Genomic DNA, 53,337 nt, shown 5'->3' with positions numbered 1-53,337 from the left:
GAGAAAGTGCTTATCGTTTTCTAAAAAGTTAGACAATCACATCGCAGCCATATGGAATTTCGTGCATCACCATAATGCAACATGACGATGCAAACTGGGACTTGCTTGATGCTATTCTTATTTCCTCAGCCTTTCCTTGAGGGCACTACCCCGCAAAGGACTGCTGCACGATATTGTCATACTTGGTTATGAGCTACGCACTACGCGAGCCTACAGTATCTCTCGCCGTTTTTGGGCATACTGTCTTACTGCCATAAACAGGCGATCGCTCACTGGATGCATCAGCACAGATCTTCTTTACCCCTGATGGAACTGGTACAGGCGGTACAGATGCCATTACTGAACGTGTGGCTAGGAGTATTGCTAGATGATGAGTTTGTAGTGGAGCAGCGAGGGCAGTTTTATGACTTATCGGGCGTGTGGATATCGGTGCAGTGAATAATTCCTTGTGTATCTGCTGCTTAAATTTTTATGGTGGGAGTGGTGCCTTTGTATGGTCATACTGCTCACAACTCATCCGAGCAGGCTGTGTTTGAGACTTTGATTGTGAAACGCTTTTGTAAGGCTGAAAACTTGATTTCACCGTTCCTAAGCGATCGCTCTCTGGCGTTATCTAAACCCGTCTGAAGGCTTTTGAAGCAAGTCAGGACTTACGCAGGGAGCGGCAGTGCTTTACATGACTGGCATGACTAAGATCTGTTTTCACTAGCAAGGAAACCAGTGGAGTTGGAGTGAGCCATCTGTCATTGGCGGAGAGATCTGTTGTAACCGTTGAGCTAGGTAAGTTCCGCCTAGGGGAGAGAGAAGATAATCAGCAATGCCTAGTCTTCGCTCAGTCCAAGGCAGATTACAATGATTGTAAGCACTGAGCGCCATAATCTGGACTCCTTTAAACTGAGGATAACAGCAGAGGTCTTTAGCCCATGCCTGTACTGTTGTTTCTGCAACAGAAGCATCAATTAGAACCAAATCTATAGATGACGGTAGCGCTTGCAGGGGCAGGTTCGCTGGATCAGCTATGAAGGTTAGCTCAAACCCGTTCGCAGCCAACGATGCTTCTATCAGTTTGTCAGGGGGATGCTGTACACCGATCGCTACAATTTGCATCATCCGTGCCCTCACATCAATGGGTACATCACAGAACAGGCAACTGGGTGTGCTATGAGTGCAGCCTTCGGCAGTCGGAATGGGGAGACGGCAACGGGCACACTCAGTCACAGTGCAGTCACCCCTTAAGAACTGTCTAAAAGCATGATCATCACCGTCGAGAAACAGTTCCCGGAAGTCCGGTCGTTGCTGCAACCGTCGCCAAAAGTCTAGAAAGTCACGATGATAGCCCCAGTGCTGATACACTTCGCCCTCAAAGGGCAGTACTCCATGCATCGGACTCAAAATTGACTTGCCATGACTCACGTAGTAAGCCACGTAACTCATCAGCATATCTATTGGCGTGATACTCTGGCTCTCCGGGCAGGGTAACTCAACGGTGAAGCAAGTCTGTCCCAAACTGCTTTCTGCCCAGAGGTCGCCCCCTAAATAATGTGCGAGTCGTTTACCCAATGCCAGCCCGAGTCCAACGCCTTTGTGCCGCCAGGGATCATCACTGGGAACGCGGTAAAACTTATGAAAGATCTGCGTTAACTCACCAGTCGGAATCTCTACGCCTGAGTTCGTCACCTGTATTTGCATCTGCCCAGCCATAGTAGAGGCTGTGATCGTAATTTGTCCTTCTGGGGGAGTAAACTTGCAGGCGTTAGTGAGCAATTCAGAGAGGAGCCGCTCTAAGAGAATAAAGTCAGTCCTCAACGGCGGCAGGTTCGCTGGAAGGTCAATCCGTAGCTGTTGCTGCTGGTTGCCAGCCCTGACTTCAAAGGTCTCAACTACCTGTAAAAGCCAATCTTGCAACGGGAGGTATATGGGCAGCAGCGGTTGAGTGCCTGCCTCTAGCGCTTGTAAAAACAACAAATCATTGATGAGACCCATTTCTCGCTCACACTCAGCCTTTAAAACCGTGAGATAGTGAGAAATTTTGCCGAGTCGTGGCTCAGCCATTGTGGATTCAGCCGTGAGGACTCCAGTTTGGCGTAAAAGCATTTCTAACATCTGAATCGATAGCCTCATATTGGATAGAGGTGTCTGCAATTCATGCGAAATGGTACTCAGAAAGTCATCTTTCAGTTGATTGAGTTTTGCTAGCTCAGTTTGAAGTGAGGCTTGCTGTTGCTGAGTTATTTCAGACGCGACAGCTAGGTTCGGATGCACATCCATTGTGGGTAAAATATTGGCTGAGTGGTTCGGTGTAGAAAGTTGATCCACGCCATAGACAACGGACTGGTAACAGTAATGACAAAACCATTAGGGTTTTTCCAAAGCGCTGTGGAGTAGCAATGGGTAAGAACAGTTAGGACATTGAGTGCGAGAACTCATAATTTTACCGATAGACTTTATCAGTATGAATTCTAAGGAAACCCTTGCTAGTGCGACGCTGATAAAGCTTAAGTTGCCCCTAGCTTATCAAGAAGCCACAGAACGACAAGAAAAGCCTTAGAACTTTTACAAAGCTTCACAACGCTTAGGGTTCAACTCCAGTTTCACCTCAAGATCGATCACATGCTTAGACAACGAAAGGTCGAGATTCTTATAAGATTATCAAGTTGCCGCTGTAGAAAAGCATGGTTGAGAATAGAAAATAAGGTTGCCGCAAAAGAATTGCTGTTTCGTCAGAACTCTCATCCAAAGTGAATGCTGTACTCAACCAGCAATATTCTCTACTCATCACTTGACAAGGCTGTTTTTACACTTATCGTCGCGCAATATCAAGCCTCTGTTTAATTTGATTTGTAGATCGCTCAGGTGAACGCCCATTAGGTTTGGTAGAGCAATATGGGCAGTCCCAACGCAATTCTCCACAGGCGAGGCTTCGCCAATAGCAGAACCGAGTCCAATCGTCCACATGCCAGCGGAGATCGCGGCTTCAATTCCCACGGGGGCATCTTCAACCACGACACAGTGAGCCGGGTCGAGTCCTAACTGATTGGCGGCGAACAGAAATAGGTCAGGGGCTGGCTTGGGGCGTTCGACGCTGTAACCATCTGCGATCGCATTCACGCGATCAGCAATCCCTAGCTTCTCGATCACGGTTCGCGCATTCTTGCTGGCAGAGCCGATCGCGATTTTAATTCCTGCCTGCCGGAGTTCGTCTAATAGCTCAATGACTCCTGGCAAAACGTCTTGGGAGGTGATGTCCTGGATCGATTCCACATAGTAACGATTTTTGCGATCCATCATCGATTTGAGTGCGACTTCTGAGTATTGCCGATTATCCACAATGCGTAAAAGTGATTCTCGTCGAGCCACGCCCCGCAGTGCTTCATTTGCCCGACGATTGAAGGGTAATCCTTCTTCATCCGCTAATCGCTGCCAAGCTCGGTAGTGAAATTCGGCAGTATTCGTTAAAACCCCATCCAGGTCGAAAATAAAGCCCCGAATGTCAGGCGCTTGAGAGTCAGGCGTTAGATCGAAGTTGTGCCAAGTGCCGCGCCAGTGCAGTTTGAATTTGAGACGAGTCCAGGTGGGCGGTAGATGAGGAATCGCAACGGGACCATCGTCCTTCAGTTGAATGCCGCCGAAGCCGAACACCACTGCTTGCCAGACCCCGCCTGCTGAAGCCGCATGAATGCCGTCTGCTGTGTTGCCGAACGCATCTTTGAGATCGATTAGGGCAGCCTGCATAAAGTATTCATAGGCATTTGTGGCGGCACCCAAGTTCGCTGCGAGGATCGCGTGAATAGCGGCACCCAGGGACGAACCGTAGGTAATGTCGGTGCGGGGCGCGTAGTAGTTCCAGTTCTTTTGCAGCACGTCATCCGAGAATGCTGGCAGATCTCGCATCAGGTAGAGGAGCATCAGCACGTCGGGTTGCTTTAGCACCTGCCGCTGATTCGTTTCGTCCATACCCAAGACCGCTTGAATTGAGCGCTTGCGGGGTTCGTACTCGTTTAAGTCGATATCCTTGAGCTTGAAAAAGCCCTCGAACTGCTCGATCATCCCCATTTTGGCATCGTAAGGGATATATATTTGCTCAATGATGTTTTGCCAGCGCTGCCGTCGCTCTGGCGTGAGTTGTAGCCGTTTAGTCAATGCAACCGCTTGATCTGGAAACATCCGCTGTAACCACTCATAAACAGCAACAGCCTTTTCGAGATGCCACTGCACCATGTAATTAGTGAACGCATTGTTATTCACCTGCTCATGGTATTCATCGGCTCCAATGATCCCACACAGTTCATAGCGTTCCTGCTTCGCATTCCATTCCACCCGACTCAGCCAAAAGACGGCAGTGTCTAGAATGATTTCGGCTCCGTAGTCTCGCATCCAGAGGTCATCGCCCGTTGCCTGCCAATACTGCCAGACGGCGTAGGCAATGTCGGCACTGATATGAATTTCGTGATCGCGGCACCAGATGCGTACCGCTTCCGTATAGGGATCATCCGGCATTGACCAGCGGGGTGTCACCTCATCGCCAGTGGCAGCACTTTCCCAAGCAAACATGGCTCCTTTATACCCACTATGGGCAGCTTTGCGCCGTGCACCATCCAGGGTGTAATAACGGTAGCTCAGCAAGCTACGGGCGATCGCGGGTTGCGTCAAAGTAAAAAAGGGCAGGATAAAAATTTCGGTATCCCAAAAGATATGTCCCCGGTAGCCTAAGCCCGACAGCGTTTTGGCAGGAACACTATCGGGGCTACTGTTTGGACGTGTCAACTTTTCATCGGTACAGGCACCAATAAAGAGTTGAAACAGGTTATATCGCACTGCCAACTGAGCGTTGAGATCGCCCTCAATCTCGATATCGCTCTGCTGCCAAACTTCTTTCCACGCCTGCTGATGAGCAGTGAGCAGCACCGCATAGGAGGGCAGGTCAACTAATTTGGCTTGAGCCACCTGCACGGGCTGTTCCACCTCCTGGGATGTGAACACTGTCACAACCTTTTCTACACTGACGGACTGTCCTGCTGTTGCGAGAAAGGTGGTCATCAAGGTGGGATCGGGCATACTGATCACTTGAGATGAGTCATTGGTGCCAATCACCACCATTTTGGCAGCCATGCCAAGTTCGATGTAGGTACTGCGGGTGCGAACCTGTAGCCAAATACCCTGTTCCGTCTTGCCCCGATCGAGTTGCTCCCAATGGTTAAAGCCTTGATTGTTGGAATAGCCATTGAAGCTGGACTGAACCTCAATTTTACCGTTGAAATCGATTGGCGTAATCTGGCAGCGCAATCCCAACACTTGTTGATCTACCAAGCTGGCAAAGCGCTCAAACCGCAAATCTAGTGTGTTTCCATTAGGGCTAAGCCAACGTACCGAGCGGCTTAGAATTCCATGGCGCAGATCAAGCTGCCGTTCGTAGTAGATAATTTTGCCGCGATCGAGCCGAAACTGCTCTCCGTTGACAATGATCACCAAGGACAGCCAATCAGGACAATTGACTAGCTCGGTATAGACCACAGGCATGTCGTCATATAATCCATTCACTAAGGTAGTTGGTAGTGCGTGAGGGTAGCCTTCCTCAAAGCTGCCCCGCGTCCCTAAATAGCCGTTGCCGATCGTAAAGACGGTTTCTCTAGCACGTAACTGCTCTGGATAAAAGTGCGGTTCGATCAGCGCCCAGTCTGTGTAAATCAAATCACGGTCAGTTAAATCACGAGAGCGTGGAATGTTCATTTTGGATTGGGGATTGGGGAGCGGCAGCTATTAGATAATGCTTGAACCATTGGCTGGATAAGCGCCCCACCTCTGTGAGTGCGTTAGGTTCTGCAAAAAGGTGAGAGGCTCCAGAGATAATTTCAAGCCTTTTCTCAACTTGAATTTGACTTAAAGCGTATTGATTCATAGCAACAGTTTCCTCATCGGTACTACCCACAATTAGTAATGTGGGAGCCTGGATTTGAGCCAGCCGATGCTGAGCTAAGTCTGTCTTTCCGCTGCGGAGAGCGATCGCTCCTAGGACTTGTGGATGTTCTGCTGCCGCGATTAGCGCTGCCCCACCCGCAATATCATCTCCGAGATAGCCAATCTTAAACTTGCAGGTGCTTGGCTGATCGATCAGCCAAGCTGTCACGCTTAGAATCCGGGCCGTGAGGAGTGCAACATCAAGCTGGAAGCGTGGTGTTTGAGTATCACTGGTTTCTTCTTCAGGTGTTAGCAAGCTAACCAACAGGGTTGCTAGCCCAGCCTGACGCAGCTCATGGGCAAGAAAGCGGTTTCGAGTACTGTAAAGGCTACTGCCACCACTATGAGCAAATATGACAAGTCCCTCAGCCTCGCTTGGCACCATCAAAACTCCTTCTAGTTGAACAGAGCCAGCGCTGATTGAGACCAATTGTTCGTCTGTATCCTCTCGCAAGGTTGTATTCATGGGCTATATCTCCTATTTAGCGGTAAGCGATTGCCTTGGCTGAAGTTGGCACCACCAAATAAAAAATTAAAAGACTTCGGAATCTGGATCGAGCTAACAGCTATAAACCAATCTTTTTCCTCAACCTAACGAGTTGCTCTGATGACGGCTTCTATGTTTCCCTGAACGATTAGTAGATTGGCATAAATATTCTGGAAATGGATCTAGCGACCTGTCCTGGCTGGTCTAAATACTCTCTGTTTAACTGTGCCTACCTAATTTAGCAAAGCACTTTTTTCGTAACAGCCTTCATAGGCAATACCGATTCTTACCTGCCAATCACACTTTATAGCAAAACTATTTATCTTTTCTCTATCTACGGTCAGAACAAACGCTTATTCAGGTCAAGCTTCCTCACTATTCGTAAAGCTTTAATACATTTTGATTCAATTCATACAATTCAAACGTTTGCATATACACGATTTCAATCACCCCTATGTCACTTTAAGTTAGGGTTAATCGCAATCCATTTTGTTTTGTTTTATTCAGATGTAAACCTTTCTAACCTAATCTCCATCAAGTGATGGAGGGCACAATCGTGTTAAATGTGTCATGTTGATCGGGTACTCAATTATCTCTTCATTATTCTGCTCGCAGTCGATACAATGTCGAGCTATAAAAATGAGTGGTTAGCAGTTTGCTAGTTATTTCATGGCAGTAGTTTCAATCATTATCTCCACATTCCTTAATCAGTTTTAAGAGGAGCAAACGCTTAAATTCTTAGTTCCATCTGATTAAGCTGCACCCACTCATATCAGGTAAAAAATAATGATTTCATTGCGATCGCAGCCTACATTGGACATTTTTCAGTTTCTATTTCCGCTTTTTCACGACTTAAAGCAAAAAGTTTACGAATCTACACTTTGGGTTTGCGATCGCGGCATCCCTCAGCCCTTTAGCCTTGACCTACAAGAAACAGCAACGCTCTTGATTTTGAAGATTCAGTTCCATCATTCTGGCGGTAGCCTTGACCTGCAAATTACCCCAGAAACTGTCTTGGTTAGAGGCGATCGCCTAGACCCTCTCGAAGACCAAAATTACTCAGAGTCAGAATTTTCCGATGCTTCGTTCCAAAGCTTGATCCCGTTGCCTAGCGCCATTCAGCCTCAGACTGCCATTGCTGAGCTAAGCGATGCAACACTAACGCTGACGATGATGAAGTCCTACGAACCTCAGAGAACCGCCAAAATCACAGTGGGCGATCGCGCTCAACCGTTCCCCTATGCCAGGGCAATTAATACCGAATTAGTACTCACTTCAACTGAGTTTTATTAAATGGAGACACTATGCAAAATTGCCCCTATTGCTTCGACAAACTCCTCCGACATGTTCAAGGCGGATCTATCTACTGGTTTTGTCAAAGTTGCTGGCAAGAAATGCCAGTTCTTGAACCAAAAGATGAACCAATGGAAAGGTCTTTTTTACATTTTTTGCACAACAGAAGTCTTTCCAATGCGAGCGCTCTAAGTCGGGTTTAACACACTACAGGTATCTCTAATGAATTCATTTTCACTGCATCAACCAACTGTATCTTGGTGGGTAGAAGTCAACACCTCTGTCCCCCCACAAACTTATCACCTGGGTCCTTTCAATAGTCAAGAAGAGGCAAGGCTTTCTAGAGGCGCTCATGTTGATGCTTTGTATCACAAAGAAGCGAGAGACATTGTTGCCCTGCTCAAGCAGCGTTAGCCCCACAAGTTTTTAATAAAAAGCACTCAATAAATCTTTGATGCTGATTAAGTTGGCGATCGCTCCAGCGCTACTTTAAGCCAAATTCCTACGTTTTTTACCGCAGTTCATCACCTTTTTATCAAGATTACCAATCGATTTAATCTGTAGGAGAATGACCATGTTAGATATTGATGAAATGAGTTCAAAAGAAATACAAGACTTCCTGCAACAAGTAGGATACGGTCATCTTGGTTTCATTCACAAAGGTAAACCTTGCGTGATGCCAATGCGTTATTACCTCGAAAATGCGGATATTTACCTGTTTACAACCGAAGGCATGAAGACGCATGATATCGACGCGAACCCAGAAATCTGCCTCCAGGTTGAAGAGATTCACGATCCGCCTCATTGGCGCAGCGTCATTGTGAATGGTCGAGCCGATCGCCTCACTGAGCAGTCAGACATCGATCATGCCAGACAATTCATCAAAGAGCGTAATCCTACCCTTTCACCTGCAATCAATCGCACTTGGACTGACTCCTGGGGACGCGCAGAGGTCGTGGCAATCTATCGCCTCCATCCAAGTGAGATGAGCGGACGCACAACTGATGGAGCCAGCAGTCAGTGAGAACTAGAATCTCTCAACCATTGAGATTGTCGAACTGATGCCCATGTCATCCCGCCAAAAGGTAATGTTCTAGACTTGTGGATTGAATGTGCAACTTATTTTTTTGCAGGATGCCTTAGTTGTTTCAATTCAGGATAACTTTGTCAGTGACCTGACCGTTGGCATCAATGTCATACACAATGGGAATCCCGGTGCCTAGCTCAACGTTGATGATCGCCGCTTCGGAGAGATTTTCTAAGTGCTTGATGATGGAACGGAGGGAATTTCCATGCGCTGCAATCAATACATTATCTCCATCCATCAAGTGCTTGAGGATGCGATCGCGAAAGAAGGGCACAGCCCGCTTGACCGTATCTTCCAGACTTTCGCCTTCCGGTGGAGCCACAGTATACGATCGCCGCCAAAGTTTTACCTGTTCCGTGCCAAATTTCACGGCAGTTTCAGCTTTGTTTAGTCCTTGTAGTGCACCATAGTAGCGTTCATCCAGCCGGGAGGAGAGATAAATGGGCAATTCCTGTGAGGGATCGCCCGTGTATTTGTCCCAGCCATGCCAATCGCCATCATCCACATCATGTTTGATGATGGGAATTCTGCCGTCGCAAAGATCATCGCCTTCCGTCAGAATGATGATGGCGGTTTCAATCGCGCGAATCAGTAGGCTGGTAAAACAAACCCGGACTCGATAGGTTTCGAGTTTGTCAGCGGCGATCGTGGCTTCTGCCCGACCCTGTTTGCCCAGAGGCACATCGACCCAGCCAGTAAAGCGATTCTCAGCATTCCAAAGGCTTTGTCCGTGGCGAACCAAAATCAATTTAGCCATTGTTGCTTCACCATTAAATGTTTCGTCGATGCAAACGTAATTCCATCAAAGCGCTAACTTGTCAATAATGTCATGTAGGGCTTGTGCAGAATTTAAGAGCTGCTTCTGCTCCGTGTCGTTGAGCAGCAATTCCAAATTCAAAAATTTAAGAGGAATCAGTGATAGGAGAGGGGTCTGCATCGGAGAGCATAAAGTCAATTAGATGCTGCCAACTATTGAATAGCAAATACTTAGTCAGGCTGAGGATGTCTTGAAAGAAACCCTTGCGAGTGCCCCGTTGGTGGCGAATTTTCTGATAAGACGTGTCCACTAGATGAAGCACTGTATGGAACAGGAAAGCCAGGAGATTGAGCGTGAGCAAAAAGTTGGCTAAATGCTGTTGCCCATGCCCAAAGTTGTGTTCGAGATGGTACCCCTTGGTTTTGAGGACATTGTGATTTTCGTTTTCGGTCTTCCACCGACTTCTACCAGCAGCGACCACTGAGGCAACGGTGGTATGACCCAAGCGATGGTGGGTGATGAAGGCATTGTGGTAGAGCACCTGAGCGTCGTGTTCCCGGGTAACGACCAGTTCGCACCAATTGACCAGCAAGGCGGGTTGAGTGTCCCGAATCGGCACGAGATTGGCATAGCGGTAGTGATAAATCGCTGGAGTGCGCTGGTGGCATTGCCGGATTTCTAGGGTCTCGAGCGCCCCCAAAACCTCAAGCACGTGCAAGCGCTCGTACAGGGCAGGGTGAGAGTCGGGTAGAGCGGTAAAAATGAAGTTTATGCCAAGCTCTATACACTGCTGAACCATCGGTTGACGACTATAGAGGTCATCCCCAAGCAGCGTTATTGGGTGTTGGGCAAATTGCCCCGCATGGGTCTGCATCCAGCGTTTAGCCGCCACCACTTCGCAGTCTTGTTTCACAGACCCATCTTGCGGACTGATAAATTCGGGGGCTAAGGCAATCACCTGCGACTGACCAGGAGCGACAATCACGGGTAGAATCGCGCTATGAAAATAGGTCACACGCCCATTTTTATGCGTTCGAGTTGAACACTGCTGACACTGAATTTTCTGCGAACTGAAATATTGCGTCCCGTCTAAGGTGACTAACAAATGCCCTCCCAAGCAGTGGTATGCCTGCAAGTATCCCCCTTGCCTCAAACCTCGATACACCTGCTCAAACACACCCGTTAGGACAGGTGCAGCCAGGTGATCCAAAATATTGCGGATTTGCGGTGTACTCGGAATTTGAGCTAACCCAAACAATGTTTGAGCGTTATCCTTGCCCTGCCGACTCTGCATTTGCCGTTGGTGCTCCAGGAAAGACTCGCACTGCATGAAAAACACGCTAAACGCTGCCAAGATTGCGTCACTCACGCTGTAGCGGGTGCCGTTACTCGCTTGCCTTGGGTCTTCAATCCGACTGATGGCTTGATGCAGATAGCCTAACAACACCCCAAAACTTAAAGGCAATGATTCCATCACCGTGCTCCCACGAGGTGTTTCCTTATCCTCCAGTCTGATTCAGCGAGTTGTCAAAGTTTTGAATTTGGAATTGCTGGTCGTTGAGGGTCAGATTGACCGTTTTAATAACTCCTTTTTCATTCACGACAGAGGGCAGGCTAAGACAGACATCATGGATACCGTAGAACCCATTGACCAAGTTGCTGACCGTCAGAATGCGTTCTTGGCTGTGAAGAATTGCTTTGACAATTTCGGTCATCACCAGCCCGATCGCGTAGGATGTGTAGCCTTTGCGGTTAAGGATCTCGTAGCCAGCATTCTTGACCTGCTCAAAAAGTTCATTCAGTTTAGCAGTGTCCGGCGATGGACTGCCCTCATAGAGAGGCATACCAGCAATATTCACCTTACTCCAGACGGGTACTTCACTGTCGCCATGCTCACCAATGATGTAAGCATGAACGCTGTGTGGATCAATCCCCATCTTTGCTGCCAGCAGAGTACGGAAACGGGCAGAATCCAAGACGGTGCCAGAGCCAATCACCCTGGCTGATGGAAAACCGGAAAGCTTCAGCGTTACGTAGGTCATGATGTCTACAGGATTGCTCACTACCAGCAGAGTGGCATTGGGACAATATTTCACGATATCGGCAAGCAAGCTTTTAAAGATGACAACGTTCCGTCCAACCAGATCCAGCCTGCTCTCTCCTGGCTTCTGGCTCGCACCAGCCGTGATGATCACCAGGTCTGCATTCTGTCCTATATCGGCAACGCTACCAGCCTGAATATTGACAGGACCAATGAAGGGAGTGCCCTGCACTAGATCCATGACTTCTCCCTGCACCCGTTCTATCTGAACATCTTGCAGCACCAACTCATCAAAGCAGTTCTGGATGATCATAGAGTAAGCACACGCCATCCCAACCTGTCCGGCACCAATAATGACACCTTTACGGAGACGAATACTGACTTTTGCTTCCACACTGGGGTTGGGCGTAAAGAGGGTTTCAAACATAGATCGTTTCTACAGTAAATGAGCGAGAGTAAAACTCAACCAAAGCACTTGATCTCAAACAGCCTGTCAGACTCGTTGTATGTAGTCTTACAGACGACTGTTTCATTTCGAGGGTTATTTGATTGACTACGACATCAAACGTTAAGCAACGGTGAGAAAAGCTAGAACATCAACTGACATATTGCACCAGCCAAGAAACCAGGTTTCTTGCGGAAAACAAGGCGAAAAACCCTTAAGCTTTGGTTGAGAAACCCGGTTTCTGTACCCTTGTTGTGCATGATGCAAGATGTTGAGTTAATCAATCTCACAGATTTAACATCATCGGCACGCCAAATTTTCTACACTCATTTCTTCACACGTTTCTCAAACTATTAGCGTTAGCATTCAAGCTAAGAGTTAGCATTACTCATCACTCCCAAGCAAATCATCGTTTAGGCGGGTATGCTATGACTCATTCCTTGTCAATGCCCGTTTGTCAGAAGACAACGGTTTCATCTACTTCCGCCCTGAGTGCTGCCACCATTCAGATGCGGAAATTGTACAAGCATTATGGGAAAACAATTGCCATTCGGGGGATCGACCTAGATGTTCGGCGCGGAGAATTGTTTGGGTTGATTGGTCCCGATGGGGCTGGCAAGACAACCATTTTCAATATTTTGGGTGGTGTAATGGAAGCTACAGTGGGAGAAGCGCGTATTCTTGCGCTGCCTGCCAGAGATGCCCGTAACCATACCGGTTATCTCACGCAGCAATTTTCTCTTTATCCAGACCTTAGTGTGGAGGAAAACATCAATTACAGTGCCGGACTGCGGTTAGTGCCAGAAAATCAGCTAGCTGCACGCCGCCGTAAATATCTGACACTGATGCAATTGGATCACTTTGGCGATCGCCTCGCGGGTCGTCTGTCTGGCGGGATGAAACAGAAGTTAGCCCTCTGTTGTGCATTGATTGCAGAACCCCAGGTATTGTTGCTAGACGAACCAACGACGGGGGGCGATACCATTGCCCGTCGGGAGTTTTGGGATATTCTGGCAAGCCTGACTGCCCAGGGGATCACGATTGTTGTAGCGACTCCTGACCTGGATGAAGCGGAACGGTGCGATCGCGTCGCCTTGCTTGACAATGGACAAATTCAACAAATTGGCACGCCCACCGCATTGAAAGCGGCTCTGGGACTGCAACGGTTAGTGATCCGCACGCCTGCCTTAGTCAAAGCGGAACAAGCCTTATTGCCTCTGGTGAGTGACGGGCAGCTTGCTGATGTCTCAACATTCGGCGATCGGGTTGAAGTCCTGGTTAAGGATGTCCAACAAGGGGAAGTGTTGGTACGCGATCAACTCAGGCAGTATCAGGTGCCCTACGATCGCATACAACCCGAAACACCCACCCTGGAAAATGTTTTCACCACGCTTTTAAGACGCAAGGGAGACGTTCCCAAATTTATCACCTTCCCACGATCCAGAGACAAAACTCAAAACTCAAAACTCTCTAGCGTAGCGGCGCAAAGCGCTACTCATAACTCCACGACCATCGCCATCGCCGCCCGTCACCTCAACCGCAACGTTGGTACCTTTCACGCGGTTGTAGACCTGAACCTGGACATCCATTATGGCGAAGTGTATGGGTTGCTAGGCGCAAATGGGGCGGGCAAAACCACCCTGATTAAGATGCTGTGTGGACTCTTACCGCTCAGTTCAGGGGAGATTGCGATCGCGGGAGAAAAGGGTGATCTGCGGAGTGCCGCACTACGCCAGCAAATTGGCTACATGAGCCAAAAGTTCACTCTTTATGATGACCTGACCATCCTCGAGAATTTGCAGTTTTACAGTGGAGTCTATGGTCTTTCTCCCAAGCAAGGGCGAGAAAAGATTCGCTGGGTGCTCTCCATTTGTGGTTTGGAAGGGCAGTCCCATCTGCTGACGCGGCAATTACCAGGAGGATGGAAACAGCGTGTTGCTTTTGGTGCCTCCGTCATGCACGAACCGAAGCTGTTATTTCTTGATGAGCCGACCTCTGGCGTGGATGTGCTGGCACGAAAGCAGTTTAATTGTGCGTCAAAAGGTTGTGGGGTAAATGGCAATATCATGCCAAGCCCAAGAGCGATCAGTTAAACCTGCTCGTTGCGCTGCGGTTGTCTTGAAGCGACTATGCTGCCAAATCCAATTGAAATAGCTCACGACTAAACGGGTCGTGATTTTTGATTGCTGCCACACTTTGCCAAATTTGTTCTGCCGTCGATGCCATCGACCCGTTTGCTGTCTGACAACGCCATTGGTGCGCTCTAACCTCTGAGTTCTATCTTTACCGATGTAATGGAGGATTTCAGGAGGCAGCACCCGTTCATATCCACCCCAATCATCGCTGTTCCAGCGCTTGCAATCGGTTTTTCCTTCTGTACTCACGATCAATTCCTCAATCAGTTCATCGGTATGTTTTCCGACTCGCGCCGCTAAGATCAATCCACTCGAATTGGCTAAACTCAACGTGATCCAACAATCACCCACTTCTAATTCACCGGGGAGACATTACTTCTGTTTTTTTGCACAAACGACCACATCTCATCAGCAGACACCTCTGGGGTTTTTACTGTTTGCACCTGGGCATTATGAACCTGTTGTGCCCGTTGACTAGCAGCACGAACGATGCTGACAACCGTGTTGTATGCCAGTCCACTGGTGCGACTGATGCCTTGCAAACTGCTGCCTTCACTGTGAGCTTGCAAGACTTGGCGAATTTGCTCTGGGCTAACGTGCCGATGATAGTAGAGGGTATCAAAGCGTTCGTTGAAGGTTTGAGTGCAACTAGGGCAAAAATACCGTTGGACTCCACTGGGCATCTTGCCATGCTTATGCACCTTCAAGTGTCTACACAATGGGCATTCCATAGGTTGAGCAATGAAGTAACTTTCCTTCTACTTTATCTGACCCACAGAAATTTGACGCACGATCAGCAGTTTTGGCAACTTATTAACGATTTTGCCCGTAATGGTACCGCTATTCTCGTCACGACGCACTACATGAATGAGGCGGAACAGTGCAACCGGATGTGTTTTATGGTGGCGGGTCGCAAGGTGGCAGAGGGTTCGGCAAGCACCATTAAAGCGGCTCAGCCCGGTCAATTATTTGAGCTGCGTGTGGAACAATTGCAAGCCAGTTACGACCATTTGCGACAACACCTGGAACCCTGGCGCGTCTCTATTTTTGGCGATCGCCTCCACGTTGTGCTGGATGATCCCCAGCAGGAATTACCCCAGGTGCAATCGCTTTTAGAGCAAGCAAATTTACCGCTGAGTGAAACTCAACCCATCGCCTTCTCACTGGAAGATGCCTTTATTGGCGAAGTCCAACGAGCCGGAGGCGCACCCCCATGATGATCCGACGGATTCGCAATCAGTTTTTCAAAGAATTGCAACAGTTTCAGCGCGATCGCTTAGGTGTGGCGCTAGCATTCATTCTGCCCGTGATTGCCTTACTGATTATTGGCTTTGCAATTCGCCTGGAGGCAAAAAACATTCCTCTAGTAGTACGCGATTTGGATCAAACTACCCTGAGTCGCATCTATATGGAACGACTCTATGCCACCAATCTCTTTGTTCCGGCGGAGTGGCAAGGGGGACGCTTTCCAGATGCCCTCGATCGCGGTACGGCTCAAGTCCAAATTACCATTCCCGTGGGGTTTACAGCCGATGCAGCGGCAGGGAGAACGGGAATCGTGGAAGTGGTGATCGATGGTAGCGATACAATCAATGCTCGTGTGATCGACCTAGCTATCAAGGGAACAACACTGGCTGTTGTGCAAGAGCAGTTGGGAGAATTGTCTGAGACGTTGGGGATCGTGGCGCAGGTGCGTTTGTGGTTCAATCCAGGCAGGGAAGAATCCCTGTTCATTGTGCCGGGAAGTTACGGTGTCATCCTGGCAATCTTCCCACCGCTCTTGATTGCGATCGCCCTGGTGCGCGAAAAAGAACAGGGTACGATGCTGCAACTGTACGCCTCCAGCCTGAGCGCCTTGGAACTGCTGGTTGGCAAATCTCTGGCATACATTGTGGTTGGTTTAGGAGAAGCACTCCTGCTGTTTATTGTTGGTTTCGTGTGCTTTGGCGTGCGCTTCGTTGGTGATCCTTTACCTTTGTTCATTGGTACCCCGGTCTTTCTGTTGGCGGGTGTGCAGTTGGGGTTGATCATTGGCATTTTTACCACCACTCAAAGTGCGGCGGTGCAAGCGATCGGCACCATCAAAGTGTTAACCGCATTTCTCCTGGCAGGGTTTCTATTTCCGCTCAATAGTGTGCCGTTTCCCTTTTCAATTGCAGCGTATTTGGTGCCTGTGCGCTATTACATCGAACTGTGTCGGGATGTGTTTGTCCGTAGATCGGGGTGGTTTGGCACTTGGTCTTTAATTCTCGCCATGCTGATCCTGGGGTTGGCTGAGTTTGGTCTTGCCTGGTGGGGTATGCGTCGAATGCAAGTAGCGAGTTAACTATGCTGAATCGTCGTCTCCTGGCTCTCCTGATTAAAGAGTCCACCGAGTTGTTGCGAAATCGTCAACTGGTGATTTTTCTGACGATCGCACCCATCCTTTCGATGGTGATTTTTGGCTATGTCCTCAACTCTAATGTCTCCCACCTCCGGCTGGGGATTCTGGATCAAAATCAGGTGGCGCTCAGTTGCGAACTGGTCGATGCCTTCACGGCCAATCAGGTGTTTCTTGCTAAGAGCTACACCCATGACCAGCAAAAACTGACTCGGCAGATTGAACATGGGCAAGTCGATGCAGGTTTGATTATTCCCTCCACCTTCAGCCGCGATTTGTTGCAAACGGGCACAGCAGATGTTGCGGTGGCGATCGATGGCATTAATGCCTATAGTTCCGGTCTTGCCAAAGGGTATGTGGCTCAGATTGCCACTCAATTCAATCTCACGTTGTTAGAGCGCTATCAACCGCTATCCACGGGATTAGCCGTTCCCATTCAGGCACGAATCACCTTCCGCTACAATCCCGGTACGCTCGATAGCTGGTTCTTTGTCCCTGGTGTGATTGGTGCGATCCTGACGCTGAGTGCAATCCTGTCCGCCGCCGTGGAAGCGGTGCGAGAAAAGGATCAGGGAACCTTAGAGCAGCTCCTGATGACACCCGTCGCGTCTACAGCCATTCTCATTTCCAAAATTGTACCCATTTCTGGGTTGCTCACAGGTACGTTGCTGATGTGCTTTGCCGTTGCCTATGGGGTGTTTCAACTGCCCTTTCGCGGCAATCTGCTGTTGCTATTAATGTTCTCGATGCTCTATGTCCAAATTGGTGTGGCGATCGGACTGGCAATTTCCACGTTTTCTCAAAACAAATTGCAAACCATTTTGGTCGGCATCTTTTTAAACATCCCGATCATTTTATTGGGTGGTGCTGTTACTTCCGTGAACAGTATGCCCTTGCTCTTTCGTTGGATTGCCCAAATGAACCCGCTCTATCATTACCTGGTCATTCTGCGCGGCATTCTGCTCAAGGGCACTGGATTAGAAGTCTGGTGGCTGCACGCGATCGCCATGCTTTTGTTTGCGATCGCCACGCTGCTGGTGAGTGCCAATCGTTATCGCAGGCAACTGAGTTGAAGTCCATTCATTCTGTTCGTCATTTTCAAGCTCACACGTTTCAGACTCAACTTTAAGGATGCTACTACAGATGACTCAATTAATAACCACTCCTAAACCTGCCACAGAACCCCAACCGACCGAAGTCCCCCAGCCACCTGAACCGAAAGCCTCTTCTCGCCGTTGGCTATGGATTCTCGTTGGATCAGTGGCGATCGGTGGCGTTGGTATCGGCATCTGGTATGCGTTTTTCCGTCCTCAAAACACGCACCTTATTCCGTTCGGCGGACGCATCGAAGGCTATGAAACCGATGTCAGCACGAAAGGAGCGGGTCGTGTGAAAGTCGTCACGGTACGGGAAGGAGACACTGTGAACAAAGGACAGTTATTGGTACGACTGGACGATGATGAAGTACAGTCCGAAGTGGCAGCGGCTCAATCGCAGGTTGAGGCGGCTAAACAGCGGGAAGCAGCGGCTCGTCTCCAAATTTCGGTGCTGGAGAGTCAGGTGGCAGATGCACGGCTCAACCTCCAGCAATCTGAGGGCGATACGACGGGTAAGGTCGCAGAAGCCACCGCCCTGATTGCCACCGCCCAGGCTGTCCTCCAGCAGGATCAGGCACGGGTACAAGAAGCAAAAGCCTTGCTGGATCAGGCACAGGTCGATCGAGATCGCTTTGTGCATCTAGCCGATCTGGGTGCCGAAACGCAACAACGTGCTGACCTGGCACAAACCGCATTGGATACTGCCCAGGCGGCATTGCAAAGTCGTCAGGCAGCCGTAGAAGTTGCTCGTCGTGCGATCGCCATTGCTCAGGGGAAAGCTACCCAGGCACAAACCACCACGCTCAATCCCGATCGACAGGCAATGACTGTCAGCCGCTTGCAGGCACAGGTCAGTCAGGCAAAAGTCGCGCTGTTGGGAGCACAGGCAGATGTCAAAACAGCCGAGGCAAACCGACAACTCATCCAGAGCCGTTTGCGTAACTTGACAGTTAACAGCCCGATCACTGGAGTCGTGACAACCCGCAGCGTCGAACCAGGCACGGTCGTGTTGCCCAGCCGACCACTTCTACGTATCGTAGACCTGAGTCAGGTGTATCTGCGTGGGTTCATTCCAGGTGGACAAATCGCGCAAATTAGAGTCGGGCAAGCGACCAGAGTCTACCTCGACAATGACCCAGGTTATCAAAAGCCCTTTAAGGCAACGGTTGCAGCGATTGATGCCAAAGCCTCCTTTACGCCAGAAAATGTCTATTTCCAAAAAGACCGCGTAGAGCAAGTGTTTGGCGTGAAATTGAGGCTTGACCAACCCGGTGGTTTTGCTAAACCGGGGATGCCTGCGGATGCTGAGATCCTGTTGGCACCGTAAGGCGACAACAGGATTGTGTAGACCCAAATCTATTCAGGCAGCTTGTAAAAATAAGTTGATCACTTGAGCAGGACTTTATACCATGTGCCGCAAGCGATTTAGACGTTCTGAGTAACTTTTCATCACCTCTACAGCAAACATGGGTGTTTCCTGAACGCTAAAGAGGAATTCTTTCTCATTCAGGAAAACCAGTTTGCTGTCTACTTTGGCGATCGCTGTAGAAGTTCTATGCTTGACCCCTACAAGTACCCCAACATCAAAAACTTCACCTGTCTCAATAGTTTCTACAATCTTGCCATTGACTAATATATTGACCTCTCCTTCAAGAATGCCATACATTCTATCACCAGCCTGACCTTCTTCAAAGATGACTTGACCTGTAGAAAATCCTTTAGGATCAGGTTGCTTTTGAAAGATACTGACTGTTATCACAGGACTTAGCATTAGTGCAGCCTCAAAATTATTTGTTTTCAGCGAAATATTTAGAGCGGTAATAGACGATTTTAGAAAGGACACTATTTTCTGTTAACCAACCATAGCCGAATAGTGCTGAAACAAACGGGCTGACAACCTGCAACTTCTTGAAGAAGGCTCAGAACTGGGCACCCGCATTTGCTTGGTTTAGCGCCATTCAACTACAGCCTCACTTGTAACTGCAACATAAAACAACAAATGCTTTGTCTATCTTTGTAAGTAAATAAGTTCAATATTCTCTATTTCTTTGGAATGTTTTAGTGAAACTTATACAACTATTACCCCGCTGCAACACTAACTAAGACATGATTTTCAAGAGCAGGACATTATGCTGACTTACGTTCACAACTATTGTCACTCCAGGATGAACGACATAGCTGACATTGGAAAAACGAGATGATGAATCCATCTGTCAATTTCAATACCGAGACTGGCTTATCTGCAAAAGACGCAAACGGTCTGCCATCGGCGACTGCGATCGCGCACCTCAAGTATGATGGATACAATGAACTCCCATCTAGTCAATCGCGTAGTCTTTTAGCGATCGCTTGGGGCACGGTTCAAGATCCGATCTTTCTTTTGCTGGTCGGCGGTGGGGTGATTTATTGGCTTTTAGGCGACCTCCAGGAGAGCCTAATTTTGCTATGTTTCGTTTTATTCCTCATGGGGATCAGTCTCTACCAAGAAGGTAAAGCCGAACATGCCGTAGAAGCTTTGCGCGATCTGTCCAGTCCTCGTGCGTTGGTCATTCGAGACGGGCAGCGAACACGGATTGCGGGGCGAGAAGTCGTTCGAGAAGATATCGTAGTGCTGGTAGAGGGCGATCGCGTGCCTGCGGATGCGATCGTGCTGTCTTGCACCAATCTCTCAACCGATGAGTCATTGTTGACCGGGGAATCGCTACCCGTTCGCAAAGTTGCGGCGGTTGGCAAGGTAGAGATGGCGCGTCCGGGGGGCGATGATTTGCCATTTGTGTATTCTGGAACGTTGGTAGTGCAGGGACAGGGAATTGCTCAAGTGCAAGCGATCGGCGCTCAGACAGAAATGGGCAAGATTGGCAACGCCTTACAAAACGTGAAACCGGAGCTAACTCCCTTGCAACGGGAAATGAATCGCCTGGTAAGCCGTTTGTTTGGCATTGCCTTAGCTTTGTGTGTGGCGATCGTGGTGATTTATGGCTTCACCACAGGCGATTGGCTCAAAGGGGTTCTGGCAGGCATTACGTTAGCAATGGCAATTTTGCCGAATGAATTTCCGGTCGTCGTGACGATCTTTTTATCGTTGGGCGCGTGGCGCATTTCTCAGAACCATGTTTTGGCGCGACGCGCCTCAGCCGTTGAAACCGTGGGTGCTGCGACGGTTCTGTGTGTCGATAAAACTGGCACGCTGACCCTGAATCAAATGGCTGTGCAACAGCTACTCCCTTATAGTCCAGAAAATACTCAGTCTTATAATTTAGGACTACATCCACAAGAGCCGCTCCATGAAACCGTTCATGAATTAGTCGAGTTCTGCATTCTGGCGAGTCAGCGTGATCCGTTTGATCCGATGGAAAAAGCCTTTAAGCAATTGGGCGATCGCTATCTCGCGGATACCGAACATTTGCACAATGATTGGCAACTGCTGCGGGAATATCCACTGTCACCGCATCTATTGGCAATGTCTCACGTCTGGCAGTCAGCAGACGGGAAGCAGTATGCCATTGCGGCAAAAGGAGCACCGGAAGCGATCGCGGATCTCTGCCATTTCACGCCTCAACAACAGAAAATTATGGCGGCGCAAGTCAGTGAGATGGCGACTCAAGGATTGCGGGTGTTGGGTGTTGCCAAAGCGGCTCTTTCGGGTGCGCCGCCGCCATGGTTGCCAACCCATCCGTCGCTCGATCCCAAACATCTACCCGATCAACAACATGACTTTCCGTTTCAATTTCTCGGATTGGTGGGGCTATCTGATCCCGTGCGTCCAACCGTTGCGGCTGCGATTCAAGAATGTCATGCTGCTGGGATTCGAGTGGTGATGATTACGGGTGATTATCCAGAAACGGCTCAAACCATTGCCCGTCAGGTGGGATTGCTGCAAATGGGAGCCGTGATGACTGGAGCAGAATTGGATCGGATGAGTGATGCTGAACTCCAGCAGCGCATTCAAAGTACAAATATCTTTGCACGAGCCGTCCCCGAACAAAAATTGAGGATAGTTAACGCTTTAAAAGCTAAGGGCGAAGTCGTAGCAATGACTGGGGATGGGGTGAATGATGCTCCTGCGCTTAAAGCTGCCCAAATCGGGATTGCAATGGGGCAGCGAGGTACGGATGTTGCCCGTGAGTCTGCGGCGTTAGTGCTATTAGACGATGATTTTTCGTCGATCGTGCAAGCGGTCAAACTGGGACGGCGAATTTTTGATAATCTCCGTAGAGCAATGGCATATCTGATTGCGATTCATCTCCCGATCGCGGGGATGTCTTTGATCCCAGTGTTGTTTAAGTTGCCGTTAGTATTACTTCCCGTTCACATTGCCTTTCTACATTTGATCATTGATCCCGCCTGCTCGATCGTTTTAGAAGCCGAACCCGCAGAACCCAACGTGATGAAGCGTCCGCCCCGCAACCCTAAAGAACCCTTATTTGGCAGAAAAACGCTGCGCTTGGCAGTATTGCAGGGGAGCGGAATCTTGGTAATCGTACTTGTAATCTTTGCGATCGCCCTCTATCGCGGACAAGGCGAATTGGATGCCCGTGCGCTCACGTTTACGACGTTGATTTTGGCAAATTTAGGACTCATTTTGAGCGAAGGTTCGACCTCGCGCCTCAACCTAAAAATACTGAAATCTCCCAATCCTGCCCTTTGGTGGGTGATTGGCGGGGGGCTGTTTTTTCTGGCGATCGTGCTTTACGTGCCCTTCTTACGGCACTTGTTTAGCTTCTCGTTTCTGCATCCAATCGATCTGGCGATCTGTTTACTCGGTGGGGCGATTAGCTTACTCTGGTTTGAACTGTTGAAGCAAACTACAAAAACGCGATCGTAGTGAAAAGGTCGAAAATGATAGTTCTCGCGGAGGAGTTGCTGGTGGGACATTAAAAAATAAGGGAGAAAATAATAAATCCTCTTTTTGCTTACGTTTTGTCTCGTATTCAATCAATTCATACAAGAGATAGAACACTTGTCTGTCACGTTAGCAGTAAAAGTAGAGTTTTAACTCGACTTAATGAAATCAATTTATTAGAGGAATCATCATGAGCGCTGCAATCGACAACTTCACCAAGCAACTGCACGACAATTTAGAGGCGGTTGAAGATCGGGTAAAATCATTGAAGGAAAGCATCCAATCTGCACCGAAAAAAACTCAAGTTGAGATTCAATCAAAATTCGATGAAGCGAAGACAACCCTAGACGCTAAAAAGCAAGAATTTGATGAGTATCGGGCAAAGCTCAAAACTCAATTTGATGAAAAAGAATCTGAGGTGAAATCGAATGTTGAGGAGTGGAAAGCAAATCGCGAAGTCAAGAAACTAGAACATCGGGCAGACAACGCTGAAAGCTATGCCGATACAGCGATCTTCTTAGCGATGGCAACGATGGAAGAAGCTGAAAAAGCAACCTTAGAAGCGATCGCCGCCAGACGAGATGCCGAAGCCGCTGCGGGAACGCCAGCCAAGTAAGACGTGAAGATTGTTTCCGTATCAACAAAATTCAAAGCTACTCTCGTAGTTTTGAACTTTGTTGATTAATCAATTTTCTGTGGAGAGACTATGCCAACGAAGACCTTGAGCAATGCCAACTCAACAGCTCAATTTACACCTTATCCGAGCGTTCATTCCGGCATGGGCGCAAATCTGTTTGGCGATGAGTGTTCGTTTCGAGTGTGGGCACCGAATGCGATCGCGATTTCGGTTTGTATTTGGCACGACGACCAGATGTTTCAAGTTTCACTCGCGCCAGAACCCAGTAATCTTGGCTATTGGTCGGTTGATGTTGCAGGCGTTGTGGCAAATCAACCCTATCAGTTCTTGATTGAAAATAAAGGCGGCGATACGACCAATCCAGGCGGTACGGTTTCTCGTGTGGATGCCTATGCGCGGCAAGTTGAAAGTGCTGGAGATAACGCCAGAGGGATCATCGTCGATTGGCGGCAAGAGTGGTCTGAGTTTGCCACACCCAAATTTGATGATCTAATCATCTATCAGGCGCATGTGGGATCATTTGCCGGACTACACGATCAGCTTAACATTGCAACTTATGCGACGTTTGCAGACTTTCAGACGAAGCTGGGATACATTCGAGAACTTGGATTTAATGCACTGCAACTGTTGCCGATCGCCCAAGTGGATGGCGTGGATAATGAAGGCTATGGAACCACCAACCTGTTTGCACCTCATGATGGGTATGGCACTCCAGCAGATTTAAGATCGCTTGTGGATGCCGCACATCGTCATGGTCTCGCGGTGATTTTTGATGTCGTATATCATCATGCTTCGACCAGCCATAATCACTACTGGCAATACGATGGCAATACGACCGATGGCGGCGGCATTTATTTTGAAGATCTGTTTCACTATGAACCCTCACGCGATGAAGATGGACGGTCATTTGCTCATTGGAAATTGGAAGTCCAAAACTTTCTGCTCGACCACGCCCGGATGCTATTGCATGAATATCGTGGCGATGGCTTGCGGTTTGATATGGCGCATAGCCTGACGTGGGAGTGTACTCAGCATATTATTGCCGGACTCCGAGCAAATCCTGACTGGCGCGATAAGTATTTGATTGCAGAATGGACGGGTGATCAGCGCGATCTCTGGGGCAAAGTGATCCACGAATTAAGATTCGATGCGATTTGGGGCATGGCTGACCCGTTCGCCTATCGTCACGCCGCGAATGGAGAGAATGCGATCGACGAACTCAAGTCATTTGTCGGTTGGATGGGGTTTGATCATCCCTCGAACTTTATCCGCTATTTGCTCGGTTCGCATGATCAAATTGCGGATGCGAATAGCGGCAATCAACCCGAAAATCGCTATTTTGTTGAGCTATTGGGCGGGCGAAATAATTGGTATGCGCGAGCGAAAGCGCGACTTGGTTGGGTGTTAAATATAGCGATTCCTGGTACGCCAATGCTGTTTATGGGATCGGAATGTCACCACTGGGGCTACTGGTGGCCCAACCTCGATCAAAATCCAGTGACATCAGAACATCGACTTGACTGGGCGATTGCAGGAGATGAGATCGCTGCCCCCATGCGAAATCTGGTGAGGGATGCCAACTGGGTACGCTGGAATAATCCAGCTTTACGCAGTTCTACCTTGCAATTCATTCATGAAGACTATACGAACACGGTCTTAGCATTTAAACGCTGGCACGAGTGCGGCAATACTGTCGTGGTTGTGGTTAACCTCAGCGATCATCAATGGCAAAATTGCGATTACGGGATTCACATGGGTGGAGAAGCAGGTCAATGGGAAGAGATTTGCAATTCTCAAGCGCCTCAATACGACGGCTGGAATGATTCGGGAAACTATGGGTATGATCTTCGAGTGCAGGGAGACGGAAAGCTGTACATTAATCTCCCAAAATGGTCAATCTTGATATTTAGAAAGCAATAAGCCGACACTATGCGATCGCCCTCCGATTACTATGCAGCAGTATGTTGAGGAATCTCAGAAATTTTGGCATTAGTTAAGTTCTTACTATAACCTTCATAAAGATAGAGAGTATATCGCGCAACTTATGCCATCATCTTGTTGAATGCAGATGAAACCAAGTTGAGATTCATTTAAAACTCAATGAAGTGAAGACAAAAATAAGCGCTAAGAAACAAGAATTAGAAGAGTATTGGATAAACTTTAGAATTCAACTTTAGAGGCAAAAATCTGAGGCAAAGTCCAACGGCAGGTCATGAAAAACAATTTACAAAATATAAGATCAGCAAGGTTGAGAAATTCAGCAGTTGCTGAGTAGTAAGTTCATTGATCTGCTTATTTCAAATAACAACTAGCAAACAAAACTATGAAAACCACTATTGAAAAAACTGACATAGACCTAAAAAATGATGTGCTTTCTGAACTTAGATATGAGCCAAGCGTCAAGGTTACAGATATCGGTGTCTTGGTACAAGATGGCACGGTGACACTCAATGGCTACGCCACCAGCTATATGGAGAAAGGGGAAGCCGTGCGTGCCGCCAAACGAGTGGCTGGGGTGAAGGCGATCGCAGACGACATTGAAGTTAAGTTTCCGGATTCACTACACCGCACAGACGGAGACATTGCCGCCGCTGTCGCAAATCAAATTAACGGGTCGATGATCATTCCAACAGGAGCCATTGATGTAACCGTCCGTGAAGGCTGGATCACCCTAGGCGGCGAGTTGGAGTGGTGGTATCAAATGAACTTTGCCGAACAGATGGTGCAGCACTTGCCGGGTGTCAAAGGGGTGTCTAATTTAATATCAATCAAAACTAAATTGACAGTAACAGGAGTCGAAACGGACATTACAGCGGCGTTCAAACGCAATGCTGTAGTGGATGCCAGCAAAATTAAAGTGGAGATTCTCAAAAACAAAGTGATACTGCGTGGCGAAGCTCGGAATCATACCGAGCGAGAGGAAGCCGAACGAGTTGCCTGGGCTGCGCCGGGGGTGTCTTCAGTAGAGAATCATCTGACGGTGAAATGGCTTAGTTTCGCCGAGTAGCGCTAGATTTGCTGCTTTCAACGTGACTATTTCAGTATTCAGCTTTTTTACCAATTTTTTACAAGGAGTCTTATGGTAAGTAAAATCGATATCAACAAATCTGTACCGCGTGAGCACTGGGGCGAGTTCTTTGATCAATTTTCAGATGGGAATCGGGGACGGCATATTTCGATCGAAATGATGAGTGCAGAACTCGGTGATGAAGAACTGATTCAGAACGCGCCTTTGATGGCAATGGTTTACGATCGCCCCGGCAAGGGAGATGATTTGGTGATTGAAGTGGGTAAAGAGCAAGTGACCTACGCGCATACGATCGATTCACCCACTGAAGTTTTAACGGGACAGAACTCAAACGGTCAGATCATCGCGATTTGTATCAGTGACGCTGCCGGAACAAAAACATTGATCAAGCTACCAGCAAGTTGAGCTATAGCAACAGACTCTCGTCAGACTGCTCAGTGAACATCTGACTAGCCTAAAAAGGCATAAATTCAGGAGTTTTTCCGATGGTTAGTCAAATTTCAAAAAGTAGCATTAAACTACCTGATCTATCCAGCCCACAGGGTTTGCTATCGACTCTAAAAGAACTGCGCCAGACCGTTCAAAGCGAAGGGCAAGCGACTTTTGATCAGTGGAAATCGCCCATTCAACGAACTGAGTTTCTGTCTAGCGCTTTGAATTTAGCAGAGTATCTCGCTTTGCGTCGGCATGATCTCCGTGCCCTGCAAGCGGCATTGATGCCGTGGGGTTTATCTTCACTCGGACGAATTGAAGCACGAGTAATGCCCAATCTTGATGCTGTCATTGCCACTCTGGAAGTCATTTGTGGCTCACAGTCTGCTCAACACCTCAACCGTCCCCCGATTGAGTTCTTTTTTGAGGGCGATCGCTTACTCCAACAAAACACAGAAGAACTGTTTGGTCAGTCTCCGTCTCAGCGTCGAGTCAGAATTATGATCACGCTAGCGACAGAAGCCGCGACTGACTATGAGATGGTGCGGGAAATGATTCAGCGCGGGGCAACTTGTATGCGAATTAACTGTGCCCACGATACGACCGAACTTTGGCAGTGCATGATCGACCATATCCGTCGAGCGGAACAGGAAACAGGAACGCCTTGTAAGATCCTGATGGACTTAGCGGGTCTCAAAATCCGCACCGCATCGGTGCTGGCACCCCATCATAAAAAACGGGTGTTTAAAGGAGATCAGATCCTGCTGTCGCGCTCTGAGCCTCAACTCGACAGTGAAGCAGAGTCAGGCGAGTCTATTCCATCATCGGTAGACCAGTTTCAAATTGGCTGTACCGTTCCCGAAATTCTCGATTTATTGGCGGTTGATACCCCTGTCTATATCGATGATGGCAAGATTCAGACTCGCGTGGTTGATCCTCGCTACCCCATGCCCGATGAACAACCGGGGATTTTGCTAGAAGTGACTCATGCCAGCCCTAAAGGGGTCAAACTGCGACCTGAAAAGGGATTGAATTTCCCCAATACAGTCTTGCCGCTCAGTCCGCTGACTGAAAAAGATCTATCTGATCTGGATTTTGTCGCGACTCATGCCGATATGATTGGCTACTCTTTTGTCCAACGACCTGCCGATATCGAGTTACTTCAACACGAGTTAGACAAGCGCTGTGGAGAACGCCCAACCCGTCCGGCGATCGTTGCCAAGATTGAAACCGCGATCGCCGTTGCCAATCTGCCAGAACTGATCATCTATGCAGCAGGTAAACAAGCATTTGGCGTGATGATTGCCAGAGGCGATTTGGCGGTTGAGATTGGCTACCCACGTTTAACCGAGATCCAGGAAGAGATTCTCTGGATTTGCGAAGCGGCTCATGTTCCGGTGATCTGGGCAACTCAAGTGTTAGAGAGTTTGGTCAAAAATGGCGCACCTTCGCGGGGAGAGATGACTGATGCCGCCATGGCTGAACGTGCTGAGTGTGTGATGTTGAACAAAGGACCCTTCGTTACGGAAGCGATCGCCGTTCTAGATGATGTTCTAACTCGCATGGAAGCTCATCAATTGAAAAAAACGCCCCAGTTACGGGCACTTCATTCATGGTAATTCTAATGAGGAAAAAATTATGACAGGTATGATGAGCCGCGAGATTCGGCTGACCGGCCGCCCCAGTGGAATTCCCACCGCAGATAACTTTACCTTGGCGCAGACTGAACTGGAGACGCTTCAAGATGGGCAGGTGTTGGTTCGCAATCTCTACATGTCGGTAGATCCCTACATGCGCGGTCGGATGAACGAGGGAAAATCCTATGTTCCACCCTTTGAGTTAAGCAAACCGCTTGAGGGCGGTGCAGTGGGCGAGGTCATTGAGTCGCGCACCCAAGAATTGCAGCCGGGTGATGTCGTCACCTCTAACCTTGGCTGGCGAGAATACTTCATGGCATCGCCAAAAGAGTTGCATCGGGTTAGCCACGAGGTTCAACCACTTTCGGTTTACCTCGGTGCCCTGGGCATGACGGGTATGACGGCTTGGGTCGGATTGAATTTGGTCGAGGTCAAAGCTGGCGATGTCATTTTTATTTCGGGAGCCGCTGGCGCAGTAGGAAATGTGGCTGGGCAATTGGCGAAATTGCGCGGGTGCCGGGTCATCGGGGCAGCCGGTTCACCTGAGAAGGTCAAGTTTCTGCAGGAAGAATGTGGATTCGATATCGCTTTTAATTACAAGGTTGCCCCGGTTCTCGAACAACTGAATCAAGAGGTGCCGGACGGAATTGATGTTTATTTTGATAATGTGGGCGGCGAAACGCTCGAAGCGGCACTCTCGGCATTACGGGTGCATGGGCGAATCATCGCGTGTGGCGGCATCTCTGGTTATAACGAAGCAAAACCGCAGCCCGGACCTACCAATCTATTCAACATGATTACCAAACGCTTGACGATGAAAGGGCTGATCGTTCGCGATTGGCTCGATCGCCAGAGCGAGTTTGAACAGGAAGTGGGCGGCTATTTCCGAGACGGCAAACTGAAGAATAAAGAAACAATGGTAGTAGGAATCGACCAAGCGGTGGGGGCGTTCATCGGTCTGTTCGAGGGGAAAAATATTGGCAAGATGGTGGTGAAGTTGAAGTAGGCGGCGATCGCTAACTACATACATCTTAGCTAAGGCAAATTTGAACAGGAAGTATCTGGCTATTTCCGATCCGCACACCCTGCATACTGACTAGGGTAGCGGCTAGCCGTGAGTTTCATGATTGGCAGTAACATATCTACAACGATTGCCTAGTTTCTTCATGAACTGTTGTGGATACGTTTAAAATAGAGAATTGATGGAAAGACAAAAGTTACTCCAAATAAGTGACCTAAGCAATAGATATAGGGTTGATTTTGGTAACAGCCGCATCCAAATATTGAGTCCCATCCCGTCTGTTTACTTTACATTTTCACTGCTCTGAGACTAGATGCTTAGCGATGGCGACTAAACTTTATCACTGATATTCAACAACTGATATTCAGTAGAAGTTCTACCAAGTTAACCCGTACGATCGCAATCCTGTAAAAATATTTAGTGTTCGAGGCATCGTTTTATGAAACCAGATTACCTGATTGTCGGCAGTGGCTTATCAGCCTTGACCTTTGGGGCTTTGATGGCAAACTCTGGTAAAGTCGTGCAAATCCTCGAAGCCCATGAGCATCCGGGGGGCTTTGGTCATACGTTTACGATGGCTAAAAAGTATACGTTTAATGCTCAATTTCACTATGTTTGGGATTGCGGTGAAGGACAAACCGTCAATCGGGTACTCAAAAAACTAGGGTTAGATCAAGAAGTAACCTTTGAGCGGTATGACCCAGATGGCTTTGACCACATGAGAATGCCGGAACACTCGTTGGATATTCCGTCGAAGCCAGAAAAGCTAATCCAGCGATTATCTACTCTGTTTCCTGCTCATGGCGATCGCATTAGCCAATTTGTGAATGAAGTCGAGAAAACTGGCGCAGGCTTGAAAATACTGGCTCCACCGATCGCTCCGATGGAACTACTCAAACATCCGAATGAAGTATTCTGTACCGTCCAATATCTCAGCAGTACACTTCAAGAGGTCTTTGATAAGTTTCAGCTACCTCAAGCCGCCCAAACTCTACTAGCCCTACAGTGGCTTGATTTTTTGCTGCCACCTAATCAACTCTCGTTTTATGCCTGGGTTGCATTGTTCCGGGGCTATCAAGCGGGCGCATTTTACCCAACTCAGCATTTTGAGCAGGTGATCAATTCATTCGTCAAGGTGATCGAGTCGAACGGAGGGCAAGTGCTGCTTAATCACGAAGTCACAAATTTTAGAGTTACAGACAAAACGGTTACAGGAGTTGAGGCAATGGATCTCACCACCCATCAAACCGCTGAATTTACGGGTGATACTGTGATTTGCAACATTGATCCTCAAAGAGCCGCCAAAATGATTGGGGAGGAAAAGTTCTCCAAAACTGTCCGCCGAAAACTCAACTATGAATATTCGGCATCTAACTACATGGCATATTGTGTCGTTAAAGATATCGACCTCCAAAACTATGGCTTTGGCAAGTGGAATCTATTTCATACCGGGCATCACGATCTGAATGAAGCCTTCGCGCAGATGCACGATCGCAACGACTTTTCTAATCCGAGTTTTGCCATCACAACGCCTACATTACTAACAGAGTCGAGTCGAGATTGTCCAGAAGACTGTCAAATTGTCGAATTCCTCACGGTTGCCAACTATGACTACTTTAAGCAATTGCGAGAGAGCGATCGCAAAGCTTACAACCAGAAAAAGCAAGAGATCTTAGATTCCATCCTCGATGTTGTGGAAGCACACTATGTCCCGAACTTCAGACAACACATGGTCTTCCATATCACGGGCAGCCCAACCACCAATGAACGCTTTTGCTGGTGCCCTAATGGGAACTCCTACGGCTCCATTCTGACCCCGCGCAACATGGGTTTGGGGCGACTCAATCATGAAACGTCCCTCAACAAGTTCTATTTTTGTAATGCTTCATCGGGCTATCCCGGCTTTGCTCCTACCATTTGGACAGGCGCATTACTCTATCAACGATTGTCCGGCGATGTGATTTTAGGCGGCTAACCAGGCGGCGGTACGCATCCGCAGGAATCGCCCATTATCTACTTTATCTGAGAGGTGAACTATGAGAATCGCTGTGATTGGAGGTGGAGCTAGTGGCATGGTCACAGCCTATCTGCTCGATAAGCAGGGTCATCAAGTGACGGTGTTTGAGCGGCAACCGATCTTAGGGGGACATATTCGGACACTCAACAAAAATATCAAGCCAAACCACTCTGATTGCAATGAAATTTTGGAAAATGGAGTACTCGAATTTCCGACTGTGTTTCATCACTTCATCGCGCTCATGCAAGAGCTAGAAGTAGAACTAGAACCCGTCAATATGGGTTCAGCGATGTTTTTTCAAGATGGCAGCCACCTTCTATCGGGAGTCACGATTCAGAAAAACTTTGCAGGCATTCGCCGTCTGATTGAATATTTACGCCTTGATATCCTCTATGCTCGTTCCATTGGATTATGGCTCAGAACGCGATCTGCTGAGCCGCAAGATTTCTACAATCAGCCTTTGTCGCAATATCTAAAGCGCCCCTGTACTCGCAATACCTGGCTAAAATTGCTGGTCATGTATAGCTATTCAATGCCGTTAGAACTGATTGATGATTTTCCGGCAGAATTGGCGATGCCTGTCCTATGCAACGATGTTGCAGTCAACTGGGTTAGGGTTAAAGGCGGTGTATATTCTTACATTGAAAAAATCTTAGTAAGATTCACGGGTGAGGTTTTGCTGAATGTAGAAATTGATCGGATTTTCAGGAGCTTGGATGCGGTCAAAATTGTGCAAACGACGGGTGAAATTCAGGAATTCGATACCGTTGTTTTTGCCACGCCACCTGACCAAGTGATGGCGCTGTTAGCCGATCCGACAGATGCCGAAATCAGACGGTTTTCTGCTTGGAAAGCCAATTACGCAACCACCTTACTTCATACCGATGATTCCATCTACACCCGCTATGGCATTCAAAAACCCTCAGAGTTTGATTTCTTTCAGACAGAGAAACACTGGGGATATAATAGCTACCTGAATCAGATTTGTGATATTTCATCGTCACAGCATTATTTTCTATCGTTTCAACTAGAGGATTTGGTTGCGCGCGATAGCGAAGCGCTGCTACCAGAAGATTGCATCATTCACGTTCAGGAACATCACACCCCGCTGTATACTACTGAGGCTTTTCGATATCGAGACGAAGTAGTTACCACGAACGGCGAGAATCACACTTACCATGCCGGAGCCTATCTGGGTGATGGCTTGCATGAAGGAGCGATCGCTTCCGCCTTTCGAGTCGCACAACTGATTGGTTAAGCCTTGATTCCACATCCTCAATCAAAGAAAAAGATAGTTGCTTACGTTTTGTCTCGTATTCAATCAATTCACTCAAGAAATAGAACACTCGCCTGTCATGTTGGTAGTGGAAGTAGAGTTCTAATTCGACTCAATAAAATCAACATACTAGAGGAATTATCATGAGTACTGCAATCGACAACTTCACTAAACAACTACATGACAATTTAGAAGCAATTGAAGGTCGGGCGAAATCGCTGAAGGAGAGCATTCAATCGGCACCGAAAAAAACTCAAGTTGAGATTCAATCAAAATTCGACGAAGCTAAAACACAGCTAGATGCAAAGAAACAAGAATTTGACGAGTACCGAGCAAAGCTCAAAACTCAATTTGATGAAAAAGAATCTGAGATGAAATCGCATGTTGAGGAGTGGAAAGCAAATCGCGAAGTCAAGAAACTTAAACATCGGGCAGACAACACTGAAAGCTATGCCGATACAGCGATCTTCTTAGCGATGGCAACGATGGAAGAAGCTGAAAAAGCAACCTTAGAAGCGATCGCCGCCAGACGAGATGCCGAAGTTGCTGGGGACACTACAACGAAGTAAGACGCTCTAGATCGCCACACTGAAGCGGACAAGGTGTGGTGATAGGTACTTATGATCAGCAGAATAGGGAAGGTACAGCGATCTGGGTTTTAAAGATAGCCCAAAAACCATTGTAGAAGCGCACTATATCCATGAAAGTGGTGCTAGAAAAATGCCGTGGTTAAAGTTCATCTACACTGCAATAAGATAAAATCCGCTGCACCTCTTGAACCACATATCAAGGAAATCATTGGTGACTACCTCTAAAAAACGCAGTTATTTTCAAAATATTCGCCATCTTCACCGCACACTGGCTCCCATTATGGTGTTACCTCTATTGCTAACAGCCATTACAGGAACGATTTACCAGATCGTTGATTTGGCAGGCAAGGGAGATACCTTTGATTGGTTATTAGATTGGCACAAGGGACATTTCGGAGTCCTGAATCTAGAAGTCATTTATCCCTTCCTGAATGCTCTTGGCTTATTCATATTAATTCTTACTGGAATTTCTATGTGGCTTCGTTCACAGGGCACTTCTAAAAGTAATCTACATTAGGCTCAACGCAATGATTGGTGATCCACCTCAGGTGATACAGCCCGTCGCGCTATACAACGACGATGCAGTAAAGCCAACGCTGCGCGATCGTGTTGCAGTGTTGCTTACAGGATATGGTGAAGTGCAATCTTACCGGGATCTGAGTCGTTATAACCAAGCTGCAACGAAGTACATTGCGGCTCAGTTCGTGCCGATTCCAGACTGGCTCTATCCTCTTGCTGGTAGGCTGCTTGCCCTTCAAGATTTGTACAATTTTGGAGTCAAACATCATCATTTCATGTCGCCCGAAAATGAGATTTTTGAGAAACAACGTCTAGGAATCGAGGCACAGTTACAAGATCGCTGGGGAAAGCAGGTGCAGGTGTTCAAAGGCTTTTATTTCTGTCAACCCTTTGTGCAACAAGTGGTATCCGATATTATCCAGCAAGGCTTCCAAAATTTGCTGATCTATCCTTTACTCGTGGTCGATTCTGCATTCACAGGCAAAATCGCTGTAGAGCAGGTCAATGAAGTAATTGCAGCAACCCGATCCCATAATGATGCTGAACATTCGACCTTCAAAGCACTTCGATATATTCCAGCTTTTGCGACTGAGCCTACCTACGTTGATTTGATGGTGCGTCAGATTAAGGAAACTCTAAATCAATCACTCGCAAGCCGCTTCTTTGAGTGGCAGATTGGCATTGTCTTAACGGTTCACGGTGGTCCGGAAAAAGCGCAAGGACTATTAACTGGGGTAATTGATGGACAAGCCCTTTACGATCGCGTTCAAGCGCAATTGCAGCATCAGTATCCATTAATTTCGATCGGTTGGGTGAATCACGATACACCGTTCATCCAATGGTCACAGCCCAATCTGAAACAGGCAGCGAAAAACTTAATCAAAGCAGGTGCCCAAGCCATTCTGTTTAAGCCGATTGGATGGGTAACAGAGAATTATGAAACCATTCTTGATGTGGAGGATGCGATTAAATCTTTGCAGCATCAGTATCCAATGGTGACCTACACACGGCTCGATTGTGCCAATGATGATCCTGATTTTCTGAAAATAGCAGCAGAGTGGGCAAACCCTCACATTGAAGCAATGCTCTCCGTACCGCAACACAATGAGCGTGTTCAAACCAGCGGAGTCTGATTATGCAGGTTTTTTTGTTTGCTCTAATCCTGTCCGCTCTCCCTGTTATTAGTAACTTCATTGGAGCAATGATTGCCGAAACCTTACCGTTATCAAAACAAACATTAGGACTTGCATTGCACGCTACTGCTGGCGTATTGCTGGCGATAGTAGGCACTGAACTGATCCCTAGGGTCCTGATTGCTAAACCCGTCTGGACAACGATTCTAGCGTTGTTTTGGGGGGAGCTTTTTTTGTGTGGGTGAATCAGCTTCTCAACTTAAGCAAGAATCGATTGCGTGGCATTAATCTCGATACTGTGAGTTGGGCGATTTTTCTGAGCATTGCGATCGACTTATTTGGCGATGGATTAATGATTGGCACCAGCTTGACAATCTCGCCTCGTCTAGGAGTTGTGCTGGCATCGGCAAGAGTTGTGGCTCATATTCCAGAAGGCTTTGTGACCAATGCAGCGTTTAAGAGTCAAAAGATACCGCGAACAAAGCGATTTCTACTACTTGCTGCATTTATTATCCCTGTTTGGCTGGGCGCAACACTGGGCTATTGGGGGTTGCGCGGACAATCTGATCTTCTCAAGCTAGTTGTGCTTGCCTTTACAACAGGCACTTTGATTGTGGCGATCGTGGAAGAAATTCTGCCTGAAGCGCATCAAACTCAAGATACCAACGGGTCTACCTTAATGTTTATCGGGAGTTTTGCGCTTTCAATGCTGTTTTCGTCGTATCTGGAATAGCTTTTTCACAAAACTTGAAATCAAAGGACGATCACTATGAAAAGAAAAAAATTTATCGGCATAGCTGGCGGGACAACCATTGCAGCCGGAGCAGCAGCTTATTTATGGAGCGATAAAAGTAATCTTTCAAGAGCAGATCTCACACAGGCAAACAATCGCAACGCAACGCTCAAGTCAGACGAAGCAGAGATTTTGTTTCTCGCCTCGCTTGCACCCAGTGGTCACAATACGCAGCCGTGGTTTGTTCAATACCTCGAACCGTACCACTGGATTATCGGCAACGATAAAAATAAATGGTTGCCTGCCGTTGACCCAACGCAGCGAGAAACGATGTTATCGATCGGTGCTTTCATGCAAAACCTGGACTATGCCGCTGGTACTGTCGGCTACGCCTGTGATTGGAATTTACTCGCTGCAACCAATCAAGACGATCGGGTGATGTCAGTAAAACTGATCAAAGAAGCGTCAAAAAATACTTTTGACATCGCAAAAATCAAAAGCCGCCGCACGGTTCGCTCCGATTTTTTAAGTGAGGTGCTGAAGCCAGAAGATCTCAAATATTTGGTCAATGCGGAACCAGAATTTATCCATTATCTGCCTACCACTAGCAAAGAAAGTCAACTGATCAATGAACAAACGATCGCAGCCAACCGCCTGCAAGCCTATCGCGATCCCGCTCAGCAAGAGTTAGCCGACTGGATTAGCTTCTCCAGTCAGGATGCCGAGAAAAATCGTGATGGGTTGACCACAGCAAGCATGGAAATAGAAGGAATTTCTGGCTGGGTGGTGCGGAATTTTTATGGCAAAGACGATGTGATGAAACAGGACTTCAGAGAGCGGGGCATTGACACCGTTAAACAGGAAGTGTCGGCATCGGCAGGTTGGATTCTGATCACCAGCAAGGATACTTCGGTGGCGACATTGCTGGAAACGGGTAGACGAATGCAACGACTTTTTCTGAAAGTACGAGAAAAAGGCATTGCCATTCATCCGATGACCCAGATATTGGAAGAAGCTTCAACCAGGCAAACGCTAAATCAATCGATTGGGATCAACGAAAACATTCAATTTATCTTGCGATCGGGCTATGTAAAGGATTATCCGCCGCCAGTTTCACTTCGTCGTCCCGTTGATTGGTTTATACAAACATGATGAATACATGATGAATTCTTACATCTTCAGTTACGTTTTGTATTGTATTCAATCAATTCATTCAGGAAATCAAACCATCACCTGTCACGGTTGATCACTAATGAATGTGGCGTTCAACCTATTTCTGCAATGAGAATGTGCAGGGGTTTCCGTCCAATGCTTAAGGATTGGCACATCAACTTTGAGCAAAAAGTCTAGATAACTGGAAGTTAACTGAACTGAATGACAGAACACAAAGAAGGAGTCATGCCATGAATGCAATCAAGATTGAAATTTTGGGTTCCGGCTGCAAAAAGTGCCAGCAGCTAGAGGCAAATGCCAAAGAAGCGGTAGCAAGCCTCAATTTAACGGCTGAAGTTTTGCACATTACCGACCCCATCGAAATCGCCAAACGAGGCGTGATGTCCACTCCCGCTCTGACCATCAATGACAAAGTCGTCAGCAAAGGGCGAGTCATTAGTTCCGAACAAATTCAGCCCTTATTGCAGCATTAAAGAGGCAAATTGATGTTCGATCCATTTTATCCATTTGATTGGTTGGCAACCCAGATCGTCACTCAACTGCTGGGTTTATCAATCGCATCGCACTTAGGATCGAGTCTGCATTTCTTTCTTTACGATGTGCCAAAAGTTCTCACATTACTGATTGTCATTAGCTTTATTGTTGGGACATTTCAAAGCTTTTTAGAACCAGAGCGCGTGCGCTCTTTGCTAGAAGGAAAGCGCACGTTTGCAGGCAATATTTTGGCGGCAATGGTCGGCATCGTTACACCCTTCTGTTCTTGCTCTGCGGTGCCTCTATTCATCGGCTTCTTGGAAGCAGGTGTCCCTCTAGGCGTAACCTTTTCTTATCTGATGGCAGCGCCAATGGTTAATGAGGTAGCTGTTATCCTTCTCTGGGCATTGTTTGGGTTGAAGGTGACGTTAATCTACATCGGGTTTGGCGTGGGTTTAGCGATCGCCTCTGGATACATCATCGGGCTGCTCAAATTAGAGAAATGGGTGGAACCCTTCGTTTGGGAACTGCAAAAAGCTCGTCAAGTCCAGCCTCTAGAGGATACAGACACCCTAGAAACAGTGGCACTGACTTGGCGGCAACGATTTGAGCAAGGACAGTTTCAATCCAGCGAAATTGTGCGATCGGTGTGGCTCTATGTAGTGATTGGAATTGCGATCGGTGCAGTCATTCATGGCTATGTGCCGACAGATTTTATTATCAAGTATGCAGGTGCAAATAATCCTTTAGCAGTACCGATCGCCGTCATTTTGGGTGTTCCACTCTATGCGAATATTGCGGGTGTCATGCCCATTACCGAAGCTTTAGTCAATAAAGGGATGCCGATGGGTACAGTGCTAGCGTTCACAATGGCTGTGACGACCCTATCTTTTCCTGAAATAGTGATTCTCAAAAAAGTGTTGCGCCCTCAACTGTTAGCCGTATTTGTTGGGTTAATGACCGTTGGCATTATCAGTATCGGCTATATATTCAACGCCATAATTAATTGACTTACTGCACCTCATCAAATCAAATTTTTGCCTTCAGGAGAAATCCATGCTATTCAAGAAGACAATTCAGACCCTATCGCTGGGATTTACCCTATGCCTTTTCCTATGGGCTGTTGTTGGGCAAACCCCGACCATCGCAGCATCCCTTAAGGGGGCTAAATCTATATCTCAAGAAAGTATGCAACCTTTATCTGAACCCCTTAATCTGGAGGCGGAAGTCGATCGCTTTCTCACGTCAATTCCAGCAGGTTACTACACGATCGCCAGCGTTGAAGGGTTAAAAAACCAGTTAGAAAAGTCTCAAACCCTGTTGATCGATGTGCGAGAACAATCTGAGTATCAAGCTGGGCACATCCCTAACGCAATTAACATTCCGCTTCAAACACTGGCGCACAGCCTAGATCAAATTCCGCACGATCGCCCTGTGGTGCTGTACTGCTCATCCGGTTATCGATCGGCAATGGGAGTAATGACCTTACATCTGTTGGGCTATGACAATGTGCAGGGGTTTCCACCTAGCTTTGGGGCTTGGAAAACCGCAGGAGAAGCGATCGCCAAATCATGAATAATGCAGGGTCAATAAAGAAGATGACACCCTGGAGCAGATCGGGATTCCCGATCACTGTACTGACTTGGGCTGCACCTTTCCCTGGAGACCGATGGATCAAGGATGGGCAATCTCCTCATCTGAGCAACAACTGGAGTAACAATGGAACCTATACATATTTTTTACTTTTCTGACGTTCTTTGCATTTGGGCTTATATTGCTCAAATTCGTCTGGATGAATTAAAAGCGACTTTTCAAGACAAAGTTGTAATCGAGCCGCACTTCGTCTCTGTGTTTGGAAATGCCCGTGAAAAGCTCGAGAATCGCTGGAGAGATAAGGGCGGCTTCAAAGGATATAGCGACCACATTCACGAAGTCGTAAAAAAGTTTGATCACATTACCGTTCATCCTGATATTTGGACACGCGTTGCGCCCCCTTCATCCACATCCTGTCATTTGTTTCTTCATGCCATTCGATTGCTGGAAATGAAAGGAATTTTTGAACCATCAGAAACGGTATTTGAAAAAGCAACCTGGGCATTTCGAGAAGCGTTTTTTACCCAGATGGTAAACGTTTCTGACCGTAAGGTGCAATATGTCATTGCAGAGCAATTAGGACTCCCGATCGCCGCGATTCAGGAGCAGATTGATAACGGTGAAGCCTATACTCTACTGTCGAAGGATTTTGATTTGGTGAAGGAACATACTGTATCCATCAGCCCTACCTTGATTTTTAATGATGGTCGGCAACAACTCAACGGCAATGTGGGCTACCGAGTCATCGAAGCCAATATTCGCGAGTTACTGCACAATCCTCCAGGAGAGCAATCTTGGTGTTAGGTTGGGCGATCGTCGTTTGCGTCTTGCCATAGATTTTAACGTTATGAGGACTTTTGCGATGAACTCTATCCGTTTTAGCAGATTTGGAATTCGCTCGATGCGCTGGCTGTTGGCTGCTTGGCTCTGCGTTTTACTGCTTGTTTGCAGTCCCCTACCCGCCTTTGCTGCTGTGACACAAATCGAAGAATATCCAGGGCAGATGCTCTATCAATCCCGGCAAACCCTGCGAGATCAGAACGGAAATTCCTGGCAGGCGATCGCCTTCAAGCGCACTCATCTTGAAGGTAGTTCTATTGTCTCTCTGCGGCTAGTGGGCTTTCCTGGTGGGGTGGAATTCGATCGCACTCAACCGCTGATGCTAACAACATCGATGGGGGAAACGTTGACCGCCAAGGATATTTCTGGCGAAATTTCTCAAGACACACTAATCCCAGCAAATGTTGGAGAGTACGACATTGAGTCTGTCCTACCGCAATTGCAGGTTGGCATCCCCCTTCACCTCACGTTACCGATGGTCACTGGCTCTGCAATTAAGTTGCAAATCCCATTCACGGCGATCCAAGAGTGGCAAACAATTTCTGCTCGTTGACTAACCCCAAAAGCCCAAACCGATGAATAACCCGGCATTCCACGATATTCAAAGAAATATCCATCGCCAGTTTCACTCCGCTGCCCCCTTGATTGGTTTATTCGTCCATAAAAAACCGCTTGCAAATAGATCTTCTCTTGTTGTAAGGCTCGCAATAAATTAGTCAGAATAATCTGTCATGAATAAACTAAAACTTTCCGGTCTGTTGCTTTTTCTTGCTGGTTCATTTGCGTTGATGGGCATCATCACCGCCGAAGTGTTCTATCCTTCCGGCTACACGACTTTTAATAGTGAAATTAGTGATCTGGGCGCAACAAAACCACCCAACAGCTTAATCTACCAACCGTCCGCCAGCATTTTTAATATCACTATGTTTTTATCCGGCTTAATGGCTTTGACGGCGACATTGTTTCAGCATAGATATTTCAAAAAACTACTTTTTACTATTCCACTGGCTCTGTTTAGTTTGGGTTTAGTGGGCATTGGATTTTTTTCTGGTGAAAAAACTCCTTATCACGGAATATTCTCTTTACTCACTTTTATATCAGGTGGAGTATCAGCGATTATGGCGTTTAAAGTCGTTTCTGCTCCATTTAGATTTATCGGCATTATCTTTGGAGCCATTTCACTAATCACATGGTGTGCTGTTGTGTTTGCCCCCAATATGATTGTTCCTTTTATTGGCTTGGGCGGAACAGAAAGATGGCTTGTTTATCCAATTGTGCTGTGGATAACAGGCTTAGGCGGTTATCTGATGAATATAGCAACAAACAGAAACCTGGCGACCCATGATAGAGAGAAAGATGCCTACCAGGAAGAGCGGGTTAGTTGAAGCATTATCCATTACGGTTTCATTACACTGACCCGTTGATTGCTGCGGAAATGGTGGGAATTATCATAAGTCATTTTATTTATACCTTTCTCATAGTTTCCTCATCTTTTTTAAGGTCATGAAAGATAGTCGATGTTCTTATCGTTTACGAGGATAAATCTATGAAATGGCAACAATTAATTCTGGCTTTTATAGCCACTGTTTGCATGATATTTGCAGGCAATGCCCTGGCGCAGACCGATATTAATATCAATAATGCTAACCTGATTCGCTTTGGTGGCAGCATCACCGTACCAGAGAATCAAGTGGTCGAAAATGCCATTGCCTTTGGGGGAAATGTTACGGTTTCCCCTAACGCCAAAGTTGTGGACACTGCGATCGCGTTTGGCGGCAATGTCACACTGCAAAAGGGAGCGCGAGTAGAGGGTGATGCTTACTCCTTTGGTGGAAAGATCGTACAGGAACCCGGTGCGATCGTCAGTGGTGAACGCGCTACATTCAGCGACCGACATGGCATGATGTATGGCTCAGATCGAGGCAGGAGTAGCTTTTTTACTCAGTATTTCTTCAGTGCCATTTTTAGAATCAGTGCCGCTGTAGTAGCCACTATTCTCGGACTGATTATTTTGCAGACTAGCCCACAGTTCTTGCCAACTTTAGCGACAAAATTGCGGCAACACTCTGGTTTAACCGCTCTATGGGGCATCGGAGCGATCGTTTCCTTTATCTTTGCCGCCATCTTTCTAGCGATTACGCTCATTGGTATTCCACTGATTCCACTCCTAAGTCTCACTGCGGTGATCACGGCTCTAGTCGGGTCATTGGGCGTGTCACTTTTTGTCGGTCAATGGGTGCTCCGTAAGCACGAGCGATCGTTACAGCAGCAGTTCTTGTTGGGCTTGGCGATCGTGACCGTTCTAACACTCATGCCATTTTTCGGAGGGTTGATCGTTTTCCTGGTCAATCTGTTCGGCTTGGGTGTCATCTTGCTGTGGAAATTTGGTACAGAAAAACCTCAAATAGCGCTTGAGTGAACAGGGCAGCATCAATGTTTGTCATGATGATCCGCAACCCAGATCTGAAGTTGAATCAGCGATCCAAACTGCAAAGCGTGAGGGAGATTCTCCAGAGAGGCTACGCCAACGCACTTACATTGCTACGAATTCTGGTATTCATCCTGATTGCTCTAGCGATTATACCAGTGGCATTGCTGCCCATCAGCACCACCGTTCCTCCAGCGATCCTGATTCTCTTTGCAATGGCAGCGGTCGCCCTGTTGGTGGCGGTGTTTCGGCTTGGCTTTACTGTGCGTGTAGTGCTTGCCGAACTTGCAGGGTTTATAGCGATCGCCCTCCTTGCCATTTTCGCCTCACAAGTATTCGCGTCTACACCGCCCATTCTTGATGCCAACGGCAAACCCATACCCAACAGCATCGCCGTACTGGAAACAGTGAAACTTGGCGGCTCCGAGGAATGGATCACAATTCGCGGCAAGGATGCGCGCAATCCAGTGCTGCTTTTTCTGGCGGGCGGTCCCGGTGGTAGCCAGCTCGTACTGGAGCAGCGCGCCCTCGCTGGGCTGGAAGATCGCTTTGTTGTCGTCAACTGGGATCAACCGGGGGCAGGCAAATCGTTCCATGCGATCGACCATGCCAAGTTAACCCCCGATCGCTACATCAGCGATGCCCACGCCTTAGTCTTGCACCTGCGCCAACGCTTTGGCAAAGAAAAAATCTATCTATCGGGACAGTCGTGGGGCAGCGCCCTGGGCATTATGGTGGTGCAACGTTACCCAGAACTGTTTCATGCGTTTATCGGCACGGGTCAAGTGGTGGCGTTTCTGGAGAACGAGCTGATCCGCTATGATTTGGCGCTGCGTTTGGCACAGGAACGTGGAGACCAGCAGCAAGGGGCAAAACTTAAGCAGCAGGGAGCACCGCCCTATTACGGCAACGATGTCTTGCCGAAGCTGCTGACCTACCTCAATGACCTGAACAAGTATAAGAATGAGCATCAGAATCTTGCGATCGCCAAACCGAAGTCCAACATCTTGTTTGACCTGCTGACGAGTTCCGAGTACGGATTGTACGACAAGGTGAATTTGTCTCGAGGGGAACTGGAAACAGTCGGCGTTGTCTTCCCGCAATTGTGGGGTGTGGACTTTCGCAAGCAAGCAACGCGCCTCAAAGTGCCTGTCTACTTTTTGATGGGTCGCCACGATGGCACCACGTCGCCGAAGCTGACCGAGGAGTATTTTAAGCTCCTGACTGCGCCCCACAAAGAATTGATTTGGTTTGAACATTCAGGTCACGGTCCTTGGATGAATGAGTCAGCCAAATTCATCAATGTGATGGTTAATAAGGTTCTGGCGTATATTCCAGCCACACCATGAGGTTTTGTGATTCAACAGAGATTCAATGCGGCAGTGATTCAATCGAAAACTCTGATTGGAAAAAGCTTATGCTTCAAATTCAACTTCGTCAGTGGGCGAAACATTCCCCTATCCGAGCCTTTGTGGGTCTAGCCTATCTCCTCTCTGGGGGCATAGGGCTGCCCACTGCATCGGCGACAGTGGTGAGTCCACCCATGCAAACACCTCAGATGACAACTGCCACAGTCGCTACGACAGTGACTAGTACACATCCTGATCCAACTTCTGTAACTGCCACGGTAGCTCTCCCGGACATCGGTTTCCAAGCTGACATGTACCTGAGCAAACTGGAGAAAGCGAGACTCTTTAGCGGGTCAGTGCTGATTGCCCGAAACGGCAAAGTTATTCTTAGCAAGGGGTACGGTGAGGCAGATCGCAAAAAGCACTGGGTGAACACGGCGCAAACAAAATTCCGCCTTGGCTCGCTGACGAAGCAGTTCACAGCAATGGCGATCCTCATCTTGCAGGCACAGGGCAAACTCAATGTTCACGATCGCATCTGCACTTACCTTTCAGCCTGTCCTAACCCATGGCAGAAGATCACGATTCATCAACTCTTGACTCATACCTCTGGCATCCCAGATTTTGCCCGCCTTCCAGATTACCCATCCACGATGGCATTGCCGTCATCGCCCACTGAAACAATCGCCCGGTTCAAAAACAAACCGTTAGATTTCCAGCCAGGGAAAAAATTTAGCTACAGCAACTCTGGCTACATTCTGCTCGGTGCCATCATCGAGCAGGCATCCGGTAAAAGTTATGAGGCATTCCTAAAGGAGCATATCTTTGTTCCGTTGCAGATGGTAAATTCGGGCTACGACCACAATAATGGTGATCTCGCTGTTGGCTATCGTGATCAGACAAACGTAGCTGATTTCGTTGATATGTCTATTCCCTACGCTGCTGGGGGATTGTACTCTACCGTGGAAGACCTCTACCGTTGGGATCAGGCATTGTATACAGATAAACTGATTCCGAAAAGCCTGCGAGACCAGATGTTCACTTCTTTCGGCGGCTTTGGTTATGGCTATGGTTGGGGTATTGGCAAGGAAGGCGATCGCCCAGTGGCTAGTCACGTTGGCGGCGTTCAAGGCTTCAGCAGCTCTATTACTCGCTACCCCAACGACAAGGTTGTCATCATCGTCTTGGGCAATCGGGAAGATGTAAATTCTGGAACGATTGGTGTTCAGCTTGCCAAAATGTTTTTTGGAGAGAAGTAAACCAAATTCATCACTGTGATGGTGAACAAAGTTCTAAACGGCAATCTGCAAGCTTCAATAGGTTTCGGAGCGTAACTTGTGAAATATAAGATTGTATTCTTGGGATTATCACTCTTCCTATACGGCACAGCTCTTGCGCTACCTTGCCTTTTGTTTAATGTCGTTCCTACAGACTCTGTGGGTATGAGTCCCTCTGCCCCCAACGACGTTTATGCCATGAAGGGAATCGAACTAACTTTCTTTGGCATCATTGGATTGCTTTTTCTGCAAATGCCCGCGATCGGTTGGTTCGCCAATCCCATCTATTGGCTGTGCTGCACCACGTTTATGATGCAACGTTATTGGTTTTCTGCCATCGCTGGTATAGCTGCCGTTCTCATCGGTTTTGGCGGAACATTTTCAGCATTTTGGTTCAACTTACCCGCCGATAGCGGTGGCGTTTCTGAATTTGCCCTGAACCAATTATTGTTGGGTTTCTGGTTATGGCTAGTGGCTCCTGGCTTAATAGCCATAGCTTCTTTCATCGGTCTATTAAAAGAGTCAGCCCGATTAAACACTAGAAGCAATTAATATATTGTGCTGATCACGATGCTCCTTGTTCCCCTGTTCTACATGGGAATACCTCAAAAGTGGCTTTGCCACTTCGCGCCAATCGGCAGAGCCGCAAAAACACTTTCCAAGCCGGAGGCTTAGAACGAGATGTGTCAGTCAATCAACTGTTTAGCACAATATGGAAAGTAAAACTAAATTAACGCTGATTAAAAGCATTCACACGTTGATCTGGCTATTCTTCAATGGTGTGATTTTCTATATGTTGTATGCCGCGATCGCGAATAAACTTGATCGCTGGCTCTGGATTGGGTATGGCTTTGTGTTCCTGGAAGGACTCATCCTCCTCACGTTCAAATCCCACTGCCCCTTAAATTTGCTGGCTCGAAAATACACAAATTCCATAAAAGACAATTTTGATATTTATCTTCCCAGTTGGCTAGCCAAGTACACGAAATTAATCTACACCACTATTTTTGCGCTCGTGATCATCATCACCCTCTATCAACTTCTGAATTAACAACCATAGGTCAATATCATGTGGATTCAATGGATTGCAATGATTGGTGGTTTAAGCATCGTCTGCCTGGGACTGGCTGCCGTTTATGGTCGCTATCGCTGGCAGATGGATACTGATCAATTACGTGCCAAATTAACCAATGGGAGGCAAACCATTCAGCCAAAAATCTACGACTCAAAAGAGCTTGAAGGTTTACCAGCTCCCGTCCAGCGATTCTTTCGGACAGTGCTTAAGGATGGACAAGCGATCGTGGCGGAGGTCAACCTCTCTCAGACAGGACAGTTCAATCTGAATGAAATGGAAGATAAGTGGAGTCCGTTCACTGCCACTCAGCTTGTGACGACTCAACGTCTGGGTTTTGATTGGGATGCCCGCATCCAGATGGCTCCAGGACTGAATGCCTTTGTCCATGATACTTATCTGTTAGGAGAAGGCAGCTTACACGCATCATTACTCGGTCTTTTCACCGTTGCAAAAATGAGCGGTGCGCCTGAAAACAATCAAGGTGAATTATTACGGTTCTTTGCTGAGGCTCTTTGGTATCCGACTGCGCTATTGCCCAGTCAAGGCGTGCGCTGGGAAGCGATTGATGACACTTCCGCTCGCGCTACTGTGACGGATGGCGCAACAACTGCCTCCCTTGTGTTTCAGTTTAATGAGGAAGGGGCGATCGCCACTATTCGGGCTGAGGCTCGGTATCGCGATAAGCTGACTGCGATGCCTTGGGGCGGAAGATTTTGGGACTATGAAGTTCGTAATGGGATGCTGATTCCTTTAGAAGGCGAGGTGGGATGGGAGCATCCAGAAGGTATGCGGCTCTATTTCAAAGGAAGAACTACAGAGATTAACTATGAGTTCGCGCTATAAATACTGAAGATGCACCCACCACAAAATAAACCGCGTTCGCGCAGCATCTCGCCAAGAGAATCGCACAGCGTCTCCGCAGAAGAATCAAGAGGTCAGTGATGCCAATTGCAACGGATTTTAAGGACTATTATGCCGTTCTGGGAGTCAGCAAAACGGCAACTCCTGAAGAACTCAAACGGGCTTATCGCAAGCTTGCCCGCAAGTATCATCCTGATCTCAATCCGGGAGATACTGAGGCAGAGGCAAAATTTAAAGATCTGAACGAAGCCAACGAGGTGCTTTCTGATGCAGAGAAGCGGCAGAAATACGACCAGTTTGGTCAACATTGGAACCAGCCTAATTACAGTGAAGCGCCACCCCCCCAAGGAAACAATGCTGCAACGGGCGGTTTCGAGCAGTACGATGACTTTGATGCGTTTATCAACGATTTGCTAGGGAGATCGCGACGTAGACCCTCCACCTCTCAAACTGCCACCACTGGCTTTGATGATTTGGGTGGCGGATTTCGATCTCAAGCGACCGCACCCGACACTGAGGCTGCGATCGCGCTTACCTTTGCCGAAGCATTCCATGGGGTTCAGCAGCGGCTGCAACTCGACGACGAAACGCTCAATGTCCGCATTCCTCCTGGCGCAAAACCCGGTAGTCGCATTCGGCTCAAGGGTAAAGGTCGTCCGAGTCCATTCTCTCCACAGCGCGGCGATTTGTATCTCACCATTGAAGTGTTGCCCCATCCCTTTTGGCGCTTTGAGGGCGATGATCTCGTTTGTGACATTCCCATTCGACCCGATGAAGCGGTGTTGGGGGCACAAATCAAGGTGCCGACTCCCGATGGTAGCGTGACGATGACCGTTCCTAAAGGGGTGCGATCCGGGCGATCGCTAAGACTACGCGGCAAAGGCTGGACGTTGCCCAAAGGGGGACGCGGTGACCTACTTGTCAAACTTCAGATGGTCACACCGCAAGACCTGAGCGAGATCGAGCAGGAATGCTACGAAAAAATTCAGGCAAATGCCAATTTTAATCCGCGTGTTCAATTAGAGGAGATCAAGCTATGAGTTTCAGTCTTTCAAAAACCGTGGTTTCACCCGCAGGCGACCCACTCTACACCTTTGAATATGCTGCATCGATCGCTGAAACCTCGATAACCGTAATCGAGGTCTATGTCAAGTTAGGCATCATCGAGGCGATCGGTGACCTGCTGCATTCCCGTGAGATTGCCCGAATCACCCAGATTCAGCGGTTGCGGCAAGACTTGGGGCTGAACTTAGTCGGAGCCGCCATGGTGCTAGATATGGCTCAAGAAATTGCCCAACTCCGGGCACAGCTTAAGGCGCATCAGTCGCATCGAGAGTGCAGCGCACATGTTACGCGATCAAACGGGCTATGAGCTATCTAAACCAACGGTCAACGCCGACGTTAGATCAAGAGCGCAGTGAAGTGCTTCAACAGTGGGAAAATTGGCTAGAAATGCCGATGCTGGTGCTGGGCTTTGCCTGGTTAGGGCTGTTTATCGTTGAGCTAGTCTGGGGACTTAATCCCTTACTAGCCGCGATCGGCACCACCATTTGGATCATCTTTATTGTAGATTTTGGCATCAAATTTCTCCTCGCTCCTCGCAGAATTTCCTACTTGCGACATCACTGGTTGACCGCTGTTTCACTGTTCATTCCAGCACTGCGAACCCTTCGGATTCTGCAAGTTATACGACCTTTGCAATCAGTTCATGCGGTTCGAGGGTTGCAGTTGTTGCAAGTGATGACACGAACCAATAAAGGAATGCGACTTCTGGGAGCCAGTATTGGGCGCAGAGGGTTTGGCTATGTGGTGGGATTAACCGTGATCGTCACCCTACTTGGAGCGGCTGGAATATACGCGTTTGAACGCAAACTTCCTGATGGTACTGTTGGCATTACTGACTATGGCGCTGCGCTGTGGTGGACGGCAATGGTGATGACCACGATCGGATCGGATTACTTTCCGAAAACGGCAGAAGGTCGGGTGCTATGTTTTTTGCTGGCGCTGTATGCGATCGCGGTATGTGGCTATGTGACGGCAACCCTGGCAACATTCTTTGTGAATCAAGATGCCGAGAATGATGAAGCAGCACTAGCGGGTGCAAAATCAATTCAAGCATTGCAAGCAGAAATTACTGCCTTGAGAACTGATATTCAAGCCCTGACACGACGAGATTTAGACAGATAACTGGCTAAGAAACAAGAACTCGACGAGTATCAGGTAAAGCTTAGAATTCAAGTCAACGGAAAACTACGGCGCACTTAATGTCGCGTACATTTTTAGTTGCATTTTGTATCGTATTCAATCAAATCATTCAGAAAATCAAACAATCGCCCTTTACATTAATACTAAAAGCCAGAGTGAAATTGCTTCTTTCGAGACCAGTTGCTTAATGTGAACATTGCTACATCTCGTAAACCTGCTGTCGAAAGAATAGCTAGGTGAGCTAGTTAATAAAGGAGACATTGATGAAAACACACGTAGGGCTATGGATTGACCATCGGAAGGCAGTTATCGTGGCTGTTACAGAGAAAGGTGAAGAAATAAGAGAGATAGTATCGGACGTAGAAAAACAGCCTCGCCGCTCTGGTGATTCACCCCTTAAGGGAATCTATGAATCACTTCAAGTCCCTGCGGATGATAGCCATCAGAGAGCTTTTACGGAAGATCTCAACATTTACTATGATGCGGTCGTTACATGTATTCATGATTCAGAGTCTATTCTGATCTTTGGTCCGGGTGAGGCTAAGAATGAACTGAAGGAATGCCTTGAAAGAAGTAACCTCGGTGGACGCATCATAGATATTGAAACAGTTGATAAGATGACAGATCATCAGATTGCAGCGAAGACTCGACAGCACTTTGCTGAGTAACAGCAGACGGCAAAAAGATTCATCGTAAATCAGTTGCCTACCCCCCCAAAAAACAAACCGATGAATCCTCAACTCGCCACATTTTGGAGTTTGTCTACGGATCAGGTGCTTGAGCAGACGCATTCTGCGATCGCCGGATTAAGCCGCCAGGATGCCAAGCAACGCCTGAGTGAGTCCGGTGCAAACAGCCTCAAGCAAACCCACAAATCGAGCGCATGGACACTACTGCTGCATCAGTTCAAGAGTCCAATTATCTTGATTCTGATTGTTGCAGCGGTGCTATCCATTTTTCTGCACGATGCGGCAGATGCCCTGATCATTTTGACGATCGTCCTGATCAGTGGGCTACTAGGGTTCTGGCAAGAACGAGGAGCCTCAAACGCCGTCGCAAAGTTACTGGCACTTGTGCAAGTGAAAGCCACCGTTTTGAGGGACGGTCAAGCTCAAGAGATCCCCAATGAGGAAGTCGTTCCGGGCGACATTGTGCTGCTCAGTGCCGGGAAAAATATTCCGGGCGACTGTCTCGTTTTAGAGTCAAAGGATCTCTCAGTGGCGGAAGCGGCACTGACCGGAGAAACCTATCCAGTGGACAAGCTCTGTGGCGTATTGCCTGCGGACACTGGACTCAGCCAGCGCACCAATTCCCTCTACCTGGGCACCAATGTCATGAGTGGAACGGCAAAAGCAGTCATCGTGCATACCGGAAAAGACACTGAATTTGGCAAAGTCTCAGAACGCCTGAAGCTCAGACCTGCCGAAACAGAATTTGAACGGGGACTCAGCAAGTTTGGCTACTTTCTGATGGAAGTGACGCTGATTTTGGTCGTGCTGATTTTTGTTGCTAACGTTTACCTCCACCGTCCCGTGCTGGAATCCTTTCTGTTTTCGCTGGCACTGGCGGTCGGTTTGACTCCGCAACTGTTACCCGCGATCGTCAGCGTGAACTTGGCGCGGGGTGCGAAGAAAATGGCGACCAAGCAGGTGATCGTCAAGCGCTTACCCGCGATCGAAAACTTTGGCAGTATGAATGTGTTTTGCACCGATAAAACCGGGACGCTGACGGAAGGAGCGGTGAAAATTCACTCGGCGGTGGATGTAGACGGGAAAGACAGCAATCGTGTCCTCCTTTACGCTTATTTGAATGCCGCCTCTGAGTCGGGTTATGTCAACCCAATCGATACCGCGATTCGCGACTACAAAACCTTCGATATTTCTAGTTATCAAAAGCTCGATGAAGTGCCCTATGACTTCAATCGCAAACGTCTAAGCATTCTGTTTAAACACGAAAGTACGCATCTGATTATCACGAAAGGCGCACTGAAAAATATTCTCGATGTTTGCTCAACTGTTGAAATGGCTGAGGGGACGATTGATATCGCAGACCAGCGACAAAAACTTCACCAACAGGCGGAAGACTTATGCAGCAAGGGCTTTAGAGCGTTGGGTGTAGCTTATCGCGATTTTAATCAAGGGTCTTTCAGCAAAGAGGATGAAACGAACATGACCTTTTTGGGCTACCTGGCGCTGTTTGATCCGCCTAAAGCAGGCATTGCTGACACCCTCAAAGAGTTGCAACAGCTAGGAATCACTCCAAAGATGATTACCGGAGATAGCAAGGCGGTAGCGATCAGTATCATTCAGCAAGTTGGGCTGCCTGAGCCAAAGGCGTTGACAGGCTCTGAACTGGAGAAAATGAGTGATGAAGCCTTGATGCATCGAGTCCAAGAAACCAATGTTTTTGCCGAGGTCGAGCCAAACCAAAAAGAGCGCATCATCATTGCCCTCAAAAAAGCGGGAAATGTCGTGGGATATCTGGGAGACGGGATTAACGATGCGTCGGCGCTTCATGCTGCCGATGTGGGCATCTCCGTGGAGAGCGCGGTTGATGTCGCTAAAGAAGCCGCTGACATTGTGTTGATGCAAAAGGATTTGAATGTTCTCGTCGAAGGCGTAAAAGAAGGACGGATTACCTTTGCCAACACGTTGAAGTATGTCTTCATGGCAACGAGCGCCAATTTTGGCAATATGTTTAGCATGGCAGGTATTTCTCTAGTTCTGTCCTTTTTGCCGCTGCTGCCCAGTCAGATTTTGCTGACGAACCTCCTGACTGATTTCCCAGAATTGACGATCGCCACCGATCGCGTAGACCGAGAACAAGTTTGTCAACCTCACCGTTGGGATATGCGCTTCATCCGCAACTTTATGGTGGTGTTTGGCTTACTCAGTTCGGTGTTTGATTACCTTACCTTTGGAGTGTTGCTGCTGTTGCTCCATGCCGACCCAGCGCAATTTAGAACTGGCTGGTTTATGGAATCGGTGATTTCTGCCTCAATGATTGTGCTGTCTATTCGCACCCACAAGTCTATTCTCCACAGCAAACCCAGCCCCTATTTGCTCTGGACGACGATCGCGATCGTCATTATCACGCTCATTCTGCCCTATACCCCGCTTGCAGGTTTACTGGGGTTCCAAGCTTTGCCGCTTGAATTCCTGTTGGTGCTAGCAGCCATTGTGGCACTCTACCTCTTCTGTGCCGAAAACGTGAAACGAGTGTTTTACAGCCGCGTAAAATTTTAGTCGTCATGGCGCAGCACTGATGACTTAGACAACTGAGAAATGTGACGGTAATGTTTTAGGTGTAGCGCTAAATCGGTCAACTGGTATGTGGCAATCGCTTATTTCTTACACGTTTGGAACACTTGCAGTGCTGTTTCCGATCGCCAATCCAATAGGGGCAGTGCCGATTTTCTATAGCCTCACTGCTGAAGATACGCCCCGCTATCGTTTGAGGCAGGCTGATAAAACGGCTCTCAATGTAGTTGGAGTGCTGATAGCGTTTTTGTTAATCGGTAAACTCATTCTCAGCTTTTTTGGGATTTCCCTAGGAGTGCTGCGAATTGCAGGTGGTTTGATCGTCGGACATACTGCCTGGGAGATGGTAACGGCACGGCAGCGGCTGACCACGGATGAACATCAAGCAGCAGTGGATCAAGAAGATGTTTCATTTACGCCGATGGCTATGCCAATGATTGCTGGTCCTGGTGCGATCGGGGTAGTGATTAGTCAAGCGACTCAGGCAACGGAATGGATTGACTATCTAGGTTGTGTGCTGGGAATTAGCTTGCTGGGTGGGTTGATTTATCTATTTCTTAGGTTAGGGGAACCCTTACTCGAAAAGTTAGGCAAGACAGGACTGGGGGCACTGAATCGGATATTAGGGTTCTTGATTTTAGCGATCGCGGTTCAACTCATTGCCAATGGGGTGATATCACTGTTTCAAACGGCAGTGCCTAATTTATTCAAGTGAGGTAGCGATGGAGAATACCAAAATTTTGAAGAAGTTTCAGTAACTCAACCATTTCATACATCTCATACTTTACATAGACATCATTTCAAACATCCTTATGTCATGCTGCTGAAAGTTAGAAAAATGATGGTTTACCTCTATCGCGATTATGGTAGCAACACCGCCTAAACCAGCCACCGATCCCTCGATTAGCGCCTTTGGCAGAGCTAGGTCTACAGTTGAAGGTGCGCCCCTCAGCCCTGAAGAATTACGGAAGATCCATGCTTACTGGCGTGCCTGTAATTACTTAGCAATCGGCATGATTTATCTGCGAGACAATCCGCTGCTGCGATCGCCGCTAAAGATTGAACAAATTAAAAATCGCATCTTAGGACATTGGGGGACTAGCCCCGGCTTAAGCTTTGTCTACACACACCTAAATCGGCTGATCAAACAGCAAGATCTCAATATGATCTTCTTAGCAGGTCCGGGGCATGGCGCTCCGGGCGTTCTCAGTTCTTGCTATCTAGAAGGAACCTATTCTGAGATTTATCCCGATAAGAGC

Annotated in this window: 50 protein-coding genes and 1 pseudogene (1 of these 51 running past the window's edge); 43 read left to right on the top strand and 8 right to left on the bottom strand. The window is 47.8% G+C overall.

Annotation, left to right across the window (positions count from 1 at the left end; translation table 11 throughout):
* Positions 1–231: 231 nt before the first annotated feature.
* Complete coding sequence (locus AC1S5B_RS28405) at positions 232–438, top strand: hypothetical protein (protein ID WP_482039012.1); 207 nt, start codon at positions 232–234, stop codon at positions 436–438.
* A 33-nt stretch (positions 439–471) separates the two neighbouring features.
* On the top strand, positions 472–627 hold the full coding sequence (locus AC1S5B_RS28400) for a hypothetical protein (protein WP_482039011.1): 156 nt from the start codon (positions 472–474) through the stop codon (positions 625–627).
* A 78-nt stretch (positions 628–705) separates the two neighbouring features.
* Here AC1S5B_RS28400 and AC1S5B_RS28395 read toward each other — a convergent pair whose 3' ends face one another.
* The 3 genes from AC1S5B_RS28395 to AC1S5B_RS28385 all read right to left on the bottom strand — a co-directional run bounded on the left by AC1S5B_RS28395 (position 706) and on the right by AC1S5B_RS28385 (position 6,421).
* Positions 706–2,316, bottom strand: a complete 1,611-nt coding sequence (locus AC1S5B_RS28395; protein WP_482039010.1) for a sensor histidine kinase — start codon at positions 2,314–2,316, stop codon at positions 706–708.
* 459 nt (positions 2,317–2,775) lie between these two features.
* Positions 2,776–5,727 carry a beta-phosphoglucomutase gene (gene pgmB, locus AC1S5B_RS28390; RefSeq protein WP_482039009.1) on the bottom strand — a complete coding sequence of 984 codons (2,952 nt, stop codon included), beginning with the start codon at positions 5,725–5,727 and terminating at the stop codon, positions 2,776–2,778.
* Positions 5,705–6,421, bottom strand: coding sequence for a dienelactone hydrolase family protein (locus AC1S5B_RS28385; protein ID WP_482039008.1), 717 nt, complete (start codon positions 6,419–6,421; stop codon positions 5,705–5,707). Before AC1S5B_RS28385 ends, pgmB begins: the two co-directional genes overlap by 23 nt.
* Positions 6,422–7,228: 807 nt before the next feature.
* On the opposite strand from AC1S5B_RS28385, the gene AC1S5B_RS28380 reads away from it, so the two are divergent.
* The 3 genes from AC1S5B_RS28380 to AC1S5B_RS28370 all read left to right on the top strand — a co-directional run bounded on the left by AC1S5B_RS28380 (position 7,229) and on the right by AC1S5B_RS28370 (position 8,759).
* On the top strand, positions 7,229–7,735 hold the full coding sequence (locus tag AC1S5B_RS28380) for an Hsp20/alpha crystallin family protein (RefSeq protein WP_482039007.1): 507 nt from the start codon (positions 7,229–7,231) through the stop codon (positions 7,733–7,735).
* A 222-nt stretch (positions 7,736–7,957) separates the two neighbouring features.
* Positions 7,958–8,149 (top strand): DUF1816 domain-containing protein, encoded by a 192-nt coding sequence (locus AC1S5B_RS28375; RefSeq protein WP_482039006.1) that lies wholly within the window; start codon positions 7,958–7,960, stop codon positions 8,147–8,149.
* Positions 8,150–8,309: 160 nt separating this feature from the next.
* The gene (locus tag AC1S5B_RS28370) at positions 8,310–8,759 is read left to right on the top strand and encodes a pyridoxamine 5'-phosphate oxidase family protein (RefSeq protein WP_482039005.1); all 450 of its coding nucleotides are present in this window, start codon (positions 8,310–8,312) and stop codon (positions 8,757–8,759) included.
* Between the two features lie 124 nt (positions 8,760–8,883).
* Here AC1S5B_RS28370 and AC1S5B_RS28365 read toward each other — a convergent pair whose 3' ends face one another.
* From AC1S5B_RS28365 to AC1S5B_RS28355, 3 genes and pseudogenes are all read right to left on the bottom strand, one after another.
* Positions 8,884–9,579, bottom strand: coding sequence for a 2,3-bisphosphoglycerate-dependent phosphoglycerate mutase (locus AC1S5B_RS28365; RefSeq protein WP_482039004.1), 696 nt, complete (start codon positions 9,577–9,579; stop codon positions 8,884–8,886).
* 229 nt (positions 9,580–9,808) lie between these two features.
* Positions 9,809–11,023, bottom strand: a pseudogene (locus AC1S5B_RS28360) (ISNCY family transposase); the annotation flags it as partial.
* Positions 11,024–11,078: 55 nt separating this feature from the next.
* On the bottom strand, positions 11,079–12,047 hold the full coding sequence (locus tag AC1S5B_RS28355; protein WP_482039003.1) for an L-lactate dehydrogenase: 969 nt from the start codon (positions 12,045–12,047) through the stop codon (positions 11,079–11,081).
* A 446-nt stretch (positions 12,048–12,493) separates the two neighbouring features.
* On the opposite strand from AC1S5B_RS28355, the gene AC1S5B_RS28350 reads away from it, so the two are divergent.
* Positions 12,494–14,158, top strand: coding sequence for an ATP-binding cassette domain-containing protein (locus AC1S5B_RS28350; RefSeq protein ID WP_482039002.1), 1,665 nt, complete (start codon positions 12,494–12,496; stop codon positions 14,156–14,158).
* On the opposite strand, the gene AC1S5B_RS28345 is transcribed toward AC1S5B_RS28350, so the two are convergent.
* Positions 14,102–14,931, bottom strand: a protein-coding gene (locus AC1S5B_RS28345; protein ID WP_482037023.1) for an IS1 family transposase whose coding sequence is annotated in 2 segments (ribosomal slippage) — positions 14,102–14,574 and positions 14,574–14,931 — 831 coding nt in all. Because the reading frame shifts where the segments join, the coding sequence is not laid out codon by codon here. The two genes, AC1S5B_RS28350 and AC1S5B_RS28345, sit on opposite strands and share 57 nt — an antisense overlap.
* 51 nt (positions 14,932–14,982) lie before the next feature.
* Between AC1S5B_RS28345 and AC1S5B_RS28340 the strand changes: the two genes are divergently transcribed.
* The 4 genes from AC1S5B_RS28340 to AC1S5B_RS28325 all read left to right on the top strand — a co-directional run bounded on the left by AC1S5B_RS28340 (position 14,983) and on the right by AC1S5B_RS28325 (position 19,004).
* Positions 14,983–15,417, top strand: coding sequence for a hypothetical protein (locus tag AC1S5B_RS28340; protein WP_482039001.1), 435 nt, complete (start codon positions 14,983–14,985; stop codon positions 15,415–15,417).
* Complete coding sequence (locus AC1S5B_RS28335) at positions 15,414–16,526, top strand: ABC transporter permease (protein WP_482039000.1); 1,113 nt, start codon at positions 15,414–15,416, stop codon at positions 16,524–16,526. The genes AC1S5B_RS28340 and AC1S5B_RS28335 overlap by 4 nt, the downstream gene beginning before the upstream one ends.
* A gap of 2 nt (positions 16,527–16,528) precedes the next feature.
* A complete protein-coding gene (locus tag AC1S5B_RS28330) occupies positions 16,529–17,653 on the top strand; it encodes an ABC transporter permease (protein ID WP_482038999.1) in 1,125 nt (374 codons plus the stop codon).
* Positions 17,654–17,723: 70 nt separating this feature from the next.
* Complete coding sequence (locus AC1S5B_RS28325) at positions 17,724–19,004, top strand: HlyD family secretion protein (protein ID WP_482038998.1); 1,281 nt, start codon at positions 17,724–17,726, stop codon at positions 19,002–19,004.
* Positions 19,005–19,079: 75 nt separating this feature from the next.
* Here the strand turns inward: AC1S5B_RS28325 and AC1S5B_RS28320 are convergent, their stop codons facing one another.
* Complete coding sequence (locus AC1S5B_RS28320; protein WP_482038997.1) at positions 19,080–19,520, bottom strand: Crp/Fnr family transcriptional regulator; 441 nt, start codon at positions 19,518–19,520, stop codon at positions 19,080–19,082.
* A gap of 354 nt (positions 19,521–19,874) precedes the next feature.
* Between AC1S5B_RS28320 and AC1S5B_RS28315 the strand changes: the two genes are divergently transcribed.
* From AC1S5B_RS28315 to AC1S5B_RS28155, 33 genes are all read left to right on the top strand, one after another.
* Entirely contained in the window at positions 19,875–22,502 is a 2,628-nt protein-coding gene (locus AC1S5B_RS28315) for a cation-translocating P-type ATPase (RefSeq protein ID WP_482038996.1), read from the top strand.
* A gap of 208 nt (positions 22,503–22,710) precedes the next feature.
* Complete coding sequence (locus AC1S5B_RS28310; RefSeq protein ID WP_482038995.1) at positions 22,711–23,136, top strand: hypothetical protein; 426 nt, start codon at positions 22,711–22,713, stop codon at positions 23,134–23,136.
* Between the two features lie 90 nt (positions 23,137–23,226).
* Complete coding sequence (locus AC1S5B_RS28305) at positions 23,227–25,077, top strand: alpha-amylase family glycosyl hydrolase (RefSeq protein WP_482038994.1); 1,851 nt, start codon at positions 23,227–23,229, stop codon at positions 25,075–25,077.
* Between the two features lie 403 nt (positions 25,078–25,480).
* Complete coding sequence (locus AC1S5B_RS28300) at positions 25,481–26,164, top strand: BON domain-containing protein (RefSeq protein ID WP_482038993.1); 684 nt, start codon at positions 25,481–25,483, stop codon at positions 26,162–26,164.
* A gap of 72 nt (positions 26,165–26,236) precedes the next feature.
* Complete coding sequence (locus AC1S5B_RS28295; RefSeq protein WP_482038992.1) at positions 26,237–26,590, top strand: DUF5335 family protein; 354 nt, start codon at positions 26,237–26,239, stop codon at positions 26,588–26,590.
* Positions 26,591–26,670: 80 nt separating this feature from the next.
* Positions 26,671–28,236: a pyruvate kinase gene (locus AC1S5B_RS28290; protein WP_482038991.1), complete on the top strand. Its 1,566-nt coding sequence runs from the start codon at positions 26,671–26,673 to the stop codon at positions 28,234–28,236.
* 19 nt (positions 28,237–28,255) lie between these two features.
* Positions 28,256–29,260: an NADP-dependent oxidoreductase gene (locus tag AC1S5B_RS28285; protein ID WP_482038990.1), complete on the top strand. Its 1,005-nt coding sequence runs from the start codon at positions 28,256–28,258 to the stop codon at positions 29,258–29,260.
* Between the two features lie 454 nt (positions 29,261–29,714).
* Positions 29,715–31,250 carry a phytoene desaturase family protein gene (locus AC1S5B_RS28280; RefSeq protein WP_482038989.1) on the top strand — a complete coding sequence of 512 codons (1,536 nt, stop codon included), beginning with the start codon at positions 29,715–29,717 and terminating at the stop codon, positions 31,248–31,250.
* Between the two features lie 61 nt (positions 31,251–31,311).
* On the top strand, positions 31,312–32,550 hold the full coding sequence (locus AC1S5B_RS28275) for an FAD-dependent oxidoreductase (RefSeq protein ID WP_482038988.1): 1,239 nt from the start codon (positions 31,312–31,314) through the stop codon (positions 32,548–32,550).
* Between the two features lie 161 nt (positions 32,551–32,711).
* Entirely contained in the window at positions 32,712–33,137 is a 426-nt protein-coding gene (locus tag AC1S5B_RS28270) for a hypothetical protein (protein ID WP_482038987.1), read from the top strand.
* A gap of 232 nt (positions 33,138–33,369) precedes the next feature.
* On the top strand, positions 33,370–33,675 hold the full coding sequence (locus AC1S5B_RS28265; protein ID WP_482038986.1) for a PepSY domain-containing protein: 306 nt from the start codon (positions 33,370–33,372) through the stop codon (positions 33,673–33,675).
* 10 nt (positions 33,676–33,685) lie between these two features.
* Positions 33,686–34,810 carry a ferrochelatase gene (locus AC1S5B_RS28260; RefSeq protein ID WP_482038985.1) on the top strand — a complete coding sequence of 375 codons (1,125 nt, stop codon included), beginning with the start codon at positions 33,686–33,688 and terminating at the stop codon, positions 34,808–34,810.
* Between the two features lie 241 nt (positions 34,811–35,051).
* Positions 35,052–35,543 (top strand): ZIP family metal transporter, encoded by a 492-nt coding sequence (locus AC1S5B_RS28255; RefSeq protein ID WP_482038984.1) that lies wholly within the window; start codon positions 35,052–35,054, stop codon positions 35,541–35,543.
* A gap of 36 nt (positions 35,544–35,579) precedes the next feature.
* The gene (locus tag AC1S5B_RS28250; RefSeq protein WP_482038983.1) at positions 35,580–36,695 is read left to right on the top strand and encodes an Acg family FMN-binding oxidoreductase; all 1,116 of its coding nucleotides are present in this window, start codon (positions 35,580–35,582) and stop codon (positions 36,693–36,695) included.
* 251 nt (positions 36,696–36,946) lie between these two features.
* Positions 36,947–37,189 (top strand): thioredoxin family protein, encoded by a 243-nt coding sequence (locus AC1S5B_RS28245; RefSeq protein ID WP_482038982.1) that lies wholly within the window; start codon positions 36,947–36,949, stop codon positions 37,187–37,189.
* A 12-nt stretch (positions 37,190–37,201) separates the two neighbouring features.
* Positions 37,202–38,200 carry a permease gene (locus AC1S5B_RS28240; protein ID WP_482038981.1) on the top strand — a complete coding sequence of 333 codons (999 nt, stop codon included), beginning with the start codon at positions 37,202–37,204 and terminating at the stop codon, positions 38,198–38,200.
* Between the two features lie 46 nt (positions 38,201–38,246).
* On the top strand, positions 38,247–38,765 hold the full coding sequence (locus AC1S5B_RS28235; RefSeq protein ID WP_482038980.1) for a rhodanese-like domain-containing protein: 519 nt from the start codon (positions 38,247–38,249) through the stop codon (positions 38,763–38,765).
* A 144-nt stretch (positions 38,766–38,909) separates the two neighbouring features.
* Positions 38,910–39,587: a DsbA family oxidoreductase gene (locus AC1S5B_RS28230; protein ID WP_482038979.1), complete on the top strand. Its 678-nt coding sequence runs from the start codon at positions 38,910–38,912 to the stop codon at positions 39,585–39,587.
* Positions 39,588–39,645: 58 nt separating this feature from the next.
* On the top strand, positions 39,646–40,176 hold the full coding sequence (locus AC1S5B_RS28225) for a DUF3122 domain-containing protein (protein WP_482038978.1): 531 nt from the start codon (positions 39,646–39,648) through the stop codon (positions 40,174–40,176).
* Positions 40,177–40,354: 178 nt separating this feature from the next.
* Positions 40,355–41,008, top strand: coding sequence for a DUF998 domain-containing protein (locus AC1S5B_RS28220; protein WP_482038977.1), 654 nt, complete (start codon positions 40,355–40,357; stop codon positions 41,006–41,008).
* Between the two features lie 161 nt (positions 41,009–41,169).
* On the top strand, positions 41,170–42,042 hold the full coding sequence (locus tag AC1S5B_RS28215) for a DUF8173 domain-containing protein (RefSeq protein ID WP_482038976.1): 873 nt from the start codon (positions 41,170–41,172) through the stop codon (positions 42,040–42,042).
* A gap of 14 nt (positions 42,043–42,056) precedes the next feature.
* Positions 42,057–43,400 (top strand): alpha/beta fold hydrolase, encoded by a 1,344-nt coding sequence (locus AC1S5B_RS28210; RefSeq protein WP_482038975.1) that lies wholly within the window; start codon positions 42,057–42,059, stop codon positions 43,398–43,400.
* Positions 43,401–43,468: 68 nt separating this feature from the next.
* On the top strand, positions 43,469–44,659 hold the full coding sequence (locus AC1S5B_RS28205) for a serine hydrolase domain-containing protein (protein WP_482038974.1): 1,191 nt from the start codon (positions 43,469–43,471) through the stop codon (positions 44,657–44,659).
* A gap of 78 nt (positions 44,660–44,737) precedes the next feature.
* The gene (locus AC1S5B_RS28200; protein ID WP_482038973.1) at positions 44,738–45,229 is read left to right on the top strand and encodes a hypothetical protein; all 492 of its coding nucleotides are present in this window, start codon (positions 44,738–44,740) and stop codon (positions 45,227–45,229) included.
* Positions 45,230–45,389: 160 nt separating this feature from the next.
* A complete protein-coding gene (locus tag AC1S5B_RS28195) occupies positions 45,390–45,728 on the top strand; it encodes a hypothetical protein (protein WP_482038972.1) in 339 nt (112 codons plus the stop codon).
* Positions 45,729–45,746: 18 nt separating this feature from the next.
* On the top strand, positions 45,747–46,595 hold the full coding sequence (locus AC1S5B_RS28190) for a DUF6920 family protein (protein ID WP_482038971.1): 849 nt from the start codon (positions 45,747–45,749) through the stop codon (positions 46,593–46,595).
* A gap of 98 nt (positions 46,596–46,693) precedes the next feature.
* A complete protein-coding gene (locus tag AC1S5B_RS28185) occupies positions 46,694–47,653 on the top strand; it encodes a DnaJ C-terminal domain-containing protein (RefSeq protein WP_482038970.1) in 960 nt (319 codons plus the stop codon).
* The gene (locus AC1S5B_RS28180; RefSeq protein WP_482038969.1) at positions 47,650–47,985 is read left to right on the top strand and encodes a chaperone modulator CbpM; all 336 of its coding nucleotides are present in this window, start codon (positions 47,650–47,652) and stop codon (positions 47,983–47,985) included. The genes AC1S5B_RS28185 and AC1S5B_RS28180 overlap by 4 nt, the downstream gene beginning before the upstream one ends.
* Positions 47,982–48,800: a potassium channel family protein gene (locus AC1S5B_RS28175; protein ID WP_482038968.1), complete on the top strand. Its 819-nt coding sequence runs from the start codon at positions 47,982–47,984 to the stop codon at positions 48,798–48,800. The genes AC1S5B_RS28180 and AC1S5B_RS28175 overlap by 4 nt, the downstream gene beginning before the upstream one ends.
* 281 nt (positions 48,801–49,081) lie before the next feature.
* Positions 49,082–49,486: a hypothetical protein gene (locus AC1S5B_RS28170; RefSeq protein ID WP_482038967.1), complete on the top strand. Its 405-nt coding sequence runs from the start codon at positions 49,082–49,084 to the stop codon at positions 49,484–49,486.
* Between the two features lie 60 nt (positions 49,487–49,546).
* Positions 49,547–52,063, top strand: coding sequence for a magnesium-translocating P-type ATPase (gene mgtA, locus AC1S5B_RS28165; RefSeq protein WP_482038966.1), 2,517 nt, complete (start codon positions 49,547–49,549; stop codon positions 52,061–52,063).
* A gap of 85 nt (positions 52,064–52,148) precedes the next feature.
* On the top strand, positions 52,149–52,793 hold the full coding sequence (locus AC1S5B_RS28160; protein WP_482038965.1) for a MarC family protein: 645 nt from the start codon (positions 52,149–52,151) through the stop codon (positions 52,791–52,793).
* A gap of 148 nt (positions 52,794–52,941) precedes the next feature.
* A protein-coding gene (locus AC1S5B_RS28155) for a phosphoketolase family protein (protein ID WP_482038964.1) crosses the window boundary here: on the top strand, positions 52,942–53,337 show its beginning. Its footprint extends 2,082 nt past the window's final position; 396 of the gene's 2,478 nt are visible here — the first part of the coding sequence; the start codon lies at positions 52,942–52,944; its stop codon lies beyond the right edge, outside the window.

This window comes from Leptolyngbya sp. CALU 1928 (assembly GCF_056784215.1).
This window is presented reverse-complemented; position numbering and strand designations above follow the sequence as displayed.

Bases quoted from the DNA above. Each gene is read 5' to 3' on its own strand.
- AC1S5B_RS28400 (WP_482039011.1), top strand. From the start codon at position 472: ATGGTGGGAGTGGTGCCTTTGTATGGTCATACTGCTCACAACTCATCC.
- pgmB (WP_482039009.1), bottom strand. From the start codon at position 5,727: ATGAACATTCCACGCTCTCGTGATTTAACTGACCGTGATTTGATTTAC.
- AC1S5B_RS28385 (WP_482039008.1), bottom strand. From the start codon at position 6,421: ATGAATACAACCTTGCGAGAGGATACAGACGAACAATTGGTCTCAATC.
- AC1S5B_RS28380 (WP_482039007.1), top strand. From the start codon at position 7,229: ATGATTTCATTGCGATCGCAGCCTACATTGGACATTTTTCAGTTTCTA.
- AC1S5B_RS28375 (WP_482039006.1), top strand. From the start codon at position 7,958: ATGAATTCATTTTCACTGCATCAACCAACTGTATCTTGGTGGGTAGAA.
- AC1S5B_RS28370 (WP_482039005.1), top strand. From the start codon at position 8,310: ATGTTAGATATTGATGAAATGAGTTCAAAAGAAATACAAGACTTCCTG.
- AC1S5B_RS28365 (WP_482039004.1), bottom strand. From the start codon at position 9,579: ATGGCTAAATTGATTTTGGTTCGCCACGGACAAAGCCTTTGGAATGCT.
- AC1S5B_RS28355 (WP_482039003.1), bottom strand. From the start codon at position 12,047: ATGTTTGAAACCCTCTTTACGCCCAACCCCAGTGTGGAAGCAAAAGTC.
- AC1S5B_RS28350 (WP_482039002.1), top strand. From the start codon at position 12,494: ATGACTCATTCCTTGTCAATGCCCGTTTGTCAGAAGACAACGGTTTCA.
- AC1S5B_RS28335 (WP_482039000.1), top strand. From the start codon at position 15,414: ATGATGATCCGACGGATTCGCAATCAGTTTTTCAAAGAATTGCAACAG.
- AC1S5B_RS28330 (WP_482038999.1), top strand. From the start codon at position 16,529: ATGCTGAATCGTCGTCTCCTGGCTCTCCTGATTAAAGAGTCCACCGAG.
- AC1S5B_RS28325 (WP_482038998.1), top strand. From the start codon at position 17,724: ATGACTCAATTAATAACCACTCCTAAACCTGCCACAGAACCCCAACCG.
- AC1S5B_RS28315 (WP_482038996.1), top strand. From the start codon at position 19,875: ATGATGAATCCATCTGTCAATTTCAATACCGAGACTGGCTTATCTGCA.
- AC1S5B_RS28310 (WP_482038995.1), top strand. From the start codon at position 22,711: ATGAGCGCTGCAATCGACAACTTCACCAAGCAACTGCACGACAATTTA.
- AC1S5B_RS28305 (WP_482038994.1), top strand. From the start codon at position 23,227: ATGCCAACGAAGACCTTGAGCAATGCCAACTCAACAGCTCAATTTACA.
- AC1S5B_RS28300 (WP_482038993.1), top strand. From the start codon at position 25,481: ATGAAAACCACTATTGAAAAAACTGACATAGACCTAAAAAATGATGTG.
- AC1S5B_RS28295 (WP_482038992.1), top strand. From the start codon at position 26,237: ATGGTAAGTAAAATCGATATCAACAAATCTGTACCGCGTGAGCACTGG.
- AC1S5B_RS28290 (WP_482038991.1), top strand. From the start codon at position 26,671: ATGGTTAGTCAAATTTCAAAAAGTAGCATTAAACTACCTGATCTATCC.
- AC1S5B_RS28285 (WP_482038990.1), top strand. From the start codon at position 28,256: ATGACAGGTATGATGAGCCGCGAGATTCGGCTGACCGGCCGCCCCAGT.
- AC1S5B_RS28280 (WP_482038989.1), top strand. From the start codon at position 29,715: ATGAAACCAGATTACCTGATTGTCGGCAGTGGCTTATCAGCCTTGACC.
- AC1S5B_RS28275 (WP_482038988.1), top strand. From the start codon at position 31,312: ATGAGAATCGCTGTGATTGGAGGTGGAGCTAGTGGCATGGTCACAGCC.
- AC1S5B_RS28270 (WP_482038987.1), top strand. From the start codon at position 32,712: ATGAGTACTGCAATCGACAACTTCACTAAACAACTACATGACAATTTA.
- AC1S5B_RS28260 (WP_482038985.1), top strand. From the start codon at position 33,686: ATGATTGGTGATCCACCTCAGGTGATACAGCCCGTCGCGCTATACAAC.
- AC1S5B_RS28250 (WP_482038983.1), top strand. From the start codon at position 35,580: ATGAAAAGAAAAAAATTTATCGGCATAGCTGGCGGGACAACCATTGCA.
- AC1S5B_RS28245 (WP_482038982.1), top strand. From the start codon at position 36,947: ATGAATGCAATCAAGATTGAAATTTTGGGTTCCGGCTGCAAAAAGTGC.
- AC1S5B_RS28240 (WP_482038981.1), top strand. From the start codon at position 37,202: ATGTTCGATCCATTTTATCCATTTGATTGGTTGGCAACCCAGATCGTC.
- AC1S5B_RS28235 (WP_482038980.1), top strand. From the start codon at position 38,247: ATGCTATTCAAGAAGACAATTCAGACCCTATCGCTGGGATTTACCCTA.
- AC1S5B_RS28230 (WP_482038979.1), top strand. From the start codon at position 38,910: ATGGAACCTATACATATTTTTTACTTTTCTGACGTTCTTTGCATTTGG.
- AC1S5B_RS28225 (WP_482038978.1), top strand. From the start codon at position 39,646: ATGAACTCTATCCGTTTTAGCAGATTTGGAATTCGCTCGATGCGCTGG.
- AC1S5B_RS28220 (WP_482038977.1), top strand. From the start codon at position 40,355: ATGAATAAACTAAAACTTTCCGGTCTGTTGCTTTTTCTTGCTGGTTCA.
- AC1S5B_RS28215 (WP_482038976.1), top strand. From the start codon at position 41,170: ATGAAATGGCAACAATTAATTCTGGCTTTTATAGCCACTGTTTGCATG.
- AC1S5B_RS28210 (WP_482038975.1), top strand. From the start codon at position 42,057: ATGTTTGTCATGATGATCCGCAACCCAGATCTGAAGTTGAATCAGCGA.
- AC1S5B_RS28205 (WP_482038974.1), top strand. From the start codon at position 43,469: ATGCTTCAAATTCAACTTCGTCAGTGGGCGAAACATTCCCCTATCCGA.
- AC1S5B_RS28195 (WP_482038972.1), top strand. From the start codon at position 45,390: ATGGAAAGTAAAACTAAATTAACGCTGATTAAAAGCATTCACACGTTG.
- AC1S5B_RS28190 (WP_482038971.1), top strand. From the start codon at position 45,747: ATGTGGATTCAATGGATTGCAATGATTGGTGGTTTAAGCATCGTCTGC.
- AC1S5B_RS28185 (WP_482038970.1), top strand. From the start codon at position 46,694: ATGCCAATTGCAACGGATTTTAAGGACTATTATGCCGTTCTGGGAGTC.
- AC1S5B_RS28180 (WP_482038969.1), top strand. From the start codon at position 47,650: ATGAGTTTCAGTCTTTCAAAAACCGTGGTTTCACCCGCAGGCGACCCA.
- AC1S5B_RS28175 (WP_482038968.1), top strand. From the start codon at position 47,982: ATGAGCTATCTAAACCAACGGTCAACGCCGACGTTAGATCAAGAGCGC.
- AC1S5B_RS28170 (WP_482038967.1), top strand. From the start codon at position 49,082: ATGAAAACACACGTAGGGCTATGGATTGACCATCGGAAGGCAGTTATC.
- mgtA (WP_482038966.1), top strand. From the start codon at position 49,547: ATGAATCCTCAACTCGCCACATTTTGGAGTTTGTCTACGGATCAGGTG.
- AC1S5B_RS28160 (WP_482038965.1), top strand. From the start codon at position 52,149: ATGTGGCAATCGCTTATTTCTTACACGTTTGGAACACTTGCAGTGCTG.